The 57671-nt window shown below is 43.9% G+C and carries 49 protein-coding genes, 3 pseudogenes and 1 riboswitch (1 of these 53 running past the window's edge); of the genes and pseudogenes, 40 read left to right on the top strand and 12 right to left on the bottom strand.

Annotated elements, in window-relative coordinates:
- Positions 1-63 precede the first annotated feature (63 nt).
- Positions 64-1032 carry an SDR family NAD(P)-dependent oxidoreductase gene (locus tag QFZ80_RS28355; RefSeq protein ID WP_307562155.1) on the top strand — a complete coding sequence of 323 codons (969 nt, stop codon included), beginning with the start codon at positions 64-66 and terminating at the stop codon, positions 1030-1032.
- Between the two features lie 455 nt (positions 1033-1487).
- Here QFZ80_RS28355 and QFZ80_RS28350 read toward each other — a convergent pair whose 3' ends face one another.
- Positions 1488-1706: a hypothetical protein gene (locus QFZ80_RS28350; protein WP_307562154.1), complete on the bottom strand. Its 219-nt coding sequence runs from the start codon at positions 1704-1706 to the stop codon at positions 1488-1490.
- Between the two features lie 153 nt (positions 1707-1859).
- Between QFZ80_RS28350 and QFZ80_RS28345 the strand changes: the two genes are divergently transcribed.
- The gene (locus QFZ80_RS28345; protein WP_307552528.1) at positions 1860-2585 is read left to right on the top strand and encodes an AAA family ATPase; all 726 of its coding nucleotides are present in this window, start codon (positions 1860-1862) and stop codon (positions 2583-2585) included.
- A gap of 124 nt (positions 2586-2709) precedes the next feature.
- A complete protein-coding gene (locus tag QFZ80_RS28340; protein ID WP_307552530.1) occupies positions 2710-3717 on the top strand; it encodes a DUF3231 family protein in 1008 nt (335 codons plus the stop codon).
- 192 nt (positions 3718-3909) lie between these two features.
- Here QFZ80_RS28340 and QFZ80_RS28335 read toward each other — a convergent pair whose 3' ends face one another.
- Positions 3910-4314: a CBS domain-containing protein gene (locus QFZ80_RS28335; protein ID WP_307552532.1), complete on the bottom strand. Its 405-nt coding sequence runs from the start codon at positions 4312-4314 to the stop codon at positions 3910-3912.
- A gap of 112 nt (positions 4315-4426) precedes the next feature.
- The gene (locus QFZ80_RS28330) at positions 4427-4594 is read right to left on the bottom strand and encodes a hypothetical protein (protein WP_307552534.1); all 168 of its coding nucleotides are present in this window, start codon (positions 4592-4594) and stop codon (positions 4427-4429) included.
- A 235-nt stretch (positions 4595-4829) separates the two neighbouring features.
- A riboswitch (Lysine riboswitch) is annotated at positions 4830-5018 on the top strand.
- Positions 5019-5182: 164 nt separating this feature from the next.
- On the opposite strand from QFZ80_RS28330, the gene QFZ80_RS28325 reads away from it, so the two are divergent.
- From QFZ80_RS28325 to QFZ80_RS28295, 7 genes are all read left to right on the top strand, one after another.
- Positions 5183-6574, top strand: a complete 1392-nt coding sequence (locus QFZ80_RS28325) for an amino acid permease (protein WP_307564259.1) — start codon at positions 5183-5185, stop codon at positions 6572-6574.
- A gap of 219 nt (positions 6575-6793) precedes the next feature.
- Positions 6794-7240: a hypothetical protein gene (locus QFZ80_RS28320; RefSeq protein WP_307562153.1), complete on the top strand. Its 447-nt coding sequence runs from the start codon at positions 6794-6796 to the stop codon at positions 7238-7240.
- Position 7241: 1 nt separating this feature from the next.
- Complete coding sequence (locus QFZ80_RS28315) at positions 7242-7457, top strand: helix-turn-helix transcriptional regulator (protein ID WP_307552539.1); 216 nt, start codon at positions 7242-7244, stop codon at positions 7455-7457.
- Between the two features lie 12 nt (positions 7458-7469).
- Positions 7470-8186: a DUF4386 domain-containing protein gene (locus QFZ80_RS28310; RefSeq protein ID WP_307562152.1), complete on the top strand. Its 717-nt coding sequence runs from the start codon at positions 7470-7472 to the stop codon at positions 8184-8186.
- A gap of 263 nt (positions 8187-8449) precedes the next feature.
- The gene (locus QFZ80_RS28305) at positions 8450-9454 is read left to right on the top strand and encodes an MGH1-like glycoside hydrolase domain-containing protein (RefSeq protein WP_307562150.1); all 1005 of its coding nucleotides are present in this window, start codon (positions 8450-8452) and stop codon (positions 9452-9454) included.
- A 551-nt stretch (positions 9455-10005) separates the two neighbouring features.
- Entirely contained in the window at positions 10006-10719 is a 714-nt protein-coding gene (locus QFZ80_RS28300) for an ABC transporter ATP-binding protein (protein ID WP_307562148.1), read from the top strand.
- Between the two features lie 14 nt (positions 10720-10733).
- Positions 10734-11954 carry an ABC transporter permease gene (locus QFZ80_RS28295; RefSeq protein WP_307562146.1) on the top strand — a complete coding sequence of 407 codons (1221 nt, stop codon included), beginning with the start codon at positions 10734-10736 and terminating at the stop codon, positions 11952-11954.
- A gap of 83 nt (positions 11955-12037) precedes the next feature.
- Here the strand turns inward: QFZ80_RS28295 and QFZ80_RS28290 are convergent, their stop codons facing one another.
- The 3 genes from QFZ80_RS28290 to QFZ80_RS28280 all read right to left on the bottom strand — a co-directional run bounded on the left by QFZ80_RS28290 (position 12038) and on the right by QFZ80_RS28280 (position 16125).
- On the bottom strand, positions 12038-13510 hold the full coding sequence (locus tag QFZ80_RS28290; protein WP_307552549.1) for a S8 family serine peptidase: 1473 nt from the start codon (positions 13508-13510) through the stop codon (positions 12038-12040).
- A 124-nt stretch (positions 13511-13634) separates the two neighbouring features.
- Entirely contained in the window at positions 13635-14783 is a 1149-nt protein-coding gene (locus tag QFZ80_RS28285; protein WP_307562145.1) for a sensor histidine kinase, read from the bottom strand.
- 115 nt (positions 14784-14898) lie between these two features.
- Entirely contained in the window at positions 14899-16125 is a 1227-nt protein-coding gene (locus QFZ80_RS28280; RefSeq protein WP_307562143.1) for an MFS transporter, read from the bottom strand.
- A gap of 132 nt (positions 16126-16257) precedes the next feature.
- Between QFZ80_RS28280 and QFZ80_RS28275 the strand changes: the two genes are divergently transcribed.
- The 7 genes and pseudogenes from QFZ80_RS28275 to QFZ80_RS28245 form a co-directional block, all read left to right on the top strand.
- The gene (locus QFZ80_RS28275) at positions 16258-16851 is read left to right on the top strand and encodes a TetR/AcrR family transcriptional regulator (protein WP_307552555.1); all 594 of its coding nucleotides are present in this window, start codon (positions 16258-16260) and stop codon (positions 16849-16851) included.
- Positions 16852-16896: 45 nt separating this feature from the next.
- A complete protein-coding gene (locus QFZ80_RS28270; RefSeq protein ID WP_307552556.1) occupies positions 16897-17472 on the top strand; it encodes a MepB family protein in 576 nt (191 codons plus the stop codon).
- 375 nt (positions 17473-17847) lie between these two features.
- The gene (locus QFZ80_RS28265) at positions 17848-17988 is read left to right on the top strand and encodes a hypothetical protein (RefSeq protein ID WP_307552558.1); all 141 of its coding nucleotides are present in this window, start codon (positions 17848-17850) and stop codon (positions 17986-17988) included.
- 38 nt (positions 17989-18026) lie between these two features.
- Positions 18027-18242, top strand: coding sequence for a hypothetical protein (locus QFZ80_RS28260; RefSeq protein ID WP_307552559.1), 216 nt, complete (start codon positions 18027-18029; stop codon positions 18240-18242).
- Positions 18227-18786: pseudogene (locus QFZ80_RS28255) on the top strand (adenylosuccinate synthetase). The gene QFZ80_RS28260 and the pseudogene QFZ80_RS28255 overlap by 16 nt, the downstream one beginning before the upstream one ends.
- Positions 18787-18799: 13 nt before the next feature.
- Entirely contained in the window at positions 18800-19756 is a 957-nt protein-coding gene (locus QFZ80_RS28250; protein ID WP_307552561.1) for a spermidine synthase, read from the top strand.
- 87 nt (positions 19757-19843) lie between these two features.
- Positions 19844-20089, top strand: a pseudogene (locus tag QFZ80_RS28245) (homocysteine S-methyltransferase family protein); the annotation flags it as partial.
- Between the two features lie 250 nt (positions 20090-20339).
- Here the strand turns inward: QFZ80_RS28245 and QFZ80_RS28240 are convergent.
- Positions 20340-21203 (bottom strand): helix-turn-helix transcriptional regulator, encoded by an 864-nt coding sequence (locus QFZ80_RS28240; RefSeq protein WP_307552564.1) that lies wholly within the window; start codon positions 21201-21203, stop codon positions 20340-20342.
- 146 nt (positions 21204-21349) lie between these two features.
- On the opposite strand from QFZ80_RS28240, the gene QFZ80_RS28235 reads away from it, so the two are divergent.
- From QFZ80_RS28235 to QFZ80_RS28190, 10 genes are all read left to right on the top strand, one after another.
- Positions 21350-23323, top strand: coding sequence for a glycoside hydrolase family 127 protein (locus QFZ80_RS28235; RefSeq protein ID WP_307562140.1), 1974 nt, complete (start codon positions 21350-21352; stop codon positions 23321-23323).
- Positions 23324-23677: 354 nt separating this feature from the next.
- Complete coding sequence (locus QFZ80_RS28230; protein ID WP_307552568.1) at positions 23678-25468, top strand: sensor histidine kinase; 1791 nt, start codon at positions 23678-23680, stop codon at positions 25466-25468.
- A complete protein-coding gene (locus QFZ80_RS28225) occupies positions 25443-26528 on the top strand; it encodes a response regulator (protein WP_307552570.1) in 1086 nt (361 codons plus the stop codon). Before QFZ80_RS28230 ends, QFZ80_RS28225 begins: the two co-directional genes overlap by 26 nt.
- Positions 26529-26641: 113 nt before the next feature.
- Positions 26642-27955, top strand: coding sequence for an ABC transporter substrate-binding protein (locus tag QFZ80_RS28220; protein WP_307562138.1), 1314 nt, complete (start codon positions 26642-26644; stop codon positions 27953-27955).
- 38 nt (positions 27956-27993) lie between these two features.
- Positions 27994-28875 (top strand): carbohydrate ABC transporter permease, encoded by an 882-nt coding sequence (locus tag QFZ80_RS28215; protein WP_307552574.1) that lies wholly within the window; start codon positions 27994-27996, stop codon positions 28873-28875.
- Positions 28872-29696: a carbohydrate ABC transporter permease gene (locus QFZ80_RS28210; RefSeq protein ID WP_307552576.1), complete on the top strand. Its 825-nt coding sequence runs from the start codon at positions 28872-28874 to the stop codon at positions 29694-29696. The genes QFZ80_RS28215 and QFZ80_RS28210 overlap by 4 nt, the downstream gene beginning before the upstream one ends.
- Positions 29697-29708: 12 nt before the next feature.
- Positions 29709-31313: a cellulase family glycosylhydrolase gene (locus QFZ80_RS28205; RefSeq protein WP_307552578.1), complete on the top strand. Its 1605-nt coding sequence runs from the start codon at positions 29709-29711 to the stop codon at positions 31311-31313.
- A gap of 313 nt (positions 31314-31626) precedes the next feature.
- Positions 31627-33159, top strand: a complete 1533-nt coding sequence (locus QFZ80_RS28200; protein WP_307562136.1) for a spore germination protein — start codon at positions 31627-31629, stop codon at positions 33157-33159.
- A complete protein-coding gene (locus tag QFZ80_RS28195; protein ID WP_307552581.1) occupies positions 33160-34335 on the top strand; it encodes a Ger(x)C family spore germination protein in 1176 nt (391 codons plus the stop codon).
- Complete coding sequence (locus QFZ80_RS28190; protein ID WP_307552583.1) at positions 34332-34565, top strand: hypothetical protein; 234 nt, start codon at positions 34332-34334, stop codon at positions 34563-34565. The genes QFZ80_RS28195 and QFZ80_RS28190 overlap by 4 nt, the downstream gene beginning before the upstream one ends.
- On the opposite strand, the gene QFZ80_RS28185 is transcribed toward QFZ80_RS28190, so the two are convergent.
- Together QFZ80_RS28185 and arfA are read right to left on the bottom strand one after the other, a co-directional pair.
- The gene (locus QFZ80_RS28185) at positions 34554-35654 is read right to left on the bottom strand and encodes a GerAB/ArcD/ProY family transporter (protein ID WP_307552585.1); all 1101 of its coding nucleotides are present in this window, start codon (positions 35652-35654) and stop codon (positions 34554-34556) included. The genes QFZ80_RS28190 and QFZ80_RS28185 overlap by 12 nt on opposite strands.
- A 388-nt stretch (positions 35655-36042) precedes the next feature.
- Complete coding sequence (arfA, locus tag QFZ80_RS28180) at positions 36043-37554, bottom strand: arabinosylfuranosidase ArfA (protein ID WP_307552587.1); 1512 nt, start codon at positions 37552-37554, stop codon at positions 36043-36045.
- 157 nt (positions 37555-37711) lie between these two features.
- Between arfA and QFZ80_RS28175 the strand changes: the two genes are divergently transcribed.
- The 8 genes and pseudogenes from QFZ80_RS28175 (at position 37712) to QFZ80_RS28140 (ending at position 49152) form a co-directional block, all read left to right on the top strand.
- The gene (locus tag QFZ80_RS28175) at positions 37712-38614 is read left to right on the top strand and encodes an ArsR/SmtB family transcription factor (RefSeq protein ID WP_307552589.1); all 903 of its coding nucleotides are present in this window, start codon (positions 37712-37714) and stop codon (positions 38612-38614) included.
- A gap of 42 nt (positions 38615-38656) precedes the next feature.
- The gene (locus QFZ80_RS28170; protein ID WP_307562134.1) at positions 38657-40234 is read left to right on the top strand and encodes a response regulator transcription factor; all 1578 of its coding nucleotides are present in this window, start codon (positions 38657-38659) and stop codon (positions 40232-40234) included.
- A gap of 3 nt (positions 40235-40237) precedes the next feature.
- Positions 40238-42013 (top strand): cache domain-containing sensor histidine kinase, encoded by a 1776-nt coding sequence (locus tag QFZ80_RS28165; RefSeq protein WP_307562132.1) that lies wholly within the window; start codon positions 40238-40240, stop codon positions 42011-42013.
- A gap of 188 nt (positions 42014-42201) precedes the next feature.
- The gene (locus QFZ80_RS28160) at positions 42202-43515 is read left to right on the top strand and encodes an ABC transporter substrate-binding protein (protein WP_307552593.1); all 1314 of its coding nucleotides are present in this window, start codon (positions 42202-42204) and stop codon (positions 43513-43515) included.
- 185 nt (positions 43516-43700) lie between these two features.
- The gene (locus QFZ80_RS28155; RefSeq protein ID WP_307555940.1) at positions 43701-44540 is read left to right on the top strand and encodes a carbohydrate ABC transporter permease; all 840 of its coding nucleotides are present in this window, start codon (positions 43701-43703) and stop codon (positions 44538-44540) included.
- Positions 44533-45357, top strand: a complete 825-nt coding sequence (locus QFZ80_RS28150) for a carbohydrate ABC transporter permease (RefSeq protein WP_307552594.1) — start codon at positions 44533-44535, stop codon at positions 45355-45357. Before QFZ80_RS28155 ends, QFZ80_RS28150 begins: the two co-directional genes overlap by 8 nt.
- Before the next feature lie 75 nt (positions 45358-45432).
- Positions 45433-48465: a beta-galactosidase, LacZ type gene (gene lacZ / locus QFZ80_RS28145; protein ID WP_307562130.1), complete on the top strand. Its 3033-nt coding sequence runs from the start codon at positions 45433-45435 to the stop codon at positions 48463-48465.
- Between the two features lie 115 nt (positions 48466-48580).
- A pseudogene (locus QFZ80_RS28140) lies at positions 48581-49152 on the top strand (pentapeptide repeat-containing protein).
- 81 nt (positions 49153-49233) lie between these two features.
- On the opposite strand, the gene QFZ80_RS28135 reads toward QFZ80_RS28140, so the two are convergent.
- The 3 genes from QFZ80_RS28135 to QFZ80_RS28125 are packed head-to-tail and all read right to left on the bottom strand — an operon-like array spanning position 49234 to position 52580.
- A complete protein-coding gene (locus QFZ80_RS28135; RefSeq protein WP_307562128.1) occupies positions 49234-50754 on the bottom strand; it encodes a response regulator in 1521 nt (506 codons plus the stop codon).
- Between the two features lie 21 nt (positions 50755-50775).
- Positions 50776-52389: a sensor histidine kinase gene (locus QFZ80_RS28130; RefSeq protein ID WP_307562126.1), complete on the bottom strand. Its 1614-nt coding sequence runs from the start codon at positions 52387-52389 to the stop codon at positions 50776-50778.
- Entirely contained in the window at positions 52386-52580 is a 195-nt protein-coding gene (locus QFZ80_RS28125; protein ID WP_307562124.1) for a hypothetical protein, read from the bottom strand. The genes QFZ80_RS28130 and QFZ80_RS28125 overlap by 4 nt, the downstream gene beginning before the upstream one ends.
- A 220-nt stretch (positions 52581-52800) precedes the next feature.
- On the opposite strand from QFZ80_RS28125, the gene QFZ80_RS28120 reads away from it, so the two are divergent.
- The 5 genes from QFZ80_RS28120 to QFZ80_RS28100 all read left to right on the top strand — a co-directional run.
- Positions 52801-54090 carry an ABC transporter substrate-binding protein gene (locus tag QFZ80_RS28120; RefSeq protein ID WP_373460439.1) on the top strand — a complete coding sequence of 430 codons (1290 nt, stop codon included), beginning with the start codon at positions 52801-52803 and terminating at the stop codon, positions 54088-54090.
- 75 nt (positions 54091-54165) lie between these two features.
- Positions 54166-55038 carry a carbohydrate ABC transporter permease gene (locus QFZ80_RS28115; protein ID WP_307562122.1) on the top strand — a complete coding sequence of 291 codons (873 nt, stop codon included), beginning with the start codon at positions 54166-54168 and terminating at the stop codon, positions 55036-55038.
- Positions 55038-55868 (top strand): carbohydrate ABC transporter permease, encoded by an 831-nt coding sequence (locus QFZ80_RS28110; RefSeq protein WP_307552604.1) that lies wholly within the window; start codon positions 55038-55040, stop codon positions 55866-55868. The genes QFZ80_RS28115 and QFZ80_RS28110 overlap by 1 nt, the downstream gene beginning before the upstream one ends.
- Positions 55869-55904: 36 nt before the next feature.
- Positions 55905-57035 carry an SGNH/GDSL hydrolase family protein gene (locus QFZ80_RS28105; RefSeq protein WP_307562119.1) on the top strand — a complete coding sequence of 377 codons (1131 nt, stop codon included), beginning with the start codon at positions 55905-55907 and terminating at the stop codon, positions 57033-57035.
- 17 nt (positions 57036-57052) lie between these two features.
- Positions 57053-57671: the 5' portion of an SGNH/GDSL hydrolase family protein gene (locus QFZ80_RS28100; protein WP_307552608.1), read on the top strand. The gene runs 71 nt beyond the window's last position; 619 of the gene's 690 nt are visible here — the first part of the coding sequence; the start codon lies at positions 57053-57055; its stop codon lies beyond the right edge, outside the window.

The following is a 57671-nucleotide window of genomic DNA, read 5'->3' as shown; positions in this document are numbered from 1 at the left end:
ATGATATGATGATTTCAAGTTAGTGATTGATCAATAACAAATAACGAAATGAGGCCGATGAAAATGGAAAAAGCAATTGTAATTGGAGCAACGGGCGGGACGGGAGCAGCCATCACGGAAGAACTGGTCAAACGGGGGATACGTACTATTGCATTTGGGCGTTCGCGTCAGAAATTGGATCAGTTTGCTGGAAAGCTTGGAAATCCCGCGCACTTGACACTGGCCGTTGGAGACGCAATGCGCCCTGATGATATTGTAGCTCAAGCAGGCGGTGCTGACGTTTTGTTCCATTGCGCGAACGTACCCTATCACGAGATGGAGAAGAAGCTGATACCTCTAGGCCAATCGGTCATGGAGGCGGCAGAACGGCTAGCGATTAGAGTTGTAGCGATTGACGGGATCTATCCTTATGGGAGAAGACAAACAGCTCTTGTGACAGAAGAGCATCCCAAACAGCCTCATACGAAAAAAGGAAAAGTCCGCCTGGACTATGAGCGGATGTTGTTTAGCAAGCGGTGGAGCAAGGCCAAAGTCATGATTGTACGCTTGCCCGACTATTATGGACCAACGGCTAATGAAGCCTCGTATTTAGGTTCAACCTTAGAAGCGATCGCTGCTGGGAAAATGGCTTTTTTCGTTGGCAACATGCATGTTCCTCGCGAATTCGTTTACTTGCCGGATGCGGCTGCCATGATTACCGAGCTGGCAAGCAAAGACTTCAGTTACGGACAGAACTGGCATATACCCGGGGTTGGGCTCATATCAGGACGAGAGATCGTACAGATTGCACAAGCGGCAAGTGGCCATGTTAAACCGGTCATTCCAATGAAAAAATTAGGTTTATCAATACTAGGTATGTTCGTGCCTGTCATGAAAGAAGTCATCGAGATGCTTTACTTAACCGAAGAGCCTTTGACACTAAGCGGTGACAAATACAATCGGTTAATCGGACCAATCGCCGCGACGCCGTTCCAGGAGGGTATTACCGCAACTATTATGGCATTGCAGCAGGGGAGATCAACTATTGCGTGATAGTTATTGAATGATTAATTACAATGAAATCTCTGTCTACCAATAGAATGTGACTATAGTTCGACAAAATAAGTGCTGAACTTATCTATAATGTGACAAACATTTATCCAATGTAAACTTATAATGTATATATCACAGAATCAGAAGTCCTGCTTCTCATTTACAGATACTTGGGAGGGATGGTCAACATGGACATGCAGTTCATAAAAAGGTTACACACGCTCAATCGTCGCGACGAATTGAGATCAAGACTACTTATTGAAGGCGTTAAACTCACTCTCAAACGAAAAAAGAAATTGAGTTTATTCGGCAGGTTTTTTAATAACAGAAAGAAACCGGTTATCGCTAAAGGATGGAACTGAAATTTTTTTGTAATCATCACGGATAGTTGTATCACTATATTGGTGGCACCAAATAACTATGGCGGGAGCTGGTTTATCCGGATCTCGTCTTTTTTACGTTTCAGCACGAAAAATGGTCCCATCATCACGGAAGTAATATGCGATTTCATCCGTTCTCGTGCTCAGTCTTACGGATTTATTAGTAAATTTTTCGATGATTCCGCGATCTACTTCGCAGTACACACCGTCAGCGTCCGTCTGCCACACGGAAACCGAAGTTTGTGATAATGCTGCAGCAAATAGATCCGTATCAGATTCCAGCATCTTAGGCATTAGCGTCGACCTCACCTTCGGATAGGTCAATTGCGACCAGCTTATACAAAATATTACTTGAGTATATGTAATAGCTTATCATGTAATAACGTAGTTATGTTAAAATAACAACATGCACTAGGTTCATGAAAGTTTTGTTTGGAGTTGAAATTAATGTACTTGCGAAGTCTTGAGATTCTGAGGAATGATCGTACGGATCCGAAAACCTATCCTTTTTCCATACCTGCTGTGAAGTCTTTAAATTCACTTTCATTTCGAACGAATGTCACCTTTCTTGTTGGGGAGAATGGTTCGGGTAAATCAACGCTCCTTGAAGCAATTGCTTATCAAAGTGGGTTTAATACGGCTGGCGGAGGGAAGAACAACTATTATGATGTGGATGCTTCGCATTCCATTCTTGGGGATCATATTCGTCTTTCATGGATGCCTAAAATCACGAATGGCTTTTTCCTAAGAGCAGAGACTTTTTATCACTTTGCATCCCATTTGGATACTTTGCCCGAAAGTCTGCAATATTACGGTGGTCGTTCTTTACATGAGCAATCGCATGGGGAAGCGTTTCTTTCTCTTTTTAAACATCGTTTTGGGAAAAAGGCGATTTACCTTCTTGACGAACCTGAGGCGGCTCTATCCCCTGCAAGGCAATTGGCATTAATGCGGGTTATCAAGGATTTAGAGAAAGAAGCTCAGTTTATCATTGCAACGCATTCTCCGATACTTCTCGGATTTCCAGATGCACAGATTATTAACTTTGATGTTCATCCCGTAGAGGAAATTAGATATGAGGACACGCTCCATTACATCATCACAAGACGGTTTCTTGAAAACAGAAAGACGGTCCTGCAGGAGCTATTTTCCGATTCCGATGATGAAAATTAGCGAAAAACTTTAGTTTAACAGGAGCTGCTATGAAGCGGCTTCTTTTTTTTATTTCATTAGGGAATTTAAATGGAGTTAATGGATAAAAATAATCATTAATCATTAAAACAAGGGAGTATAACCAATGAATTCAAACCATGTACCATTGACGTCATCAGAAATAGGAAACTTGTGGATGACTTATCAAGAAAAAACAATGTTATTGCAGTTTTTAGAGTATTTCCTTGAGCATGTAGAAAATGATGACATTCAACAAATCTTAAAGTCGACTTACGATTCATCGGAACAAATTGTAGAATCCATTAAACATATTTTCCAACAAGAAGGAGCAGTTATTCCACTTGGCTTTACGGCAAACGACGTTAATAAAGGAGTTCCTAAGTTATTTGATTTTCTGTATGAGCCCATGTTTTTACATATGATAAGCAAGATTGAGGCTAGTCTTTTTGCATTGTACTCAACGATGTCCTATCGTAAAGATATAAGACAACTATTTAAGCAATTAACAGCAAACGCACAAGAGATGTTTGACCAATGTACACAGTTTCTTTTAGATAAAGGGGTTCTTGTCCGCCCTCCTTTTATGACAATGCCCAAAGAAATTGCCTTTATTAAGGATGAAAATTATTTATCAGGATTTAATTTGCTAAGGGAAACAAGATCATTAAATGCCATTGAAATTTCCCTTTTACATCATGCCATTGAGACTAACCTTACCGGCATGCAACTAATGATTGGGTTCGCCCAAGTAGCTAATGATAAGAAAGTTAAAGAATATTTTGTTGAAGGAATGAAATTGTCCAAAGAAGTTGAAACAACACTAGGTGAATATTTACGTCAAGATTACATAGAGCCGCCTGCCACTCATGCAGGGAAAGCGACGAATTCTACGGTTGCTCCTTTTTCGGATAAGTTAATGATGTATATCACTAACTTATTAGGATCATTTGGTATTGGTAGCAATGCACTGGGTGGAGCTTTTAGTTTGCGAAGTGATTTGCTGGTGACGATGGCTCGACTTACTCAGAAAATTATACCCTTTGTCAAAGACGGTGGAGAATTAATGATCAAAAACGGCTGGATGGAGGAACCACCACAAGTTGAAGATAGAAAACAACTAACGAAAACATGATGTTAACGAACACATGTAAGCTGCCGCAATTTAATTGGGCAGCTTGTTTATGTTAACGGACAAATTAAGCACAATAAACATTTATTTGGGATTATTGTTAATTCGAGAATTAAAGGAGGCAGAGTGTCTTGAATTTTGTCGATGTAGTAGAAAAAGGGGAAAGATATTGCCAAAGCATTGGCATTAGGTTCATCAATCGGTTATGTTTCTCATATAATATTCAATTATATCTTTCCGGCGAATAATTCCTATGAAAATATTTTCGTCATCTACAACCGGAACAAAATTTTGATCAGCTGCTAGCGCCAGCATATCTTCCATGTAGGCATTAATTGAAACGGACTCATTATGAATATGCTTCTCAATTTCGCTCACGGGCACTTGATCCAAATTATCAAAATGAAGCCCAGGTGTATTCTTTAAGGTCCATAACAGGTCACCTTCCGACAGTGTACCTACATATTTCCCGTCACTAGCAACAATGGGAAGTGCTGTGTAATAATGATTTTCTAATTGTTCTAGCGCTTCCCGCATGGAAGCCGACGATGTAATAAAGGCAACCTTGTCTTTGGGTAATAGAAAAGAGGCTATTGTCATAGTGATTAACTCCTTTTCTCAGAAATTTCAATCAATTATATGTTCATTAAAACATAAATGTCTTACAAAGGCATTGGAAAATGTTTCCATTTAAGCGAGTGACACCAGTATCTTAATAAATGATTTCATCCAAAACTTGCGTTAGCCTAACCAGATCCTCCCTAATATCCCGGCAAGACCTACTGATCATACTCAACTCTCTCCAGCCTTCCTCTATTTCAGCAATCATCAGGTCAATATCTCCATTAGTGATCTTTCTTTCCTCCATATTGGTCAGCATTCGAAGCTCCTTTAATCATGTTAATTGTTTCATTAGTATAAGTTTCGTTATGTTGTTCACGAATGAGGGTGTAGAGGACAGTCGAATTATGAATGACAGCTGTTTTGTGGTTCACATATTAAGCAAGAAAGCAGATAAAACCATACAAATTTGGAATAAATATCTATTGATTAATAACCTGAAGCTAATTAAAATAGTAAAGTTATTAAAACTAAATATGAACCCTCATCAACCTAGATGAGGTAGAGGTCGCGATGTTGAAGAGTACATCGGAGGAAGTCCAGTAAAGACTGTTGATTCCGATGAAAAGGCAACATTGCCGAAGCCGCACGGTATACTGACCGCGCTCGGCTGGGGCCGTTTCCGAAAGGAACGGAACTGTCATACTGTTGAATCCAAAACAGTGTGTTGTGCTATCTTGAAACAGGATAAATGAGGGAGTAGAAGCTGCCTAACTTATTTAAGAAGAGAGGCGGCTTTTTTGCGTTTGTAGCCTTCTATTTAAAGAAAGTTAACGGAAAACAAGATAAAGGGAGCGTATAGAAATTGAAAGAGAACAAGTTACGTAGAGGCTTGAAGTCGCGCCACATGACGATGATTTCACTCGGCGGATCGATTGGAACAGGGTTGTTCCTAGCTAGCGGCGGGGCGATTCATACGGCTGGACCAGGCGGCGCGCTGTTAGCATACTTCATCATTGGAATTATGGTTTACTTTTTGGTAACAAGCTTAGGAGAAATGGCGACATTTATGCCGGTATCTGGAACATTCAGTACCTATGCAACGAAATTCGTAGATCCATCCTTTGGCTTCGCACTAGGGTGGAATTATTGGTATAATTGGGCAATTACAATCGCGGCAGAGTTGTCCGCGGCGACGTTAATTATTAAGTTCTGGCTGCCTGACAGCCCCTCGTTCCTATGGAGTGCATTATTTCTTGCATTGATGGTTGGTCTTAATTTATTGTCTGTTAAAAGCTTTGGTGAGTCGGAATATTGGTTCGCTATGATAAAGATTGTAACAATTGTTGTGTTTATCGGTATCGGATTGCTAATGATCGTCGGCATCTGGGGCGGAGAAGCGATTGGATTCAGTAATTTTACAGCAGGTGACGCGCCGATTTCGGGCGGTTTGCTTGCAGTTCTTGGTGTTTGTATGGCTGCTGGTTTCTCCTTCCAAGGAACAGAACTCGTCGGTATTGCAGCAGGGGAGTCTGAGAATCCTCGGAAGAGCGTTCCTCGCGCGATCCGCAGCGTGTTCTGGAGAATTCTATTGTTTTATATCTTAGCTATTTTCGTTGTTGGCATGCTGATTCCGTATTCCACAGATACATTGGCTAGCGACAGCGTAGCGGCGAGTCCGTTTACGATTATTTTCGAAAAAGCAGGCTTAAGCATAGCAGCTTCTGTAATGAATGCCGTAATCCTTAGCTCGGTTTTATCCGCAGGGAACTCAGGGATGTACGCTTCTACACGCATGCTGTGGGTATTGGCGAAAGAAGGTAAAGCACCTAAATTATTCACTAAATTAAATAAAAGCGGGATTCCAGTTTACGCCCTGCTCGCGACAGCTGCAATCGGAATGCTTGCTTTCCTTGCCTCCTTCTTTGGTGATGGTCAAGTGTACATTTGGCTATTGAACGCATCAGGTATGTCTGGATTCATTGCATGGCTTGGTATTGCAATTAGCCATTACCGTTTCCGTAAAGCTTACGTTGCACAAGGGCACAAAGTAGCTGATCTTCCATACCGCTCCATGTGGTTCCCGTTTGGGCCGATCTTGGCAGGGGTAATGTGTATGATTGTCATCATTGGCCAAAGCATTAGCGCATTTTCGGAAGGTCAGGTGGACTGGAAATTCGTATTCGCTTCCTATGTTGGAATTCCATTTTTCTTGGTGTTGTGGCTGGGCTACAAGTGGAAATACAAAACAAAAGTGTTAAAACTGGAAGAATGCAATTTGGATTCAACAGAAGATTAATTGAACAAAAGAGCAAAGGCGTAAGCGCCTTTGCTCTTTTTGCATAGGGACTGTCCCAAATTGTCGCACAGTATATCTCTCGGACATCTTCGACTACTTTTTGGACAGCCTCTATCCCATAAATGTAAAGAATACTTGACATAATGTATAATGGATAATATACTGTGTATATAATACTTTACTTTTTCTATAAATATTAACAGAAAAGGAGTGGTGAATATGTCCTTTCAAGAAAAGAGAAACGTCGTATCTTTAATTTCTACCTTACTAATTTTTTCTATCTATAGTATGTATGTGTTTCAAAAGTACCAAGAAGGGAGCTTTCATACATCAAATGCATTCAGCTTCTGGGGAGCCTTCATCTTAATTCTAATCCCAGTGTCGATTTTAGCAAAAATCATCATTCATATCGTATTCAGTATTGTCAATACCATAGCAACGAATGAGAAAGAACCTCGAATTACGGATGAGCTGGACCAATTAATTGAATTGAAATCCACAAGAAATTCTCATTATGTCTTTATCATTGGTTTTCTTCTAGCGATGATACCGTCGGTCATGGATCAACCACCCTATGTTATGTTCATCATACTTATTAGTTCAGGGTTATTATCAGAGGTGATTGGAGTCATCACACAGCTGTATCTTTATCGGAGAGGAGTCTAAGATGGGCAAAGGTCATATTAGCAACAATATTCGGATCTTACGCTTTAACCATGATGAAATGACCCAACAACAGTTAGCAGATAAAGCGGGGGTGACACGACAGACCATCGTTGCCATCGAGAAAGGAAATTACTCCCCTTCTCTGGAATTGGCTTTTCGTATTGCTCGCGTGTTCGGCTTAACGTTGGAAGAAGTGTTCTCTTTTGTGGAAAATTAGGAGGGGTTAGCAATGATAAACCGTAATACAGAAGCTTCACCGCTTTATTATGCTAGAGTCGCAGGGTTAGGGCTTCTACTTATGGCCGTACTTGCTATGTTTTCTAATTTTTCTGTTCTTGAGGGTCTTATTGTACCGGGTGATGCAGCAGCAACCGCTAGTAACATCATAGCCAATGAAATGTTATTTCGGAGTGGATTTATCAGCTTTGTCATCGTGCTTATACTTGATGTGCTGGTTGCTTGGGCACTGTATGTTCTCCTCAAACCCGTTAATAAGAATCTTGCCATGCTCGCGGCGTGTTTTAGATTGGTATACACCGCTATTTTTGGAATCGCCTTGTCTAATTTTTTGAATGTTCTACCACTTCTAAATGGTGCTGAATACTTAACGGTATTCACAAAAGAACAGTTACACGCTCAGGTGTTGTTACTGATTGATGCCTTTAACAATGGATGGCTTATTGGATTGGTATTTTTCGGATTTCATTTGTTGGTGGTTGGTTATTTAATAGTCAAATCAGGAGGCTACCTACCAAGAATAATTGGGATCTTCTTGATCATTGCATCTGTTGGATATGTAATAGATAGTACTGCACATTTTCTTCTACCTAACTACACCGACTACAAAACAATATTCGTACTCATTGTAGCCGTGCCTGGTGTGATTGGAGAGTTATCATTAGCTTTCTGGCTTCTGATTAAGGGTATAAAGGTTCAACAGAGGTAATAGTTATCCAAAATAAGAGGGATAACTATTAGATTATGGTCATATTTCTTAAAGCGATACTCACAAAATCAACCTCCCACGATGGGAGGTTTTTTATTTTCGAACAATATGACTATTCACGCCGAACAAAATTCTCCCTTACCCCCTCGCAACCCAAAACACGCAACAAATTACCTACCCATCACAAACAACTGTCGGTTCTTACCCAGATCTCCATTCGGTACAATGAAAGCGCATACTGCTTTCGTAAAGGAGAATGAATCATGAACTTTGACCTAAACGTTGTACCTTTCAGCCGGAGAGAATCCTTCCTAGCGATTTCGATTCTGCCTGAAGCCCAAGATAGACAACAAGGCCTGTATCTGCGCACCGTTCGTGGCGGCGACGATAAATTTGGCGAGGCGTTCCATATGGATATGCTGGATGAAAGCGGTCAATCCGTGTCATTCCAGGCAATAGCTTGTCCGGAGTTGATTAGGCTTGAATCGACAGGAGGCTTAAAGGCTGAGATTTGTATTTCCGATCACCGAACATTTCGGATTCGCACGAAAGGCTGTGGCATTCGCTTAACCTTCCGTACGGCGGCTTACGATTACGCGTATCAAGCAGCCTCCAGCAGCTGGGAAGTGAATAGCTTCACCCATGAATGCAGGTTCATGCTGACAGCGCTAGGTGGCGACTTGAGGATGGAAGTGCCATGGGACAAAATTAAAAGCTCCTACGTAATCGCAGACTTCTTGCCTGACCGCAAATCGGGTATATCCGAGTTTGCTGTAGAGGAATTCCACACCGTGTGGGAGCCGCGCGCTGCTTGGGAATCCTTCGATGACGCTGTGAAGCAAGTGAAGGAAGAGTTTAATCAGTGGCTGAATCGCATGCTGCCTCTGCCAGAACGCTGGCATGAAAGTCGGGAACTTGCGGCTTATATCACATGGTCCTGCCTCGTTCCGGCAGAGGGGTGCCTAACTCGATCGGCGATGTATAAGTCGAAGAACTGGATGACGAATATTTGGAGTTGGGATCACTGTTTCAATGCGATGGCGCTCGTTCGCCACGATCCGAAGCTGGCGTGGGATCAATTCATGATATTCTTTGACCGCCAGGATGAGAGCGGCTTGATTCCGGATTTCATCAATAATAAGTATGAACTCTGGAACTGCAACAAGCCGCCGATACACGGTTGGACACTTTCCTGGATGATGTGCGCTGGAGCATATCTCGAAAGAAGCGTACACACAGCCGGAAATTGTGCGTTCGGCCCCGCATAACAATACCGTTCACCGGAACGATGAATCGTCCCTAGATGATCCGAAACAGTGGTGACTTACTTGGCGGGCATATTTGAAAAGACGCAACCGGTATAAACCGATCTATCCTATTATCTTGCTATCATCTATAACAGAGAGGCTCCGTGAGGGGCCTTTCTTTTTTGTCAGGGATCGGCCTTGGGGTTGTTTGTTTAGTCGCTATTATTACCGGAGGAGTTTTGCTTCATAATGAGCTATTTGAATCTTCACAACTGGGGTTATTGTTAAAGGATTGGAAATTTACTTGGGAATATACACGGTACTTCTTGTTTTGGTACTTACTTTGGTGAATCCTGTTTGGAGGAACCCTCTAATCTTCTTTTTACTGGTTTTTCTCGCAGGAATGTTATGGGGGAGTATGGTCATCAAGTATCGTACATTGCGGGGTTCAATCATTAGCCATTCATTGGCAGATATTGGTCATTCATTTTCCGTAATCCACTTCATGATACGATATTGGAAATGTGCAGATGCGTGATATATGATGTGGGTAGAAGGGATCGTGACCGAGAATGTCAGAAGAACGATTAGCTGTACTAGAAGTACATATCGATCAGGCTGGTTATGATGAGGTTCCAGATATAATAAAACAGATTCATTTTGATGTAGGGCAAGGTGAACTGGTGGGTCTGCTAGGTCCAAATGGAGCTGGCAAGAGCACAACGATTAAGAGTATCCTTGGTTTATTGAAGGATTTCAAGGGTGAAATCTCTTTTAAAGGTGAACGAAAAAGCTACGCTTACATTCCGGAACATCCGATTCTGTATGATGAGTTGACCTTGTGGGAGCATTTGGAATTTGCTGCATCCGTCTACGATCTGGATCGAACGGTTTTCCTAGAGCGTGCTGATGATCTCTTACATCGGTTCCGACTTTTGGATGAAAAGCATCAACTGCCCGGGAAATTTTCCAAAGGGATGCAGCAGAAAATTATGCTAATCCTCGGCTTTTTGAATAAACCAGATGTGTATATTGTAGACGAGCCTTTCATTGGATTGGATCCGAAAGCGATTAAAGATTTCTTAGGGATGTTGGATGAGGAACGCAAGCGCGGTGCAGGCATTCTGATGAGTACCCATGTGTTAGATACAGCAGAACGGATTTGCAGTTCGTTTGTGCTTCTTTCAGGTGGCAGATTGGTAGCAAATGGAACATTGCAGGATATTCAAAAGCAATGCGGCATGCCTGATGCGCCATTGTTCGACTGCTTCCATTCCTTATTATGAAGGGGGCTAATGGGTTGAAGAGCAGCTTTCAGGTTTTCACACGAAGAGTGCTTTCGGATTGGCATTTCCAGTATCGGGCTTTGCGAATGGCTGTGGATTGGATCATTGCGATTTATTTTGTCATTCCGCTGATGATTGTGGCTGGTTACCATTATTACTCATGGTGGGCGACTCAGCCTTCTTGGTTTAGTTGGATATCGATGTCTATAATTGCCACGGCCTTCTATGTATTCTCTTGGCTCGGAACCATTCGATACTTTGTTGAGGAGGGGGACCAGCTTTTCCTCCGACAGAAGCAAAATTGGTTTCGGCATCTCATGTTACTCGGCTATAGATACTCTCTTGTACTGCAGGGAATCACTACGTTAATATTGATGTTCGTATTTCTTCCTCTATTAGTTCAAACGTATTCCTTTAGCATGTTACAAGTTATTTGCTTATGGCTGCTTACCTATTTGCTGAAAATTAACTTAGGCTTGCTTCGCCAATTGCTTACACTTCGTTTAAATGGATTTGTGCTTTGGTTGCTGCGGATTGTGGTTTTTGTAGGTCTATTCTTCTTGTATCAAGTGTTAGTTACGGGAGTCAGTCATAACACTTACTATAGTTGGGCGGCTATTCTTCTTTTACTAGTGCTGGTTGTTTTCTTAAGCAGAATACGGCTGCAAGAAAAAGGGGCCTTCTTCGCTGATATCGCCAGAGAAAGAGATGCACGGATGCGAATTGTCTCTCTGATGTTAATTCGTGTTCTCGAGCGGAAAAGAAAACCGACACGGAAGTACCCCCTTTTATTCGGGAAATCGCAGCGCTTGTTCAAGGGGAAAGGTGCTAACAACGGAATCGCTGATTTATTAACGAAATCCTTTTTTAGAAATGGTACACAGTGGAAGCAAACGATACAGTTCGTCGTTGTGATCAGTGGAGCTATGTTTATTTTGCCGGGAGTCCTTAAAATTACGATCTGGGTCCTTGCTGCATGCCTACTGGTATTTTGGAGAAAATCATTCTGTAAAGATGAATTGAAAGATCCGTTCCTGACTCTTTTTCCTATTCAGGATACAACGAAACATCAAGCTCTCCAATCTGCAATTCCAATTCTTGTACTGCCGGCGCTGATCTTAATCAGCCTATGTATGGGGATCTCTTTCTTCACCTGGTGGGGACCAGTACTGATGATCGGAGCCGCAATTCCGTTAGCTTATGGGACCTCTTCTGTATTTACAAGTTGGTATTGAGTAGGGGAATTACTTTACTTTAAGGTAGGTATGAGATCAAAAAGCCCAGTGCCAAAAACGGCACTGGGCTCTTGATCATGAACTTATCTGACTAGAGCATTGTATACATTCGCTTCACCTGCGCCGTAAAAAGCATCATTGCCGGTTGGGCCGTAATCGTTTGCTGTTTTTTCAATTAATGCTGCTACTTGGGCAGGGTTCAACTCCGGATGAGCCGCTTTAATTACGCCTGCAATACCAGCCACTTTCGGAGCTGCCATGGATGTACCGTGGAGCAGCGCGTAGCTATGGAGGTTAGAAGTGAAGTACGAAGGCAAATAGGTCGGCCATGTGCTTAGTGCGCGATAGTGGAAATCCCGTTGGTTCAAATCCAGAGTTTCAGCATATACGGGCCCATTATCGCCGCCTGGTGCAGCTACATCGATTTGATTTAACCCATAATTAGAATAAAATGCGACATTGTTCGTCGACCACTTGTTCGAGGATGAAACATTGATGACACCATTAATTTGACCAGGTATTTCTGTTGTTTTCCCTTTAAATACAACGTCAGGGGAACCGTAAGTAGCGTTTAGATAGTCGATCATCGCTTTGTTATCGCGTAGGTTAAGACCTTCATTACCAGCTGCCGTTACCACCGTTACGTTATGGTTGACAGCATATTGAATGGCACGTTTCCAAAGCAGGATGTCAGCAACATCCGAATATTTGGTTCCATCTACATAATACTTTTGGGAGTCAAATCCGCCGATCGACATGTTAATGACGTCAACCTTATCGTTAGCCGCTTGAATGATAGCAGCTACAATCCAGGCCGTAGGCGCACCTTGTCCGCCAGGAAATACGCGGTAGGAGCGGATGCCAAGATTCGGGCCGACCCCTTTGACTTTGCCGTTCCCGGCAATTGATCCTGCCACATGCGTTCCATGTCCATCGCGGTCCAGTAGATCGTTAGGATCACCGGTTTCACTGGTATCTGTTCCTGCGGGTACAAAGTTCATGCCACCGAGGAAGTTAGCTTTTAAGTCGGGATGATTAGCATCAATACCGCTGTCAATAACGCCTACAACGGCCTTATGCGTGCCGCCTGTGCCGCCGGTTTCAATCGCAAACGAAGCTCCGTTATTCGTCACTTTCTTAATGTCCCACTGATAATCCCAGTAGCTGCTCGTTTCTTCCGGCTGGGGAATATCTGTCACTGGCTGACCGTCAGCTGCAGAGGGATCTACTGTACCATCGCTTAGCTTATGTACCATCTGAACGTTGGCAGCAGCAATATCCTTGAATGATTGCAGCTTTGTCATAAATTCGGTGCTGGACGAACGCACCTCCAATCCTCCAATCTCAGGAATGGCCCGAACAACTTGCCCGCCTGCCGCTTGAATCATTGCTGCATAACCAGTCGGAAGCTGGTTCGAGAATGCAATTACATATGTTTTGGATGTTGTTCCACCTGTGCTGTTCTTCGATGCTGCCATTGCAGATATGCCGCCACCCATTACTGTAGAGACAGCCAAAATACTAGTTACCACCAGGGTTGTCCACTTACGCTTCATAATTGCCCTCCTTCAATTTAAGAAAAATTGCAGTTCTAATAAATTGTAAGTGACAGAATACATAAATGACATGGGTTGGTCGAACCAATTGTAATGTCGATTCCGTTCTTTTTTTGACGAATGGTCAATTAATGGCATTTTGCAGATGGAGCTTATTCACGCTTTGTTTGAAACTTAATCGAAATGACGTTTCATTCGGACTGGAATCAAACGTGACGTCTCCATTATTTTTGGTCATAATTTGCTTGCATATGGCTAGTCCAAGACCGGTACCCTCTTTTTTGTTGGTCACAAAAGGAATGAATAGTGAGTCTTTTATCTCAGGGGGGATTTCAGGTCCGTTGTTGGAAATGATAATTACAAATTCATCTTCCTCCAGCCTGGATGCGATCATTAAACCTTTCTCGCCTTCCTTTTCTGACAAAGCGTCCAAGCTATTGTTTAGAATATTTGAAAGAACCTGTTGAATGGCTATTTTTTGAACCTTGAGCTTTATGTCTTCTGATTCCTGGAAAATTAATTCAATATTATCGTTCACCAATCTAGGAGAAATCAATGCCAGGACGTTGTCGATGATAGATGTAGAAGATACCTCATCAAAACCTTCCTCGATGGTATCCTTTTTTGAAAAACTGAGGAATCCTGAGATCTGCATTTGAATGCTTAGAAGTTCACTTTCAATCGTATCCAGATAGGAGTTGATTCTTTGGTAATTTTGATTCGATATTTGGTTGCGCAAGATTTTTAAAAAACCAAGTATGGCTGTCAGTGGATTTCTGATTTCATGCGCCATGCTTGCCGCCATCTTTCCGATAATCGTCAGGCGGGCTTCATGCAGCTCGGTGATCGTCTGTGCTTGACCCGACAGTAGCTCTTTCGTAATGGTACTGTATTGATGGAGAAAATGTCTTTCATATAAGCTGACCCGAGCAATGATTTTCCTAGTCAGACTCATGGGAATCGTTATTCCTCTAGGGTTTTCTTGAATAAACCATAAAATAGCGTCAATCCAAATTTGACTGCTATGCACAACATGACTAATAGAAACATTTCTCATCAAAAACACTTTTTGGGACTCAGGGATCGCTTGGAAGAGAGAATGCTCTGCCGCGGGAATATGAAGGTCTGACATGAATTTATAGAAGACATCCGCGTCTTTCTTCAGAACATTTTTGTCATATTCAGGATAAATATGAATGAACTCGCGAATCCACTTTGCAATAATCTGATTTTTGTATTTTTTTAGTATGATCAGGTGCTTCTCATCATTCATCTCATTTGCTCCCTATAGAGGATATTCTCTATTAGGGGTTCGACGAAATTGACAATAGTTCCTGTTCTTTTGTTTTTATTTTAGTATTCAAGGCAAGAGCCTCCGCCGTATTACTTTAGGCAGAGGCTTTCATATTTTGAAGTCGAAAGCTTCGTTTCCGAGTTGTATATAGGAAGAAATAACCGAGTGTCACGAGCATGCAGATGAAGACATCAACACCGATGAGTACCTGATAATTGCTAAAGTAATCGAAAGAAACTCCTCCGATCAATGCACCAAGAATGCCTCCCCCTTGATGAAAAAGAAGTAGGAAGCCAGTTTGTTTGCCTTTTCCATTTGCAAATTCATTGACGATGAGCAATCCCCCAGGAATCGCGCTCAGATATGTAATACCGAAGGCTATGGCAAAAAGGACAGGCGACCATCCCACATGCATAAAGAGGAAAGCAAACCCCATAATGCGTATGCCATACAAGATGGTCATCATAACCAACTTATTGACCCGGTCCAAAAAATAGCCGAACATAAGTGACCCTATAATTTCCAGAATGCCAAGTACACTCATGGATAATGCGATCATGCTCGGCGACACACTAGCCAGCTGATGGATGGCGACCAAATTCATTTCCACAGTCCCCATATTGAAGCCGCAGGTGAACAATGCGCAGGCGACCACAATGAAGATAGGCAGATGTGCGGATATTCCTTTGCTGATAGCTTTCGTACTTTCCTGATCTTCCACTTTCTTTGCTTTGTTACCCTTCGGGCCAGTCCCTTTAATACCAAACCAAATGACTGGCAAAGTCACGATAATACCTAGGACAAATGAGGCTAGGAAGGCGTCCTTCCATGTCAACCAGCTCGATGAAACGAAAATCGGCGTACTAACCGCTAACCCTACAGAGGAAGCACTGGCTAACAGCGCTGTAGCTTTGGCCCGATGATGCTGAAACCATTCAAACACCAACATATAGGTTGTGCTCGTTCCAAGACCGACGAAGCCAGAGATAACCCCGTATCCGATAAAGAAGACGATGGCGTGATGACCTAGTACAACGGTGCCAGTTCCTAAAATACCTATGACTGCGCTGACCAGCATAATCTTCCTCGGGCCATAACGATCCACAAGCCATCCTCCCAGGGGGGCACATAAGGCTGCAATCAATAAGTTCGTAGACCATGCCATAGAAATGAATCCCCGGCTGATCCCTAAATCTTCCGATATTTGAACTTGAAAATAAGCCATGATGAACCGCGTCAATGCGCCAATAAAACCGATTATCCAAAGCGAGCCCAATCCTATCCACGCATACTTGGATTCCTTGAACCATGTCGTACCCACTGAATACTCCTCCCTACACAATGAAGATACCGATCGGTATCTTTATTGTAACATAAGGGCTTTCCTTTTCAATAGATCAATGCCATTTGGTATAATGAAATTATTATTTCACGCGCGTAGGGGGGAATTAACATGAAAAAAGGAGAAAACACCCGTAAGCATATTATCGCTAAGTCCGCTGAGCTTTTTAACCAGAAAGGGTATGCAAGTTCATCCATGTCGGATATTACAGAGCTAACCGGCATTAAGAAAGGCGGCATCTACCGTCATTTTGCCAGTAAGGATGAAATTGCTCTTGAAGCTTATAGCTATGCAGGCAGCGTAGTTGGAGGGAAAATTAAAGATGCCGTCAATCAGCAAGAAACAGCTTTTGGCAAGCTGTTAGCCTATTTACATGTATACGAAAACGTGGTTGAAGCACCGCCTTTTATCGGAGGATGCCCCCTCCTTAACATAGCTACCGAAAGTGACGATGGTCATCCAATCTTACGCCAAAAAGCCCAGCAGGGACTGGAGGGCACGCTGCATAACATGAAAGCGATTATTTCCCAAGGTGTTGAAAGCGGTGAATTCAAAGCTAACCTCGATATCGATGCTTTAGCTACCTTCGCTCTTTCCGTTATGGAAGGCGGAGTTATGATGAGCAAGCTGGAAGGTGACAATCGGCATATTCGGATGAATATCGAGAGCTTCTCTTCTTATTTAAAAGGAGTATGTTTACGCTGAAGGACTTTTATATAAAATAAGGTTGTGCATAGGAGATTAGAATTGATGGATAAGAAAAGCAGCAATTTATCAGAAGCATGCCCTAATGATCAAAACTCCTGGGTTTCCTCAGACATCATTCATAGTGACCTACTTGCCACCAAAAATATCGTCTATAACGTGTGCGGGTTTGATTGCTCTCAACCACTTGTAGAAGCTCAAAATGCTGAATATGGGGCCTATTTATTTCATTTAAATTCTCTCTTCATTAGATTTCGTGTCGCTAAAATCACTCCTACAAAGGTAGGGCAGTTTGTAACTCTATGGCATAGAATTGGGGATGGGTCGATCCAATCTTATGACGTATCAGATCCAGTCGATATTTTCGTAATTAGTACCCACAATGGGAATAACTTTGGCCAATTCGTATTTCCAAAGCATGTTCTATTCAATCAAGATATAGTATCAAATCAAGGTGAAGGCGGTAAACGGGCTATACGAGTTTACCCACCGTGGGACAAGACTACAAGCCGTCAGGCTCAAAAAACTCAGAAATGGCAGTTGGACTATTTCCTAGATATACCTATAAATGAACCAATAGACTGTGACCGTGCTCGAATGCTTTACGGTTTCAAATCATAACGAAGAACAATACTTCAAAAGAATAAATCACGAGGTTGCCGCTGAGATGTTGGCAACCCTATTGCGTTAACGGTAGTCGTTTTTTCTTCCTAATTTCTTACTCCATTCCTGATATCCTCTATCGAGTCATACGGTTTAGGGTTGATCCAGCTTCAACTGGTCTCAAGTCCCCATCCACACCAACCCCATCGCTCGCAGCCACAAATGATCCTCCATCAAATCTGACTCCTGCATATGTATATTCGCAATCTTCTAAATACGTAATGTGCATTCTACCAACATTCTATATATAGACATGATTATAGCTACTCATCCATACCATTTCGTTTCTATCACATAGAATATAGTAATTTTTAATAGAATAGGGGTGAGAGAATGAAGAAAGGTTCAGATCCTCCTAAGCAAAGGACATTACTGGAGATGGTTCAAGAACAAACAGGTCGCGCAAGCTACTCAACAGTTATCTATTCCTATTTTTATTGGGATCATGCCATTAACCAGCTATCGGAATGCTGAATTTCTTCATCATCAAGTCCCGGGCATACGGCTCTCAGATGACGTACTTGCTAAGATGGCTCGCTACCAGGGCGAAGAATGCAAGAAAACAAGGACTGGAAATTGCGATGGAGCTCGTGGATACCGTTCACCAATATTTTAAAGGCATTTATTTAATTACTCCGTTTATGCGGTATGAAATGACGGCGGAATTGACGAGGTATGTGAAGAGTAAGGACCAAGAAGGAGGGATTGCTGGATGTCAACCGTCGTAGTTGTAGGTACGCAGTGGGGGGATGAAGGTAAAGGGAAGATTACCGATTATTTAGCGGAAAAAGCGGACGTTGTAGCCCGCTATCAAGGCGGCAATAATGCGGGTCATACCATCGTGTTTGCCGGAAACAAATATAAACTGCATTTGATTCCTTCCGGAATTTTTTATAAGGATAAAATTTGCGTAATTGGAAATGGAACCATGCTCGCCGAGTGAGTGGAGTAACAGGACTTTCTCTTCATTCGATCGATGTTTTGAGCGGAATTAATAGCTTAAAGATTTGTACGGCCTATAAATATAATGACGAAGTCATGGAATCTTTCCCAGCTAGTCTTAACATCTTAGCAAAGTGTGAGCCAATCTATGAGGAACTCCCTGGCTGGTCGGAGGACATTACTAAAGTCAAGTCATTGGAGGAACTGCCTGAAAATGCGCGTCAAATCATTGAAAGAATCATTTTATTAACAGGTATTCCAGTTTCTATTTTTTCTGTTGGACCAGAGCGTGATCAAACGATTGTAGTGAATAAAGTATTTCAACCATAAGGGGAGGATATTCGTGATTTATAAAAAAGCGCAGATAAGATCGAATAGTAAAATCAATATGTCACTTATCAAAGCAAGAGTTGCGTCTCTTCGGGATTATGTATCAGAGGATGATGAGCCAGATGGGAAGTATCGTATTTTGCGCCGAATTAAGACGCGCTATCAGCGAATCGCGGTGGTCAAGCTAGCCAATGGCAAAGTGCTGATCTATGGAGACGGCTATGTGATGTTCGGCACCACTGAGGATGACAACATGTGGGCCGAATCATTGGTCCATATACCCATGGCCGTTGCCAAGCAAAAGCAGAACATCCTGATGGTCGGCGGCGGCGGCGGAATTACAACGCGAGAAGTACTCCGATATCGAGATGTAAAGGCGATCACCGTTGTTGACATCGACTCCGTCATGATGAAATTAGGCAGGAATTTGAAGCCGTTGGTGAAGTTCAATAAAGGGTCTTTGAGAAATCCTAAGGTGCGAACAGTCATTCAGGACGGCAGGTCGTTCGTGGAGAAGAACCAGAGGAAGTGGGATGTCATCATCATCGACCTCCCAGAACCAAGCTATACGGCACCCGCACTTGGCCGTCTCTTCAGCCGAGAGTTTTTTAGTCTCTTGAAAAAGCGGTTGGCACCAGGAGGAGTCATTTCCATAGCATGCTCCGTACTTTCAGACATGCCAGAATACGGCTTCAGTGTAATGGCAACGCTTAAGGCATCCGGTTTTTATGTAGTGCCCTATCATTTTGATGTCATGAAGAGATATGGGGAGGATTGGTGTTTCTGTTTAGCGGCAACTAGACCTATATCGCCTTCAAACGTAAAGATTTTGCTCCCAACCAGCTATCTAACCTCAGCAAGACTGAAGGATATGCTCCATATCCCTCGCAAGTATTTGCGAAAATGGCGGCTGAGAAAGATCCAGACAGATAGTAACAGAGCTTTAGCTGACATCCATGAACGACACTGATAGCTATTCCATCGCTGGAAAATCGAGTCCCCGTTGTAATTTGCTAATCTTTTTGCAAATTAAAGCGGGGATGTGCTTTACATATCCTCGAGAGAAATGAATGTCGCTGCTGCGAAACTGGCCATTCAAGCGGCAGAGAAATATTCGACACCGGAATGGCCGCGTTACGTGGCAGGGGCTCTGGGGCCTACGACCAAAACGCTCTCTGTCACAGGAGGCGTGACCTTCGAACAGTTGGAAGAAAGCTATTATGATCAGACGGCAGCCTTGATCGAGTGCGGCGTTGATGCGCTTTTAATCGAGACTTCACAGGATACGCTCAATGTTAAAGCCTTGCAAGGATGCTAAACGCAAAGGAAACTATTCGAACGTCTCTTTTGAATATTTAGGTGTCACTTTTAAAACCCGTAGAATGAAATCCCCAACTGGAAAATATATCGTTCGTTTTATTCCTAAGTTATGAAATGAGACTCTGAATGTTCCGAGTACACGGAAGTGAGCTATTCGGCTGCTGACGGTAAGCTTAGTAGGTCATCGATTGAAAGATTAGCGCGTTGTAAGTCCTACGTCATTAGCAGAACGACTAATGTGAATACTGCTTGCGAAAACGCAGAGGTGAGATGCCGGCATACTGTTTGAAGCAGTTAGAGAAGTATGGAGCGTATTGAAAACCGACACGTTCAGCGATTTGCCCGACCGGCCAATCTGTTTTGATCAGCAGCAGCTTTGCTTGTTCCAATCGATACTCGTGCAGATATTCCATCGGAGTACAGTGGTAGATCTCTTTCATGCACCTAACAACATAGTTCGGGTGATAATGAAGAGCCTCCGCAAGTGATTCATTCGTCACGTCAGCCTGATAGTGCTGCCGAAGGTAAGCTTCTGCTTTCTCCGCGAGCTTTAAGGCAGGGGAAGAGTCGCTTCCATTGTACCCTTCCTCTAATAAACGAAGCAGCTCCATGAACAGCTGCTGCTCGTTCCAAAAGGTCGCCGAGCGATGTTGGTCTGACGATGCGAGCATTTTGCGAAGGTGGCACTCGGCAAGGGTAAACTCCGGCGGTGAGGCGTATTGCCGAATCCGAATGGTATAGGGGTTTGCCCATATATGCTGGACCGGGTAGGCTGGGTTTGCGGCATTGTCCGCCGCCTGGAGCCAATTCCCTTTAAAATCGAAGTGATTCCAATAGAAAACAGTCTCCGTCTCGCAGGGCTTCACCGCATAGTGATAACGGTCGGGCAATAGCAGTAGTGTCTGTCCTTCCGTTACCTCCCACTGCCTATCCTCTTCTCCGATGTATAACGTCCCTTTGACAACCCAAAGCAGATCGAAGATGCCGATATTCCGCCGGCTCGGATGTTGCTCTCCTGGACTCAAGGTCGATAACCCGGTCGTAATGTAATAGGGTACCGGCGGCAGCTCCATCCAAATGATTCCCGATTCGTTCATTCCCGATCCCCTCCGAGTGTAGTGTGAAATTTTATAAAAAATAGGTTTGTTTTATTCGTAGTTCATCTATAAATTCAAGGATAAACTGGATGAGAGCAATAATCAAATGTCATATAAATCATGTACAGTTCTAGGAGGATATGCATATGGGGATATCAATGAGCGAGCGGCAGAGTAGTAGGCGTGTAAGCATACAGGACGGATTTTGGAATCAGTTTACAGAGCTGGTGCGGGGGACGGTCATTCCCTATCAATGGGAGGCACTTAACGACCGGATTCCAGATGCTGAGCCTAGCTATGCGATTCGTAATTTCCGGATTGCAGCCGGGATCGAAGAAGGCGAATTCGGAGGGATGGTTTTTCAGGACAGCGATGTGGCGAAGTGGATTGAAGCGGTCGGATACTCGCTTGCAAGCCAACCGGACCCCGAGCTGGAGCAAACTGTGGACGAGTTGATCGAGCTAATTGCCAAGGCCCAACACAGCAATGGTTATCTGAACACGTATTACTCGATCAAAGAACCGGGCAATGAGTGGACGAATCTTCATGAAGCACACGAGCTCTACTGCGCAGGCCATATGATGGAGGCTGCGGTTGCGTATTACGATGCCACGGGAAAACGGAGACTGCTTGATGTCGTGTGCAAATTTGCCGACTATATCGACACCGTATTTGGTCGCGATCCAGGCAAATTGAGAGGCTATGACGGCCACCAGGAGATAGAGCTGGCGCTAGTGAAGCTGTATCAAGCGACGGATGAGGAGCGTTATTTGAAGTTGGCGCAATTTTTCATCGATGAGCGCGGGCAGTCGCCGAACTTTCTGATTGAGGAATGCAAGCAAAGAGATGGGTACAGTCATTGGATGAAGAAGGAGATGCCGATTCCGACCAGCGGGCAGATTGCTTATAATCAGGCGCATTTGCCAGTTCGTGAACAGGACGTTGCTGTAGGCCATTCCGTACGGGCGGTCTATATGTATACGGCGATGGCCGACCTTGCAAGCCTGACAAATGACCGGGAGCTGATCGAAGCATGCCGCCGATTGTGGGATAACACGACGAAGCGGCAGATGTACATTACAGGCGGCATAGGCTCGACGCATCACGGTGAGGCGTTTACCTTCGACCACGACTTGCCGAACGATACCGTATATGCTGAGACGTGCGCTTCGATCGGTCTAATCTTCTTCGCCCGCCGCATGATGCTTCTGGAGGCGAAGAGCGAGTACGCTGACGTCCTAGAGCGGGCGCTGTACAACAATGTTTTAGGCAGTATGTCGCAGGATGGTAAGCATTATTTTTACGTCAATCCACTGGAAGTATGGCCGAAGGCTTCCTTAAATAACCCGGACCGCAAGCACGTGAAGTCGGTACGGCAGAAGTGGTTCGGCTGCTCCTGCTGCCCACCTAACGTGGCGCGGCTTCTCACTTCCTTGAACGATTATATTTATACAACTTCCGCAGAGGAAAACAAAATTTATACGCATCTGTTCATCGGCAGCGAAGCACGATTCGAGCTAGCTGTCGGTCAAGTGGCGCTGAAGCAGCAATCGCGTCTTCCTTGGGAAGGTTATGTACGATTTGAATTAACTGCTGTTCCGGATGCAGGATTCACGCTTGCACTGCGCATTCCGTCTTGGTGCTATGGGCAAGCTGTGATGAAAATTAACGGCATGATTTCGGAATACGATGTTGAGAATGGATATGCGACCGTAAATAGGCAATGGGCTCAGGGAGACATCGTGGAGTGGGAGCCAGTGCTTGAGGCGCAGTTGATTACCTCGCATCCGGAGATCAGGGCCAATGCGGGCAAAGCTGCTTTTGAACGCGGTCCGCTAGTTTATTGTCTGGAGGAAACGGACAACGGCAGCTTGCTTTCGAATTTGTCTATCGATCGTGAAGCGGAGCTGCAATCGTATTACGACGCCGAGCTGCTCGGTGGAGCGGTCGTCATTGAAGCGAAAGGTCGCGTCGATGAACGAGCTTCCTGGCAAGAGAATACGGCGTACCGTCCGCTTGCGCAGCAGCAAGTGTCTGAGCCGGTAAAGCTTAAAGCTGTACCGTATTACTTGTGGGGCAACAGACAGCCGGGCGAAATGTCGGTGTGGATTCGTGTTTGAACTTTTTTATCGGCGATCACTCTTTAGAGTGGTCGCCTATTATTTTTACGAAATCAATATTTTCTAATCGTGTAATCAATAAATTAGAATGACATCTGCATTCAGCAGCTCTAAAATTAATTGTTGAAAGCGCTTTAAATATGGACTTTCGATCCGTATTCAAAACGAGCTGAAATTCACTCTTCCATTGGATTTTTCCAATGGAATCTGCTCTCAGGCTTCGAAGTTCGTGCTTCTATTGGAATAATCCAATGGAATTGACTTTTAAGCCGCCAAAAATAGGAATGCTATTCCTTAAAAGATAAAGTAACATGAAGATAGCGCTATCTTCGTTCAGAAAGGAATTCTACTACGATGCGAACAAGCCTACGTCTTCGATTGATGGTACTAATGATTTGCTTAACCACGCTGCCGGTTGTAACCGTCACATGGATTGCCACGAATAATACACGGAGTTCCGTAGAGAAGGAAATCATTAATGCGAACAATTCGAGGATGTTATGGGCCGATCAATATTTGGAGGAGCTCCATCAGCAAATCGATATTTTGTTTTATTCCTTACAAATTAACCAAACGCTTATGGCTGGTCTTAATGATATGAACAACCCTGATATCGGGGTACAATTTAACACACAAAATTATATCAAAAACACACTAACGTCTGCCTTCTATGCAAATTCCAGAAAGGTAGACGAGTTGAATTTATATATTCATCCAATCCAAAAGGCATTTTCAGTCAGTTATGCAAACAGCGGAACCATTTATTCCTTAAACATTCGGGAAGGCAACTGGGGACGTATGCTTCAAACACCAATCAATATGTATTTTAAACAATCCGGCAGTGCCATCTATGCTTATCACAGTATGAACCGATTTGAGGATCGTATGCTGTTAGGCGGTATTTCCGTCCGTATAAACAAGCAAGTGTGGAGGGAAGTCAGTGATATTTTAAAATCAGAATCAGAAAGCTCGGTTTACTTGATTAACGATCAAGGGGAGCTTTTGTCGGGTTCAACGGAGACAATGGATGCCGCAGAGCTTCAGTCCCAACTTCAAAGCCTCAACCAGAATGATTTTGAATTGGCATTTCGTAGAACCAAGACGGATTTCTATTTCTTAAAACGAGTCGGAGACGGTCAACTGACGGTGGTGAAAGTCATTCCACTTCGTACAGTCAACCAAAGCGCACAACCGACGATCCAAGCAGGGATTTTAACAGGAACCCTATTTGCTATAGCCTCTATTTTGCTTTCCATTTTCGTATCGCTTCGAATTAGCAGGCCGATTGTCAAGCTTGCCAAAACAATGAAGATGACACATATTCATAATTTTAAAATGTCTCCGGTCCAAAGCAGGGACGAAATCGGATTGCTGGAAAACGGCTATAATTCCATGATGAAGCGTATTAAGGAATTGATCGAGGTTGAATATCAACAGGAAATCGATTTGAAGAATGCGCAATTAATGGCTCTGCAGGCGCAAATCAACCCGCATTTTCTCAATAATACCCTGAATTTGATGGGGGGAATGGCATTGGTGAAGGGTGCGCCTGAAATTTATGAAATTACCCGGGTAATGGGGGAGCTATTACGTTATTCCATTAGCGCAGATGGTGATTTGGTACCTCTCGAAGACGAAATCAAGCATATGCGGAATTACCTCTATATTCAGGAACAACGCTTCGCAGATCGTTGCTGTATGCATGTATCTACAGATGAGAGGGCACTTACCGCAAGGCTTCCTAAATTCACACTCCAACCGATTCTCGAGAATGCGTTTGAACACGGACTGCAGCGTAAGGAAGGCAAGTGGAATATCGAGATTCGGATAAGGCTGATAGATAAACGAGTCTTTATCTTCATTAAGGATGACGGGGTAGGCGTTGACGAGCAGCGTCTAAGCGATTTGCGATCGGATTTGAGAGATGGACGACTGGCGCCTCGAGCAAGGAACAACGATGTAAGAAAGAAAAGGGGAATCGGAATAAGGAATGTGCATGCACGACTCAAGCTGCAATTCGGCAAGGGCTGCGGTGTTCGAATATTTAGCAAGACAGGGGTAGGGACCTTGGTTGTATTAGTAATGGCTGCTGTGACGCAGGAGGAAGGGGGAGAAACGGATGCTGAACGTATTGATCATCGATGACGAGCTTTGGGCCAGACAAGTCGTTAGATCATTGGGAGCTTGGAACAAACTTGGACTGAATATCATTGGGGAAGCAGATGGTGGGCGGGAAGGAATCGTTCTGATTGAGACGCTGCATCCGAGCATCGTGATCACCGATATGCGAATGCCGGGACTGGACGGTGTGGAGCTCCTGAAGGTATTAAACGAGCGATACCCCGAAGTTAAAATAATCGTGATGAGTGGCTTTGACGATTTCGTTTATTTGAAGCAGGCGATACGTTCCCGTGCCATCGAATACCTTTTGAAGCCGATTAATCCAGTCGAATTGAACGATGCCCTTTCTCGGTGCGTGGAAGAGCTGCAGGCTTCACTACAAATACCAACTTCATGGGATACGCACGTCTTTACGGATAAAAAGATGCTGGACACCTATTTGAATTACCGGCAGCAGGTTTATGAGTATCTCTTGGAACTTAATCGCCCCGCTGTGCTCCATACAATGGAAAAGATAGAGGACCTCTTATCCGAAGGTTATACAGTGACGCAAGATGGGAGATTACCGGCTAGAATTGCGCATGATTTTCTGCACTTGCTGGAAGAGTTTACAGCTGGTACGGATTATGGTTTGGATGCAGCTTGGATCGAAGAGCGACGTAAACGTGCTGCGTTGTTAAGTGGGTACTCTTTAGGAGAGATTCATACCATCCTGCGTGATTGGTTAATTGATGCAATAGATGCCATAGAGGCGTACCGCAAAAATAAAAATCGATTAGCCCCCGAGGACGTACAGGCTTACATTGACCGCCACTACCAAGAAACTATTTCTCTTGAGACGGTCGCTCATCATTTTTTTGTGAGCAAGGAGCATCTAAGTCGAACATTTAAGGCTTCCATCGGGGAAAATTTATCCGATTATATCGTTCGTAAGAGGATGGAGAAAGCTAAGGAATTAATCATGGATCAACGACTTGCCATCAAACGAGTAGCAGAGCTAACTGGCTATATGGATATTGCTTACTTTTATCGCGTGTTTAAGAAACATTTCGGACTCACACCAGGGGAAATGCGTAAGGAGTAGCTCGGAATCAATAAAGTGCAATAACGAATGCTAATAACATCAAATGATTCATAAAACCCTTCTCCTCTATACTGAAATTGTAGTTACTAATCTTCTTTAGGGGGAAATGAAGAATGAAGAAAGCGCTTCACTTAATGCTAAGTGTTACCTTATTGGGAGCGATGGTCGGTTGCGGCACAAATTCCAACTCAAGTAACGGTGCGGTAGAGGCTACGCCGGCTCCGGCAGACTCGAAACCGGCAGCATCTACACCAGCGAAGAAAGTTGAATTGAAAGTATTTATGGGCTTTCCACGGTTTAAGGATCAATTTAACAAGTATTTTGAACAATTTAAGGCAAAGGAAAAAGCTGAAAAAAATATTGATGTCACCATCAATCTTGAAATGCCGAATCCTGACCAAGCCAAGCAAATCTTGCAGACTCGCCTTTCTTCCAATGATGCGCCGGATTTGTTCACCCTACACGCTGTAGCAGACGTACCTAGTTATTACAAAGCCGGTTACTTGAGTGATTTATCCAATCAGCCGTTTGCGGCAGGCCTGTTCGATAACGTTAAAAAGACGGTAACCTTTGACGGAAAAATAGTAGCATTACCGCTTGAAAGCTTGGAATGGGGATACTTGTACAACAAAAAAGTGTTCAATGATTTAAGCTTGAAAGCTCCTCAAACATTAGATGAAATGAAAGCGGTTATTGAGAAGCTGAAGGCGAATAAAGTGACACCATTCGAGTTGTCTTTTCAAGAGGCATGGATTCCGCAGCTGATCATGGCGCTGTCGCTCGGTGGGATTGTGAATTCGGAGCATCCGGATTGGATTCAAAAGATGAATAAGGGTGAAGCCTCCTACAAAGACGTCCAGGACGTATTCAATATTATTGATATTGTTATGCAAAATGGGACAGATAAGCCATTTGAAGTAGGCAGCGCCCAGGGCTCAACCGATTTCGCTAACGGAAAAGCGGCAATGTGGGTTCAAGGTCCGTGGCAAGCAGAAGCGATTCAGAAGGTTAACCCGAAAATCGAATTCGGTGTAGCACCGCTTCCAGTGAGCAATAACCCGAAAGGTACGATGATTAACCTATCAACGTCCACGTCTCTAGCGGTATCTCCAACAAGCAAGAATAAAGAGGTTGCCATGGATCTTCTAAATTACATCCTTGATGCGAAGGATTCGTCAGCCTTGTTCCAAGAATTGAAGTTCAATCCCGTATCTAAGGTTCACACGTATAAATCATTCCCTTGGATCGATGAAGCGATGACCTACGTTTCTCAAGGGAAGGCTTATCAGGACTTGTCTCTCCCTAATGGCATCACGGATGAACAAGCGAAGCTGCTGCAAAGCTACTACGCGAAGCAAGTAACGAAAGACGAGATTATCAAAGCGCTGGATAAAAAATGGGCAGACGCGATTAAGGGTCAGCAATAGCATGGCTATATATGGTGACCGGGAGTGAGAATAGGCTAATGACAACGAAACGAAAAAAGACGGTCATCCTATTAGCCTTCGTGTTTCCCGCTCTATTATTCTACGCTGTATTCGTACTCGCCCCCGCATTCGGGGGCGCATGGTACAGCCTTACGAATTGGAACGGACTGAATCGCACGTATCGGATGGTGGGATTGGCTAATTACATCGAGGCATTGACTGCGGACCCGTTCTTCCTAAAGTCGGTAGGCTTCACCCTTAAATATGTCGTGTTCATGGTTGTGCTTCAGAATGCGATCGCTCTGCTTCTGGCGGTTCTCGTGGAATCCAGACGCCGCAGCAAGGTATGGTTCCGTACGATTTTTTTCATGCCCAATATGATCAGCTTGATCATAGGCGGCTTTATGTGGTTATTTATTTTCACTAAAGTACTTCCGTATATAGCCGAACATACGGTATTCTCCTTTTTGGATAAATCCTGGATCGGTGATCCGGCTTATTCGTTCTTCGCCATCGTCATCGTGTCCCTGTGGGGAGGTGTCGGTTACCTGATGGTGATCTATATCGCCTCCTTGCAGGGTGTGCCCCAGCATCTGAAAGAAGCGGCTGCGATGGATGGAGCGAATGCTTTTAAAACGTTTCGTTATGTGACGCTTCCGATGATTTATCCGGCCCTGACGATCGGTATCTTTCTTACTCTTAACGGCTCGTTTAAAGCATTCGATGCTGTCTACTCGTTAACCGGCGGTGGTCCAGGCAGATCGACGCAGGTCATCGCACTGAACATTTTCGAAGAAGCATTTAAATCAAGTAATCGATATGGGTACGCAAATGCTAAGGCGATGATATTATTTCTAGTCGTGTTCTTGATCACCTTGATTCAGCTGTGGCTGATGAAGAGAAGAGAGGTGGAATCATGAAGCGAATCGGTTCCTTTATGATTCTGATGATCCTTATTGCGGCTGCCATATTTACGTTGTTTCCGATCTACATGGGACTGCTGAACTCTTTTAAGACGGAAGGCGCCATGATGAATAATATTTTGTCGCTGCCTACCCATTTGGAAGTAGGAAATTATATTGGCGCATTCCATAAGACTAATTTTGTTAGAAGCTTAGGAAATACGGTATATATCGCATCGGTTGGCTTGTTAGGCATTATTATATGCGCGTCGATGGCTGGCTATAAACTATCTAGGACACCTGGGAAGTTAAGTGCATTTATATTTCTGCTGTTTGTCATGTCCACGTTGATACCATTTCATTCTATTATGATAACGCTGACTAAAATTTCCAAAGCGCTATCCGTGCAAGGCTCAACGACAGGTCTAGGATTGATATATATAGGCACGGGTGTCGCCTTTGCGATCTTTTTGTACCATGGTTTTGTGAAGTCTATCCCCCGCGATCTGGATGAAGCAGCTGTCATTGATGGCTGCGGTGAGTTCCGATTATATGTTGTCATCATATTTCCGTTATTACTGCCTATTACGGCTACGATAGCGATTTTAAACCTGTTATGGATATGGAACGACTTTCTTCTGCCGTTACTAATGTTGACAAACTATAAGACGTATACCTTGCTATTATCCACCAACATGCTGTTCGGTCAATACGGGAATAATGACTGGTCTGCCATTTTGTCTGCATTGATTCTGGCCATGCTGCCGGTCGTTCTCTTCTATTTATTACTGCAAAAATACATTATGAAGGGTATTGCAGACGGTGCAATAAAGGGATAGGAGTGAAAACTAATGAGCTCAATTCGTGAGAACGAAGTTGTTGGCTTTCTTAGAGCTGACGGGAAGAGACTAGTCAACGGAGAAGGTCGCGAGGTGCTGCTAAGAGGCGTCGGCTTCGGGAGTTGGCTGCTCCCTGAGGGCTATATGTGGATGTTTCCGGAGAAAGGAGATCGTCCGCGGCGTATTGAAAAGATGATTCATGAGCTGATCGGGGAACGGGAGGCCGAAAGATTTTGGGACATTTACTATGATGTTCACACATCGGAAGCAGATATTCAACAGATTGCCGCTGAAGGATTCAATTCGGTTAGGGTGCCAATAAACGCAAGATTTTTAATTGAAGACGGTGAGCCTCTTCGGGTGAAAGAGCATCGAATGAAACTCATTGATCGTCTTATCGGATGGTGTCGTAAGCACAGCCTTTATGTGATTTTAGATCTACACGGGGCACCTGGGGGCCAGACGGGTACGAATATAGACGACTCTGAACGGGACTTGCCGGAGCTATTTACAGAAGAACAGAATAGGCGTCTTACTGTTCAGCTATGGCGTTTTCTCGCAGAGCACTACAAGAATGAGTGGATTGTTGCGGGCTATGATCTGCTCAATGAGCCGCTGCCCAACTGGTTCTCTACGTATAACGGTGAGGTCATGCCTCTTTACCGGGATATCGTCAAGGCAATCAGAGAAGTAGACGATCGCCACCTGATTATTCTAGAAGGTGCCCATTGGGCAACGGATTGGTCGATTTTTACGGAGAAAATCGATCATAATCTGATGCTGCAGTTCCATAAATATTGGAATAATCCAGATACGGAGAGCATTAGAGTCTACTTAGATAAGCGTGAAGAGTGGAACGTGCCCATTTATATGGGTGAAGGTGGCGAGAATAACAAAGCATGGTACGCGGGTGCTTTCCGCCTTTTTGAAGATAACAATATCTCTTGGAATTTCTGGACTTGGAAGAAGATGGGCAAAGATAATTCACCTTGCAGCGTTAAGGTTCCCCGTGATTGGCAGATGCTGGTTGATTACTTAGAGGGTGGTTCGAAGCCGGATGAGATAACAGCACAACAAATCTTATGGGAATATCTAACTAATTTAGCTTTCGACCAATGTGTGTATTACCGCGATGTTGTTGACGCCTTGTTAAGCAGACCTCCCGTTCGTATACCTGCTATTTTCTACGGGTATCGGGGAGAAGGTGTCAGTTATGGCATCCAGCAGCCATCGAATCAGAATGTTGGCTTTCGCATCCATGACTGCACGGACATTCGGTTTGTCGCAAGTGCAAGGGAGACAGCAAACTTCGAGCATGGTAAAGGAGAGGCATGGCAGGAGGATGAGCGCCTAGAAGTACACTTAGCTGAAGGCGATTGGCTGGCCTACGAAATTTATGTTCCTAAGTTTACGGATTTCACGGTTTATGAGATCAACATTCACCTTAATGAGCTTGATGAAAACGGAAGTCTGGCAATCTCGGTAGATGGCGAGAACACAAATATCAGAGAACCGTTCACGCTTGAACCAGGGGCACATCGTATTGTAGTTCAAGCTAAAGGTGCTCTCGTTCGGCTTGAATGGTTAGAAATCATTCCGACTAGCATAGAGGCTTAGTTCAGGCAAAGTATGAACTAGAGAGTGTGGGTTTGGGTTTTATAAGTAGGCGTTCACTCTATTGGGTGAATGCTTATTTTATTTGTGAGTGTTTAAGTAGAAAACTGGAGCACTTTATTCCATTCCTGTTGTTTCTTATGGCTTTTTGGGATTTAGGTCTTGATAACAACTGCAGCTCTTTTTTAACAGTATTTATATGTTTTTTTTGGGGGGTAACCTAAAGGTTACCCTTTATTTATGATTAAATACGGATAATTTCTGTTTTCCAAGACATTCTATAAATAGCATAAATGTCAATGGAAGGATTTTTACAGTGACGATATGGTTACGAAAATGGTTAGTCGGCAGTCCACCCATTATAGATGAAAGAGATGATACTATTCTGGATAAGGAAGATGTAACGTCTATTATCGAACAAAACGAAGCCTTTGTGAAACAAATGTTTCAAAAATGCTCGGATTTGGTTTGCCACAAAATTCATGCGGTTGACGGGAAAGCCAAGCGATTAATTGTCTATCTTGAAACTATAACTGACGAAAAAAAAGTGAGCGATCTAGTCTTAAAACCATATGAACGGATTGCTGAAGAAACGGAAACATTGGATAGCGAATCAATACCGGTCGGCAAATCGGTAACATCGTCGAATTGGGCGGAAATCGTCAAACTTTTGCTGCGTGGGTATGCCATCGTTTTTACTGCCGGTGAAACGAGTGCCGTTTGTCTTACAGTAAATAGCTTGGTTCATCGGAGCATCGAAGAGCCTTCTTCGGAACCGGTTATCCGGGGGCCAAAAGAGGGATTCATCGAAAGGCAGTCAGTGAATGTAGGGCTGTTGCGCAACTATATTCGTACCCCTCGTCTAAAAATGGAGGCCTTTACCTTAGGCGAGATTACGGAAACGAATGTATTAGTGACTTATATCGAAGGACTTGCCGATGAATCGGTCGTTGACCAGGTACGAGATAAAATCGCTTCTATCCGGGTTGACGGTGTATTGGAGAGTGGTTACATCGAGGAACTGATTCAGGACAATCCAATTCCCCTTTTTCCAACCGTTCAAGTCACGGAACGGCCCGATGTCGTAGCAGGGGGACTATTGGAAGGAAGGGTTGCCATTCTGGTCGATAATACCCCTTTCGTTCTCGTTGTTCCAGTTACTTTTTGGAACGGTATGCAGGCAAGCGAAGATTACTATCTAAGTTACCCTGTAGCTACTTTCGTACGGTGGATCCGATTTATTTTTTTATTTATCGCTATTTTTGCCCCTTCTTTATTTGTAGCGGTGACCACATGCCATCAGGAAATGATACCTACCAGTTTATTGCTGAGCATCGCCTCCGCTCGGGAGCTGGTGCCATTGCCGGTCATGATAGAAACCTTGCTGATGGAAATCATGTTTGAAGCTTTACGCGAAGCTGGGCTTCGCTTACCAAGAACGATAGGACAGACGGTAAGCATCGTCGGCGCGCTTGTCATCGGGCAGGCGGCCGTACAGGCGGGCATTATTTCGGCTCCCACAGTTATCGTCGTATCTATGACAGGTATAGCCGCCTTTGTCATACCGCGATTTAATTTTGCCAATGGGATCCGTTTGCTTCGGTTTCCGATCATCTTCTTGGCGGGATCTCTGGGATTATACGGTATAGCGCTCAGTTTTTTGGGAATTTTGCTCCACGTCGTGCATTTGAAATCTTTCGGCGTTCCCTATTTTACACCTGTGGCTCCCTTTTCTCTAAGGGCAATTAAAGATGTGTGGTTCCGGGTTCCCCGGAAAAATGGCGTCGGCATATCCATTCCCTCTTACGATAGGGCTACTAAAGCGCCGCAGCGGGAAGGAAGAGAATAGTTGAAACGATGGTTACGAATCGGGATTTTGTTGATTCCACTGGTCATTACGGGCTGTTGGGATCGCATGGAAATCAATGATATCGGTTTGGTTATGGGAACAGGACTGGACTTGATGGAAGACGGAAACATACGGGCGACACTTCAGATTTCCGTGCCTTCCCCATCCTCACAAACTACGGGGGTTAAAGAAGGGGACAGGTTCTTTCTGATTTCGGAGGTTGGAAAAAATGCGTTTGATCTTGACCAAAAGCTTCAGCAAAAAATGTCCAGAACGCTTTTTTTTTCGCATCGCAGCGTTATACTAATCGGGGAATCTTTGGCCAGGCATGGAATTAACGATATTCTGGACTCTTTCAGCCGCCATCCGCGGAACCGGTTAAAAACGTATGTATTTGTCGTCAAAGGAATGAAAGCTGGGGATCTGCTGCAAGTTCATTACCCCTATGAACTGGTTCCCGCCGAAGCCTTGAAAGAAATGCAAATCATGCGGGGAGAAGGAATATCCACCACGTTGCGGGATTTTTTGATAGCATCGGCGAGCGAGGGAATAAATCCGGCGGTCGGGGTTTTGGAGCCGACTCATTTTTTTAGTTCGTCGCAAAAAGTCAAGGACGAACTATTTCGTATGAAAGGTACGGCAATTTTCAAATCGTCTGCATTGGTCGGCTTTTTGGATAATGCGGAAACCCACGCTTTTCTCTGGTTCAAGAAAAACAAGAAGACGGATAAAATCGTTGCCGATCTGCCTGAAGGAAATGGAAATGTGGGTTATTTTTTAACGAGCAGCGAAGTCATAATCGAACCGGATATGTTAGGAAATCATCTTAAATTTCATGTCGATATAAAAGGAAAGGGAAATCTGTTTGAAAACAATTCTCGGCTCGACGTAGGCCAACCGAACAATCAAAAGCTTATCAAAAAGGCGTTGGAAAATCGGGTTGAACATGATATGAAGGTGTTCTTGCGTAAAATACAAACCCAATACAAAACGGATATCGTAGGCTTCGGCCAGCAATTTCAAAGAAAAGATCCCCAAAAGTGGCGTATCGTAGAGGAACAATGGGATCGGCATTTTGCAGCGGCTGAAATTTCCGTATCCGTGAACCTCACCATCAACAATACGGGAGCTATCGGCCCTTCATTGCATTTGAAAGAAAAGGAGATTATGAAGTGAAACTTGTCATGTCTGCAGGATATGTATTGTGTCTTTGCATGTACACCTTATTACAAATTCGTCGTTTATGGGGGAGTAATGAGAAGCGGGAGGCTTGGATTTATGCACTATTTATGACCGTAACCGCTGTCATTGGCGCTCTTCTGATAGCGGGAGTGGAAGTACCTAGCCTTGTCGTTCCTTACAAATTCCTATTCGAACCCCTCGGAAAAATGATTTTATCCCCATAACTTTGCGGTTTTTATTTTGAGAGTATCAATGGTAAGCAGTATCAATGGGAGCAGGCTTTGCGTAAAGAGTGCCAATATCGGATAGGTGAAAGTAATCCAGGCTTGAAATTCAGCGTCATTTTTGAAAATCCAGACGGAGCCGACAGCGGATAACAGAGTTACCGGAACAACGGATTTTCGATAATTTGACGTTCCGAACAACTGGCTTGCACTTAAAGAAAACATATAGAGCAGCATCGAAATCTTGGTGAAAATCCCAAAAATCCATATGGCAACAGCAATGGCCTCCAGCCTTTCCAAGGGTCCGAGGATACCGATATATTGGATGACTTTCAAAAAAGCGAACTTCAAACGGGGCGTTATCGGACCGAACATCATAATGGTAACTAAGTCGATTGCCATGATCAACAGAACAACTCCTCCCATTGCCGATAACAAATTCATTCGGACATTTTGCGGCTTTTCGTTTAAGTACGGGAGGAACCATCCCAGAAAAAAGAACTGGCTCATCCAGGCGGACGGAACCACTGCACCCTTAAGTACCGGAAATAGTCCCTCCGCTAAAAACGGGGTCAAGCGAGTCAGTTCAATATCCCGGATAGAAAAAATGAAGATAGTGATCAGCAGGACGATGATAATGAGAACAATCACTTCATTGCACCTGGCGATAGCTTCGACTCCTGCCAGTACGGCCAGGCAGCACAAAAACAACATGGAGACCATCAGGGCCAGAGAGGGAGTATTCATCAGGAGGTTGGTGTTAATAAACCCGACATGTTCGTTTACAGTGCTGGAAATAAAGAAAAACAAATAATAAGTCAAATAAAATCCTACAATTTTGCCCGCCCAGTTCCCACAAATCTTGACAGTGTACTGCATGATCGATTGACCGGGATAACGTTTGGACAGAGCGGTCAGTACCCAGATGTTCACGACTCCCGTAAGCGAAGCTGGAAAAACAGACAACCAGGCATTCTGCTTGGCGAAAGATACCATAATTCCGGGTACGGATAAAATGAGCGTAGAAACAATAAAGGTGAAAAAAAGTAAGCTTAACTGATTTCCGGATATTTTTCCGCTGGATTGCACTCTTTTTTCACAACCTTTATGCGTAGTTGATATTTTCCTATTTTATCCTTAGTTAAATTGTTTAAAACATTTATATACATTGATGGAGTAGTCGAGGCAGGTGTGGCCATCGGTGTTGGTTACGAAGAATAATAGTTCAATGACCATGCATTGCAAGGGAGCCGAATACCTTAATGACCAATGTTCAGCCTTTAATTACATAGACAGCATGACGATAATGTTGGTTAAAATTATTAAACCCGCCCTAACCAAGGACGGGTTTCTCTGCTTTTGTGACTGTATTATTAAACGACTTTATTATCAAGTAACATCCATTAGCTGGTTTCTTTTTATCCTTCGGTTTTTAGGTTTAAAATAAGAAATAGTGGCGAATACATTATAAATCTAGCTAGGTGTTTTTTATTTGCAGTCGAAGAACGTTCCATGAAGCTTTGCTGAGATCAGCCTTAACATATCCGTCGTCAGTTTTGGCGTTACCGCCTTTGTGAGGGACGACATGGTCGGGCTTCGTTTTTGTATTGGTGGCTTTTAAATCTTCATTCTCCAACACTAAGTGCTCGAGAATGCTAACTTCACCGAAGCTGCGGACGTCAACGTTAAGCTCAAGTCTCTCTGATAAATGACGATTTACAGCGAAGATCGTAACTTCACCTTGCTCTTCATTGAAAACACTGATGGCCTCTAGATACGGAACATCGGTGAAATCCTTTGAATCATATTTAGGTGAAGAAATAATGGGGTGAAGCACCGTTCCTCTACCGTACAAAGAAGCATGAAGGTACGGATAATAAGTGGTTTGCAGCCAAAGAGGGCCTCCATTTTCAGTCATAATCGGTGCAATCACATTAATCAATTGGGCTATGCACGCCATTTTAACACGATCCGCATGTTTAAGCAGTGTAATCAGGAAGCAGCCTACTGCAAGAGCGTCTTCCATCGTATAAACATCTTCGAATTCCGGCGGTGCCACCTGCCAGCGTTCAGCAGCACGGCTTGATCCGATGGTATTCCAAACGTTCCATTCATCCATTGAAAGCATGAGTTTTTTCTTGCTCCGTTTCTTCGCTTTCATGTAATCGCAAATCGCTGTTACACTGTAAATGAATTGATCCATATCCAGCGATTTCGCCAAGAAATTTGAGGAATCGTTCGCATTATTATTGTAATAGGAGTGCAAGGATAAATAATCCACTTGATCGTAGGTAAGATCGAGCACGGTAGCCTCCCAATCAGCGAACGTACTCATTCCACTTGTTGAGCTGCCGCACGCCACAAGCTCTATGGATGGGTCAACCCAGCGCATAACTTTGGCCGTTTCATTCGCTAATCTGCCATATTCGACTGCCGTTTTTGCTCCGATTTGCCAAGGGCCATCCATTTCATTCCCAAGGCACCACGTTTTGAAATTATGCGGATCTTTATAACCATGTGATATTCGCAGATCGCTCCAGTAAGAACCAGAAGGATGGTTACAATATTCGACGAGATTTCTAGCCGCGTCAACGCCGCGGGTACCCAGATTAACGGCCATCATGACTTCTGAACCGACTAATTTCGCCCAATCCGCGAATTCATTTGTTCCCATCTCATTTGTTTCTGTTGTCCACCACGCTAGATCCAATAGACGCTTCCGCTCGGCCTTTGGACCAACACCGTCCTCCCAGTTATAGCCGGATACAAAATTTCCCCCAGGATAGCGAATGATAGGAACATTTAGTGAACGAATAGCATCCAGAGCATCGCGTCGGAAGCCGTTCTCATCTGCGGTTGGATGGTTTGGCTCATAAATTCCGCCATATACGGCACGTCCTAGGTGTTCGATAAATGACCCATAGAGCCTTGGATCTACTTCTGAAATGGTGAAATTCTTATCAATAAGCATAGTTGATTTCATGGACATAATAGATATTCCTCCTAGTTGAATTAATGAAAAGGTTAAATCATAATTGTTGATATTCTATATAATATTTATCATAATAGATAAATACTTTCAATACGTTGGATGTGAAAATGTGTAGGATTAACTAAATTACTATTTCAAGAATGGATGTGTAGTCATGTATTTATCGACGGATTCTGAATCACTTCGGGTCTACGAAGCATTGGCGAGCGAGGTGCGGCTGCAGATTATTGATTTATTATATACAAAAGAGATGCATATTAAAGAATTGGCTTCTGTGCTTTACCTAAGCAGTGCAATTGTCAGTACGCACGTTACCAAACTGCAGAGAGCAGGGCTTGTAAGCTATAAAATGAAAAGGGTTAATGGCGGGACCTATAAGTATTGCTCGTTGTCAACGGAGTACCTGCAAATAAAATTATCCCGTTCTTCTATGTTGAAAAGAAAATTCGTTGAGGTTGCTATGCCTGTCGGCCAATATACGGATTTCGCGGCTTCCCCTACGTGTGGAATTGCAACAACAGAAAAGATGATCGGTTATTACGATAATCCGACCTATTTTTTGGATCCTGAACGCGTTCATGCAGGCATTTTGTGGTTTGCTAGAGGGTTTGTTGAATATAAATTACCCAACTATCTCTTCAAAGATCAAATTGTACAAGAAATTGAAATCTCAATGGAAATCGGTTCGGAAGCTCCCAACATTAATGAAAACTGGCCTTCTGACATCCGATTTACAATCAATGATAAATTACTGGGTATGTGGACGAGTCCCGGAGATTTCGGTCGAATGAGAGGTAGATTCTCACCAGATTGGTGGCATTCTGACGTCAATCAATACGGATTAATGAAAGTACTTCGAATAAATGCAAACGGTACATTCATAGATGGTCAGCAAATTTCTGATGTCACGATCAAGGATGTACAATGGGATAGCACGCAATGGACATTGCGAATAAGTGCTGAAGATAGCGCTCGAGGTCGAGGTGGCTTAACCTTATTCGGCAGGGGATTCGGCAACTACGATCAAGACATCGTGATACGAAGTTATTACGAATGATTTTGTTGAAGGTAAATAGAAATTCATTGCGGAGGTAAAGGGATGGCTCGTTCTTGTCGTGTACTTATTGTAGATGATGAAATTTTAGTCAGACAGGGTATCAAGCACTTGTTGCACTGGGAACAAGAGGGGTTTCAGATCGTAGGAGAGGCTTCCAACGGAAAAGATGCTCTTGAACAAATAGAGCGTTTGCAGCCGCATATCGTTATTACAGATATCGTGATGCCTGTTATGGGAGGAGCGGAGCTTACTCGTGTGATAAAGTCGAAATTCCCGGAAATTGAAGTGATCATTTTAAGCAGTTTTGGTGAGTTTGAATATGTGAGGTCCACCTTTCAAAGCGGGGTTGCTGATTATATATTAAAGCCAAAGCTAGAAGCTGAGCAGCTGCTCGACATATTGAAGCGCACCGCGCGTAAGATTCCCTCTTTAAAGCTGGAAGAGTCAAATGACGATGGCAGCTTGTCCATTAAGCTTGTCATCGATAAGCTTATTTCCGGTTATGAGGTCGATGACGATTTTAAAGATATCACCACTGCTTTTCCATATCCTAGTTACATCCTGCTGGGGGCTGATCTCAAGCAATTGCCGAGCAAGAGCAAGAATCAACATACCGCTTCACAATGGATGGCGAAAATTGCTGCTGAGTTTGATAGTGGCTTCGATCATGCGGTTTATTATCCCGTTCCCACTGATCCTAACATGGTTGTTGTGCTGGTAAACATGGACAAGAGCGAGTGGGATCGTTTCACATTTATCGTTCGGAAGCTTGCCGCTTGGACAAGGAATCAGCAGCCGGAGATTGGCTGGACGGTCGGTGACGCATTTAGCGATTGGAGACAGCTCGGCATGAACTTTAGGGATGGGTTCCTGAAAATAAATGCTTATCGCTTTTTTTTACCTACCTCCAACAATTTAATTGTATATGGGGAACTGCCGAAACATTCGGAAGAGGTTGCGAAATTTAATATGACTCGCTTTACCGAACAAATGAATCGACAACAGTTCGAAGAGGCCTTCCAAGAGTTGCTCAGGTACGTGCAGGCCGCGTCAAACCATTATCAAACGGATGTGTTTGAGTTCAAGTCCTTTTTGGGAAACATCATTTTTAATATAACAATTATGCTTGGCCGTTTGGAATTGGATATGAAGAATTTGGAAGAAGCGAAATATGCTTATTTCAAATCGATAGGCGAAGCGTCGCATGTCAGCGAAGCGATCAAGCTTCTTGAGACATTTATACAGGAAACAAATGATGTTATAAAAACGAAGCGGTCTACGGGCGGAAATCCAAATATGACAATGCTTCTTGATTATATCCACCAGCATTACGCTGAGCCACTAAGCCTAACAGAAATAGCTAAGCATTTTCATTTTAATCCTTCTTATTTGTCGAGTTATTTCACATCGCATAATAAAGAAGGCTTCAGCGAATATTTGAACAAGATCAGAGTCGAGAAAGCAGCGGATCTTCTGAAGCAGGATTTCGCATCCATATCCGAAATTAGCGGAAAAGTAGGTTATTCGGACCATAGTTATTTTACAAAAGTATTCAAGAAATTAACGGGCATATCACCGAGCCAATACAAAAAAATTCATCTCAACAAGAAAAGGAACTAGGTTATGAGGAGACTCCTGGACAAATTTAAATATCACGGTCTTTTTATTAAAATGTTTATCGTCACGGTGGTTAGTATTATTTCCGTGTCGCTCTTCACTTCGCTTGTCACGATTCAAATGTCGGAGCGACTCTTCATGAATACGTTCAGTATTACGAATTCAAAAATCATTAGCCAGATTCAAGCGAATTTCGAATCGTTCAATTATTCTATCGTTACGGCATCGAATAATGTGCTGCAGAACGGCACGATTAAAGAGTTTCTGACGAATGCTGATATGGACACACTTTCAACGGTGCGAAGTCATTATGAGGCTAGCCAACAGATGAAACGGATTCAGTCTAATGTAGCAGCTTACCCAGTTACAATTACGATCAGTGGAATGAATAGGAAAAGCCACTCGACGGATAGCTATTATTGGCCGAGCTCATTGGAAAAGCTGAGAAACAGCAGGTTAACCGCCAATACCCTTGTCGCGCCAAAACGGCTTATCTATCAATTGGATAAAGAAAGCATGACCAATTTGTCTGAAGCTGACCCGGTGATTGTCGCTTCTAGGGCACTTATGGAGAGAACGAGCGGCAATCCATATGGTGTTCTTTATTTTGCCATACGAGAAAGTGACTTTAAGCGATTCTTCACGAACTTCACAAGCGATGGCAACGACGTTATCATATTGGATCGTTCGGGCAGCGTCGTATCAAGTAACCGCCATGAGTTAATTGGCGAAGTGGCGCATGATTTACTTGGCTATGCAAAAGAAATTGAACAAAAAAAAATAAATGTCAAAGATATAAGTGTAATGGGGAAAAACAGTCTAGTGCTTTCGGAGTACCTTCCTACGTACGATTTTTATCTAGTCAATCTCATTGATAAACAAATGGTGCTTAGTCAGATGGTCGATGTCAAAAGGGTTGCGCTTATCTGTATGGCTATCGTGTTCGCAGCTTTGCTTATTGTATTTCTTATTTCAAGAAATTTGACAAAGTCATTGACCCTGCTAGCCAGACAAATGTCGGGCATTACGGCAAATAATTTCGATAATTATATAACGGTTACTGGCAGCTACGAAATCAAGGAGCTCGGACATGCCTACAATTACATGCTGGATGAGCTTAACGATTATATTAAGAAGCTAATTCAGACACAGAAGGACCAGCGCAACGCAGAGCTATACGCTCTGCAAATGCAGATTAACCCGCATTTTCTATATAATACGCTGGCATCCGTGAAAATTTTGGTACAGCAGGGGAATAAGGAGAAAGCCGCCGCTACCATCAACTCCCTTATTTCCCTTCTCCAGAATACCGTCAGCAACATTAGTGAAACGATATCCGTGGAGCAAGAACTAGTTAATTTGAAAAATTATGTATTTATTAATCACGTGCGGTACGGTGAGCAGATCAAAGTCGATTATTTTGCAGCCGAAGATTGCTTGTCCTATCATGTTCCCAAGCTCATCATCCAGCCTTTTATCGAAAATGCATTTTTTCATGCCTTTCATGAAAGGAACGAAGGGTACATTTATGTACTGGTGTCGCGCGAGGCAAATGCGCTGGTCTGCGAGGTCATCGACAACGGTATTGGAATGAAAGGCTTTGATAATGGGAATAATTCGCAGAGCTCCGTTAGCAGCAGTCGCTTTTTCTCCGGTATTGGAATTCGAAATGTACATGACCGTGTAGCACTGCTTTACGGAGAGGACTACGGCGTTACCATTGTGAGTAACATCGATGAGGGAACGAGAGTGAAAATAAAGCTTCCACTCCTTCATACCTAAAAAAAATACCAATAAACAAATTAATTACTATTTACATAAAAATCCAATAGAAAGCTAACAATAGAATGACAAATCCACACAAATATATTACTAACGGGTCATTTTAACGAATTGTTATAATGACTATTGTTAGCGGGGCAAACGCTTTCAAAACTAATTTACAGTAATTTAAAAGGGGCTGAATTTTTGTGAAAAAGGTACTCGCCATCCTATTGGCCAGCTTAGTACTATTGACGGCATGCGCGAGCAAAGGGAATAACGTGCCGAATACGGGAGGAAACACCGCTGAAGCTACGCCTGCGGCTGCGAAGGAAATTACAGTATGGGCGTGGGATAAAGTATTTAATATTGGTGCTATGGAACGTGCAAAAGCAGCTTACGCGGCGAAAAATCCCGATTCCGGTTTGAAGATCAACATTGTGGAAAACGCGCAAGCCGATATCATTCAGAAATTGAACGCAGGATTGAATGCAGGCACGACAAAAAGCTTGCCGACAATCGTATTGATCGAAGATTATCGGGCACAAAGCTTCCTGCAAGCTTATCCTGATTCGTTCTTTGAATTAACAAATGTGATTAAACCGACTGATTTCGCCGATTACAAAATCGGACCTACAAGTGTAAATGGCAAACAATATGGGGTTCCATTCGATTCCGGCGTTGCTGGATTGTATGTAAGAAAAGATTACTTAGAGCAAGCGGGTTACAAGGTTGAGGATCTGCAGGATATCGACTGGAAGAAGCTGATTGAGATCGGTAAAGCAGTGAAAGCCAAAACAGGCAAGCAACTGCTGACGCAAGATCCGAACGATCTTGGGCTTATTCGCATGATGATTCAGTCCGCGGGCTCGTGGTATTTAAAAGAAGATGGAACGACGCCTAACTTGGCAGGCAACGCGACCTTGAAGGAAGCGGCTGAAACCTATAAAGAAATAATGAAAGCGGACATTGTGAAGGCCACATCGGATTGGAGCCAATTCGTTGGCGCATTCAACAGTGGCGAAGTGGCTACTATTCCAACCGGTAACTGGATTACGGCTTCGGTTAAAAAAGAAGCATCGCAGTCCGGCAAATGGGCTGTCGTACCGTTTCCTAAACTCACAAACGACCCAAAATCTGTTCATGCATCGAACCTTGGCGGCAGCTCGTGGTACGTCATGAACGTCGATGGAAAAGAAGCTGCGGCTGAATTCCTGAAACAGACATTTGGATCTGACGTTGAATTGTATCAAAAGCTTGTTACGGAGATTGGTGCAATCGGTACGTTAAAAGCCGCGGCATCCGGACCGGCGTACACGCAAGCTGACGAATTCTTCGGTGGTCAAAAAGTAATTGCCGATTTCGCCAAATGGACAGAGCAAATTCCAAAGGTGAACTATGGTATGCATACGTATGCGATTGAAGATATCCTTGTCGTCCAAATGCAAAATTATTTAAAGGGTACGGATATCGACAAAGTATTAAGCGACGCTCAAGCTCAAGCAGAAACACAAGTTAAATAATTAGATCATACGGCAATTAATAAAACCTGGGGCTTCGCCTTCTCCTGATTCCTAAGTTAACGTTTCGGCTGCAGGAGTTGGAGGAAGTTCCAAGGTTTTATTTCCGTAAAGAAAGGGGTTAGGCTAACGTGAAAGCAGCGAGGCCTGGCGTAAATATTCGCACAAGAGCTAACTTGACTGGTTGGATGTTTATTATCCTGGCGGTAATCATGATTGCAGTGTTCTATTTCTATCCCATGATTCAAGCGCTTATTTTATCATTTAAATCGGGTAAGGGAATGAATTTATCCTTCGTCGGCTTCGATAACTACGCTCGTCTGTTTAGCGATAAAACGTTTATAACCGCGGTTAAGAACACGTTTATTTATTTGATTATCCAAGTTCCAGTGATGATTGTTCTAGCTATGTTTATCTCTGTGTTACTGAACGATAGTAAGTTAAAATTTAAAGGCTTTTTCCGTACGGCGATTTTCTTGCCGGCTGTTACCTCACTTGTAGCGTATTCCGTTATTTTTAAATATTTGTTTGCTACGGATGGCTTGGTTAATCAACTTCTGATCAAGATTCATCTTATTGCAGGTCCGATTCAATGGATCACGGATCCGTTCTGGGCGAAAGTGACGGTTATTCTTGCAATCACATGGCGGTGGACAGGCTATAATATGATCTTCTACTTGTCCGCGCTTCAAAATATCGATCAATCGATTTACGAGGCTGCAAAAATTGATGGAGCTTCATCAACGAGACAGTTTTTCGGAATAACGATGCCACTGCTCAAGCCCATTATTTTATTTACTTCCATTACATCGACAATTGGTACGCTGCAGTTGTTTGATGAAGTTGTTAACATTACGAAGGGCGGACCAGGGAACGCGTCGATGTCCATTTCCCAGTATATTTACAATTTATCTTTTAAATATTCAGCGGATTTCGGATATGCGGCAACGGTATCGTATTCCATCGTGATTATGATCATTATATTGGCGTTTGTTCAGTTTAAAGCAGCAGGTGATAAAAATGGATAAATGGAAACGTATCTTTATTTATATATTTCTGAGTGTCGCTGCGTTTATTTCCATATTTCCGTTTCTATGGATGATTATCAGTGCCACGAATAAGTCGGCCGATGTGACCAAAGGAAGATTGCTGCCGGGAAGCTACCTTGTGGAAAATATAACAAACTTGTTTAGTTCCGTAGATTTTGTACCAGCCTTGCTGAGCTCCGCAAAAATTTCGATTACAACGACCGTATTAGCCATGTTAATCGGCTCCTTAGCCGGGTACGGCTTTGAAATTTATAGAAGTAAGGCGAAGGACGTCGTATTTAACATTCTATTACTGTCGATGATGATTCCGTTCGCGGCTATCATGGTACCGTTGTTTCAAATGTTCGGCGGTATCTCACGCGTTATTCCATTTATCGGGCTGGATACGGTGTCCGGCGTTGTGCTGCCGACATTCACTACGGCATTCCTGATTTTCTTCTTCCGTCAAAATACGAAGATGTTTCCGAGGGAACTCTTGGAGGCTGGTCGAATTGACGGGCTGAACGAATTAAATCTATTCTTCCGTGTTTTCATGCCAACGATGAAGACGACATACGCCGCAGCGGGCATCATTACGTTCATGTCAAGCTGGAACAGCTATTTATGGCCGCTCATCGTTCTGCAATCACCGGAGAAAAAAACAATACCCATGCTGATATCGAATTTGGGATCAAGCTATTCACCTGATTATGGTATTATTATGATGGCTATCGTGATTTCGACGATTCCGACTGCGCTCGTCTTCTTCCTCATGCAGAAGCATTTTGTCGCAGGTATGACAGGCTCAGTGAAATAGAAAAAAGAAAGTCAGGTGATTACGCACACAGCGCACATCACCTGGCTTTTAAATAACTTTACGGGGGAAAATGTTATGAAATTGACGAATCCAAACCTAAGCTGGCTCACCGATGTAAGCGTATTTGCTGTGAACCGGTTGCCGGCGCACTCAGATCACCGTTATTACGAAACATTTGAAGAAGCAGAAGCGACAGCGCCAATGGAGCTGCGGCACGACCTGAACGGTAGTTGGAAATTCAACTATTCCGTGAAGCCTGCTGACCGTCCCGAGTTGTTCCACCAGCTCGATTATGAGTGCGACAGTTGGAGTCAAATTCAAGTGCCTGGACACATTCAATTGCAGGGTTACGGAAAGCCGCAGTATGTAAATACGATGTATCCATGGGATGGACATCACGATATTCGTCCGCCAGCTATTCCGGAAAATGATAATCCGGTCGGTAGTTATGTGAAGTACTTCACACTGCCTGATCATATGAAGGGCAGGCCCGTCTACATATCGTTTCAAGGTGTGGAGTCGGCCTTTTACTTGTGGTTAAACGGTGAATTTGTCGGCTATAGCGAAGACAGCTTCACTCCGGCGGAATTCGACCTGACGCCGTTCCTGCATGAAGGTGAGAATAAGCTTGCTGTAGAGGTGTATCAAAGAAGCACAGGCAGCTGGCTGGAAGATCAAGATTTCTGGCGTTTCTCAGGCATTTTCCGCGATGTTTATTTATATACCATACCAAGCATTCACGTTCGCGATCTTTTTGTCCATACCGATCTTGATGCCGCTTATGCGAATGGCAGCCTACGTGCGGATTTGAAGCTGACAAGCGTGCAGTCAGCAAGCTTCTTGCTCGAATTGAAGGATGCAGCGGGGCATATAGTGGCGACAGCTCGCTCAGAAGTGTCAACCATCGATACTATATCGTTGTCTATTGATGCGGGACAAGTTACTACTTGGAGTGCAGAGAAGCCGTATTTGTACGTTCTGTACGTCAGCATATATGATCAAGAAGGCAAGCTCGTTGAAGTTATTCCGCAGAGGATCGGCTTCCGTAAGTTTGAAATGATAAATAAAATTATGCACCTTAACGGCAAACGAATCGTCTTCAAGGGTGTCAACCGTCATGAATTCAACAGTCGTAGGGGACGAGCCATTACGAAGGAAGATATGCTGTGGGATATCGCTACGCTAAAACGCAACAACTTAAATGCCGTCCGGACCTCACATTATCCGAATCAGTCGCTATGGTACGAATTGTGTGACATTTACGGAGTCTACGTCATTGATGAGATGAATTTAGAAACACATGGTTCATGGCAGAAGATGGGCGCAGTTGAACCGTCTTGGAACATTCCGGCGAATAAGCCGGAATGGCAGGATATCGTGATGGACCGCGCAATTTCGATGGTCGAGCGCGACAAGAACCATCCTTCAATTCTTATCTGGTCAGTTGGTAATGAAGCTTATGCGGGCGAAGTCCTGCTAAACGTGTCGAACTATTTCCGGGAGAAGGATCCTAGTCGACTTGTTCACTATGAAGGGGTTTTTCATAACCGCAAGTATAACGATACGAGCGATATGGAGAGCCGCATGTATGCGAAGCCGGCAGACATTGAGGCCTATTTAAACGATAACCCGCAGAAGCCTTATATAAGCTGCGAGTATATGCACGCGATGGGCAATTCGGTAGGCGGCATGCATAAATATACAGCGCTTGAACAGAAATATGCCATGTATCAAGGTGGCTTTATCTGGGATTATATCGATCAAGTGATCGTCAAGAAAGATCGTTACGGCAAAGAGTTTCTCGCATTCGGCGGCGATTTTGGCGACCGCGCCACTGACTATAATTTCTGTACGAACGGTATCGTTTACGCGGACCGCAAGGTGTCGCCAAAGATGCAGGAAGTGAAATTCCTCTACCAAAACATCAAACTCGTACCGGATCGTAAAGGTGTAAAGGTGACGAACGAAAACCTGTTCGAAGGTACGGATGCCTATGATCTAGTCGTTGTCCTTCATCTTGAAGGCAAGGAGATATTCCGAGGCAGGAGGGATATCGACGTTCCTGCGCAAAGTGAAGCTTATGTGCCGTTTGAACTGCCAAATGTTGATAAACCGGGCGAGTACGTGGTACATGCTTCCCTTTATTTGAAGGAAAGCACACTGTGGGCAGAAGCCGGTTATGAGGTTTCGTTCGGACAGTACGTATTTCTGGTTGATGATCTGGCTTCGTCTGCACAACCTGAAGGATCATTCAGAGTCGTGGATGGTGATGTAAACATAGGGGTTCATGGACGAGATTTTAGTATCATGTTCTCGAAGCAGGCAGGAAGCCTGATTTCACTGAACTATGCCGGCCGAGAGATGATTGCCATTCCGCCTGCACCGTTATTCTGGCGTGCGACTACGGATAACGATAAAGGATTTTCGCTTGGCTTTGACTCAGGTGCTTGGTACGCGGCCAGCTTAACGCGCAAATGTATCGGTGTCAATCTGACACAGCAAGCGGGAAGCGTAACAGTAACTTTTCAATACAAGCTTAATATCAGCGAGGATGTTCGGGTAACTGTTGTATATACCGTTTATGTTGACGGTAGCGTGAATGTCAAGTCAAGCTATGAGGGGACAACAGGCCTTCCGAAACTGCCGATCTTTGCGTTGTCGTTCAAGGTTCCAGCTGATTATTTCCATTTGGATTGGTACGCGATGGGACCTGAGGAGAACTATATCGATCGTGCCTTCGGAGCTAGGCTCGGGGTGTTCAAGAATGACACTGCTGATAATGTGTCTGGATATGTCGTGCCGCAAGAGTCGGGGAACCGCACAGGCGTCCGCCGTGTGAACATTACGAACGACGATGGCCACGGTATTCGGATAACCGCACCAGCTGCTCAGCCGGTGGAATGTAACATTTCACCGTTTACGGCATTCGAGTTGGAAAATGCCTACCATCATTACGAACTGCCGAACGTTCATTACACGGTCGTCACGGTAGCGGGCAGACAGATGGGCGTTGGTGGTGACGATAGCTGGGGTGCGCCAGTACATGATGAGTATCTGATCAAAGCCGATCAAGACCTAGCGTTTGAATTCAATATTCACCGGCTATGATGGCTCCATACGACGTACTTTGATCGGTGCAAACAAAGAAAATGGGTTGAGTGGGGACTAATATCCCTCTCAACCCATTTTTCATTCCTATCTAATTATAGAATAGCCAAAAGGTATAAATTTTAGCGGGCGGGATTTAAGATACGGCGAACTCATTCGCTGCACCTTTAAACGTTGTACATTTACTAGCAGCTCAATGGAGGAAATCACGATAAACCAATGCCGATTCATAGAATGCAATTTTCGGGGAGCTTTGTTGAATGGTTCGATTCACACAGAATCAGCTTTTGAAAACTGCAATTTTACTGTAGCTAATCTCTTCGTTTCAGAATTTAACTATTGCAAAATGACAGGCTCAGACTTTGCAGGCGTACAAATGGATGGTGTTACATTGGTTCAAGGGGATTGGTCCTATACAAATTTGAGACAAGCCAGATTAGCAAAACAGGTTATGCGAGGAGTTCGTTTTTTTGGAGCAGATCTTTCTAATGCTAATCTGGAGAAGGCTGATCTAAGAGATTGCGACCTGACAAGTGCGATTTTTGGAAAAGCAAATTTGCAGGGTGCGGACTTGCGTGGCGCCAATATGGATGGAATCGATTTTAAAACGCTTGTTGTCAAAGGCGCGCGGATGGACAGAGAGCAAGCTGTTATTTTTTGCGTTCATACGGTGCAAAGATAGATTGAGACTGAGAAATCCGACTTTTCCTTTCAAAAGGCAAGTCGGATTTTTTTCGTGTCAATTGTCCAATTCTTGCCCCAGCTTCTTTATACATCTTGAGGCTTGAAGGGAATCGCTGCTTTGTATTCTGATGGACTGCATCCGACATATTCCTTGAATACTTTCGAAAAGTAATGCTGGTCGTGAAAGCAGAGCGCATCCGATAATTCTTTGATTTTTATTTCGGGATTTGTTTCCATAAGTCTTCTTGCTTCACGAATTTTCAAATCCAGATAGTGATGTACGAACGTGTTTTGAGAATATTTTTTTACAATCCGGCTTATATAGGAAGAACTTACATGGAATTTCGTAGAAAGATCGCTCATGGACACCTGTGCATACAGGTTCGTTCTGAGATGCTCATCGATTTTCATAAACAACTCATTGCCGCTTTTTTTGTTATAGGTCAGCAAAAAATCGAAGCATTCGCCCGAAAATGTAAGAAGTTCAGAGCAAAAATCGGCATAGCTTGATTGTTCAAATAGTTTCCTGGCTTGTTCATGCACCACCCAGTTTTTCCATTCGGTATGCTGGTTTGCGGAGGATTCGAATGCTCCTACAAGCCTGGATACAAAGCGTTCCAACTGGGCGACGGGGAGGTCAGCCTGCTGCCATTTACTCAACTGCTCGGAGAGCTGCAGGAGAAAGCGGTCCTTCTGAAGTCTCTGTATCATGCCTGTATAGTTGTCGCCTAATCGGTTTATTTCCTCTTGGGAAGCTTGCTGTATGTGCAGAGGAAGGCTGACATCCAGCAGGACCGGCTTGGACACGTTTAATTGCTCCTTGAGTGTCTGTGAAATTTCCCTGTAAGACTCGGGGATTTTCTGGGGCACTACCGATCTGGAACTGCAAGCTATAGAGACATCGAGGCCCAGTGTAACAAAGAAATTGTGTGTTTTTTCCATTATATTCAAATTGTAATTGTGGCCCTCAATGAAAGAAGCATTCGTCAGAATAAGAAGCTGCAGGGGATCTTGGGTTGGAAAAAGCCAGAAGGGATGCCCCTCAAAAGCCTCCGTCAGTCTCATCTTAATAATCTCCGAATTCCAGTGATCCGAAAGGGGCGTAAAGATGTGCTTGCGAACCACCCATAACAGCTTGGATTGCTCAAAGAAAACCGGTTCCAGTTTCATAAGACGGCTGGAAGACGGATCCAGGATTCCATCGAATACTGAGCTTTCTGTATGGTGTTCCTCTTTGAGTTGGGCGACGACCCGTTCCATAACCTCCATCATCTGATTGCGTTCTACAGGCTTTAACAAGTAGTCGCATACCTGCAAATTAATGGCTTTTCGCGTGTATTCGAAATCGTTATAACCGCTGATGAGAACGACCTTCAGTTTGGCGTTTATTCTTTTGGCTTGATCAATCAGCGTAAGACCGTCCATCTTGGGCATTCTGATATCCGTAATGAGAATGTCGATTGTGTTATGCTGACAAATCTCCAGCGCTTCCTCGCCGTTCGTTGCGACGGCTGCGACTTGAATAGGAAGACCGGAAGTGTGAATGAGCGCTTTAAGGTTCCGCAGAATCGGTTTGCTGTCCTCTGCAATGAGAGCTTGAAACATCGTTGTCCCTCCTACATGAATCTAGTAAAAGTCTCTGGTTAACGAAGCAATAATTTGGATGGTAGCGCCCTGGCTGCCGGAATTGTTGTACAAATTAAAAAATAACCGGTTCCTGTACATAAGCTTGAGGCGGTTTACGGTGTTCACAATCCCCATATTGCCAATTCCCGCTGCAAGACTCTCCTGCTCCTGGGAGTCGGGGTTCATGTCGTCGATATGGCTTAGAATTTCTTTGATCTTGGATTCCTCAAACCCCCCGCCGTTATCCGTGATTTCAATAGCCCACAGCCCGTTGTACAGCTTGGCTTTAATCTGGATTTTCCAAGGAGGATCGGATCGATCGAAGGCGTGTTCAATGCAGTTCTCCACAAATGGTTGAATGACTAGGCGTGGCAGCAGTATAGATTCAGATGAATGATCGATGTCTATTTCCCACATGAGATCATCCTCATATTGCTGCCCAATCAACGATAAGTAATGCTTGGTATGCTCAATTTCATCCAATAAAGTGACATGCTCATACGGCGAAGAAACGACATATCTCAGATTTTCGGATAAATGCTTGCACATTTCACTAACGACTTGTTTCTTGTTCTCTTGAGCAGCAATGCTGATCAAATAAAGCACATTGTGAATAAAATGCGGAGCGATCTGCGCTTGCAGCGCCGAATTCCGAGCCATTGCCTCTTTGTGCACCGCCATCTTCTCTCTTTCGATCGATTCTTGCAGCCGGTCAAAAAGCTCGCGAAACGCTTCGTTCAGCAGCAGCAGTTCATTGTTGTACAGTCGGCTGTCCATGTTCAGGCTCAAGTTGCTATAGTTGATGCGAAGAATTTGACTGCGAAGCTTCCTGATCGGCAGCACTAGACTTTTGGACGTGAAATAGATGTACAAAAACGAGAATAACGTTAGTGAGACAATGATGATTATCGCAATATTTTTAACAGAATTGACAGAACCAAGAACGGATTTGCTCGGTGTGATCACATATACCGTCCATCCTGTAAACGAAGATTTCTGGAAGGCGACATAATTCTCAGACGTATCTTTATAAATGCCTTTCGTGTTTGAAAGGTTGTCATTGCTCCCGTCAGGTGTCTTGTATTCCGTATCTGAGGACTTAATAACCGCTTCACCGTTGCCGTCTGTTACAAATACGTTTCCGATGTTGCCGGCGTCAGCCAAGGATTGTAAATCACGATTATCCATCTGAATGGACAGATAACCGAAGACGGTGCCGTTCACATCCACGATGGATCGAATAAAAGCGATAGGCTGATCTTTGGGCGCGTAGAGAATGTAGCTGCTGCTTTCCAATTTCCTTCTTACCGTCTCGTCGCTTAATACGGGCTCAAGCGAAGGCAGGTCCGTATATCCGATATAGGAAGCCAACTCATCGCCTTGAAGACTGTAAATGATCATATCATGGATATTTAGGCTTGGACCGACAGCCCGAAACATAATATCGCTTAGCACACGTTTTTGATTCAAATCATCAATCGTGTAAGTTGACTTTTTGCTCAAGGACTCATATAAAAAAGAGAAAATATCTCGATTAGATAATACGCGCTGCGAAAGCTGGTTTTGCATAGCAATGTAGCTGTCCAGTTGACTCGCAACTTTGGTGGCCGTCAAGAGGGTGCCTGGATGGTCCTTTCTTTGAGCGGCTTGACGACCAGCACATTCACATAAATCAGAAAGCAGCCGAGAATGAAGATAAGCAGAATGAAAAAAGTTGCAAACAGCTTGGTCTGGAGGTTGATCTGCAGCGGCTTTTTGCCGGTCAAGTTATTCACCTCTGCGCACCTTCCTTCCTGTAGTGTCATGAATATCCCTACTATAACACCGGAATGAAATCGTTAATACCCCCCAAATTGGTTCATAATATTACACAGGAAGAGTCAACCACGAACATGTACTTTGCAGGATTAGCGACCTATAATCGTATTTGTAACCAGTTGCAACGGGTTTCATCAAACAAACATGATGGAGGGGTTCAGTTTGAAACAAATAAATAAAAGAATATTATTTAGTTCTCTTGCGCTTATGATAGCGCTCTCCCTGACAGGCTGTGGATCCAAAAGCAATCCAGATTCGGGCGGAAGCAGCACGCCAAGCAGCACGGATAAAGCGGCTCCCTCGCAGTCGGCAAAAGTAACGATTGAATTTGCATTGGGGAAAAGCTCTGAGAACGCAGCTTATGCGAATAAAGAAATGCTGGCGGAGTTTGAAAAGCAGACGAATATTCACGTCAACATCCAGATGCTTCCTTCCGAGCAAATCTCCACGATTATGCAGACGAAGCTGGCTGTGGGAGAAGTGCCTGACCTGATTCTATATAACCTCGTCAGTGCGGAAAGAGAACTAAATTTGGATAAAAATTTTGAACAGCTAGATAATGAGCCGTGGGCTTCCAGATTGCTTAACAAGGATGTACTTTCTTCTAACGGGCATATTTACGCGTTTCACCTGAATCAGGACGCAGGCCAGCAGGGAATGGTTTACAACCAGGATATATTCAAGGAACTGGGACTGTCTGTTCCAAAAAATTATACTGAACTGCTGGCGGTTAGTGAAAAAATTAAAGCAAGCGGTATCACTCCGATCTTCATGCCTTTTAAAGATTCCTGGGCTACTAATATTTGGACCGCAGCCGCATTGGCCGATTATGCGAAGAAAAACGATCCTAAATTGTGGGAAGATTTGAACGCGAATAAGCGTAAGTGGACCGAAGTTCCCGCTTTTGAAACCGTTACGCAGCAGCAGCTGGACTTGTTTAAGAAAGGATATACGAACAAGGACGTATTAAGCGATAGCTATGACATGGCGGTCAATAAATTCCTGAAGAAGGAAGTCGCTATGATGGCTATGGGGGATTGGCTCATTAATGACGCCTATCAAAAAGATCCAAACATTCATCTTGGACTCTTTGCTATCCCGTATGCAGACGGAGCGGATTTGGGAATAAGCCCGCTAGGCGGCCAATTGTTCGTACCTAAAAAAGCCAAGCATCTGGCGGAAACCAAAAAATTCCTTGATTACCTTGCCTCCCAAAGCGTAGGGCAAAAAATTGTAACAGCGAACAAATATATTTCCAATTTCAAAGATATCCAAACGCCGGAACTGCCTCCATATAAGCAGGCGATCGTCGATACCTATATGAAAACGAATAAAACGACAATGACGATGGACGCGTACCTATCTGTCGACATCTCAGAGCTATGGAAAGGCTACCAAGACATGTATGCGGGTGGTAAGACTCCGAAAGACGTTTATGTTTCCTGGGATAAAAAATTCGCTCAGCTAATGAAAGACAAGAAAATGCCGGGCTTCTAAGTATAAGGTTTCGCCAAAGGCAGAATGAAGCTTAAAGGCTTTATTCTGCCAAAGTTTTTTATGGAGCGTGATAACATGGGAATTACCAAACGTCTGTATTCTTATTATTTAATTTTGCCGGCTCTTCTTCTCTATTTGGTTTTTTATGTGCTGCCAACGGTTATAGGTTTGTTTTATTCCTTTACGGATTGGCGGTTGGACACGGAAGAGATCCATTTCAACGGGCTGTATAACTATGAACGTATTTTCACGGACGAGACGCTGCTTCTGGCCATCAAGAATACGATTATTTTCGCTATTGTAACCGTCATTGGCAAAAATGTGCTGGCAATCCTTCTTGCAGTTGCGCTGAATATGAATTTGAAAACGAAGAATTGGCTAAGAGCTATATTTTACACACCTTCCATTATAAGCGTATTGGTCATTAGTCTCTTGTTCATCCCCATGCTTCGTTCGGAAGGCTTAATTAATCAAATTCTTGATGACGTAGGCTTGGGTGTTCTGAAGCAAGCTTGGCTGACGGATCCCTCCGTTATTATGCTGACGATTAGCGGACTTGCGATCTGGCAATTTACGGGATTTCAAATGGCTATTTATTTGGCAGGGCTGCAATCCATCTCGAAAGATTATTACGAAGCGGCCAGAATTGATGGAGCAGGAGACTGGAAGAGCTTCCTTCATATTACGCTTCCGTTGCTATGGCCTGCTATTAATATCAATGTCATGCTGACCTTGATCGGTGGCTTGAAGGTGTTCTCAGAGGTGTTCGTTCTTACAGGCGGAGGTCCCGGGAATTCTTCTCAGGTCATTGGGACCATGATTTTAAAAGCATTCGGCGAAGGGAACTGGGGGCTTGGAACGGCCGTGAATACCGTACTGTTTATAGCCGTAACGCTCATTTCCATTCCGCTGCTCATGTATATGCGCCGCAAGGAGGTACAGGAATAATGATTTCATTGCGTAAAACCGACTGGAAGGCGCTCGTTGTAGAAGTCCTCATGCTGATACTTGCGCTCGCCATTATAGCTCCATTGCTCATTATGCTGTTAGGTTCCTTTAAAACAAGCTCAGAGGTTCTAGATTTCTCGTTAAAACTTCCCCGCAAATGGATGTTTTCCAATTACAAGGAAGTGATTGAACAGGGAGGGCTGCTTCGTGCTTTCTGGAACGGAATTCTCATTGCCGGAGTTTCGTCGCTGCTGAACATTATTACAACTTCTGCGGCTGCGTTCATTATTGTGCGCCGGGATACGCGACTTTCTAATTTAATCTACCTGTTTTTCTTTATGGGGTTGATAGCTCCTGTTTCAATTATTACGACGATCCGTGTTGTCCAATGGTTGGGCCTTTACGGTACGATCACGAGCGCTATTTTTATCTATGCGGCCATGAACAGTGCGTTTAGCGTATTTCTGTACGTAGGTTTCATGAAGTCGATACCGAGAGCGCTGGATGAAGTAGCTTTTCTGGAAGGCGCCAATATGTTCGACGTATTTTTAAAAGTTATTTTCCCGTTAATTATTCCGGTAAATGCAACCGTGGCGATTATGGTGTTTATGTCCGTCTGGAACGACATTACGATTCCGATTTATTTCTTGACGGATAGCTCCAATTGGACGATGCCTTTATCTGTATATAACTTTTACGGTAAATTCAGCAGGGATTGGAATCTCGTATTCGCCGACCTGACTTTGACCTCATTGCCAGTACTTATCTTGTATCTGATGGCTCAGAAATATATCGTCAGCGGCTTAACAGCCGGAGCCGTCAAAGGTTAAGGAAAGGATGTCATTTCAGAGATGAGGGCTTCCTATATGTCAGCCACCGTTCTTTCAACGGCTAAAAATTTTATTATGACAAGCGATTCAACCTTTACGCATTCTTACAGAACTTACATCAAGCCGAGGGAATACGGGAAGCTGAAGATGAAATTCTGGTGCAGCAATAACGTAGACTCCACATGGGCGGACGGGTCAGTTTCCAGAGCAAATCTGCAAGGGGGTTCATGGAAAATTGAGGCGGCTTACATTGCTGACGGCGGAAAGCATCCTGACGGAAGTGTCGTTTGGGGCACTCAAGTTCCGTTAACTTACGATTCCTCGTTCTCCAAACTTGTCATACCAGGCGAAATGTTCTGGAGTGATGCCTTAACTTTTACAGTCCCGGAAGGAAATTATTTGGCGTTTACATGGACGATTACGTCTATGGCTGCGGGCCACAGTTTTCCCTTCAATACGGAAGGCTTGCTGGTATCTGCCTATGATGCGCCGGGACATGCTGCTGTTCAAGCGTCATCCGATTTATACCACAAATCTGTCAACTGCTTGGTGCTGCCGGATTTCATAGGCTACGAGCGTGCATGTGCGAAACGCATTGCTTTTCTGGGGGATTCAATTACCCAAGGCGTGCGGACCCGTTTAGATGCTTATGAATACTGGGCTGCACGCATTGCGGAGGGACTCGCGCATTCGTGCAGTGTCTGGAATATCGGTTCAGGATGGGCGAGAGCCTATGATGCAGCAAGCGATGGAGCCTGGCTGTACAAGGCCAAGCAAAGCGATGAAGTCGTCATTGCATTGGGGGTTAACGATATCGGTACTGCGGGCCGAAGTGCGGTTCAAGTGCTGGATGACCTGCAGACCATCGTCGCCAAACTTAAACAGGATAATGCTGCAATGACGATTATCCTGTGTACAGTTCCTACATTTAATTTCACGGATTCACAGGAATTGGCCTGGAGACAGGTCAATGATTCAATACGTCAACATGCCATCCTTGGCATCGATCGCGTGTTTGATATGGCAGAGGTGCTTTCTCAATCAGTATCAAACGACAATCTACTTAAGCCTGCCTACATGGCCTCAGGTTCGGACCCGCATCCTAATGGGGAGGCGGGCTTAGCTATAGCGGATGCATTCCTGTCATGGTATGGGAACAATTGCTGATCTAAAGGAGTATTGAAATGAATAAATTTGGGGTTTCATCCATATTGTTTCAAGGTGACTCGATTACCGACGGAAATCGCGGAAGAAACGATGACTTGAATCATATCTTGGGTCACGGGTATGTGTTTCTGCTTGCCGCGGAGCTAGGCTTGCAGGCAGCCGGACAAGCGCCGCATATTGTTAATCGCGGCTGCAGCGGGAACCGCGTCGCCGATTTGTATGGACGCTGGGAGGAGGATGCGCTTTCGCTGCATCCTGATCTCATCAGTCTTTTAATCGGGGTCAACGATGTTTACGCATGCGTGAACGGGAAGCAGGATTTGGTTCAGGACAGGTTTGTGCGAACATATCGTAGATTGATTGAGGATACGCAGGAACTTCTGCCCTCAACAGCGATTGTGATCTGCGAGCCGTTTCTGCTTCCAGCAGGTCATGTGGGGCAAGATTGGCAAGCATGGCATTCCGAAATGAGCCGGAAACAGGAACAGATTCGTAAAATTACGGATGAATACGGCCTAGACTATATCGATTTGCAGCAAAACTTTACTGATGCCTGCGAGCTGGCGCCCGCGGCTTATTGGCTTTGGGACGGGATTCACCCGACACCGGCTGGCCATGCCTTATTAAAAAATCGTT

It is taken from the genome of Paenibacillus sp. V4I7, assembly GCF_030817275.1.
Lineage (GTDB): Bacteria > Bacillota > Bacilli > Paenibacillales > NBRC-103111 > Paenibacillus_E.
Note: the sequence above shows the minus strand (reverse complement) of the source record. Positions and strands in the feature narration are given on the sequence as shown.

Bases quoted from the DNA above. Each gene is read 5' to 3' on its own strand.
- QFZ80_RS28210 (WP_307552576.1), top strand. From the start codon at position 28,872: ATGAAGCGAATCGGTTCCTTTATGATTCTGATGATCCTTATTGCGGCT.
- QFZ80_RS28170 (WP_307562134.1), top strand. From the start codon at position 38,657: ATGGCTCGTTCTTGTCGTGTACTTATTGTAGATGATGAAATTTTAGTC.
- QFZ80_RS28135 (WP_307562128.1), bottom strand. From the start codon at position 50,754: ATGTTTCAAGCTCTCATTGCAGAGGACAGCAAACCGATTCTGCGGAAC.
- QFZ80_RS28225 (WP_307552570.1), top strand. From the start codon at position 25,443: ATGCTGAACGTATTGATCATCGATGACGAGCTTTGGGCCAGACAAGTC.
- QFZ80_RS28270 (WP_307552556.1), top strand. From the start codon at position 16,897: ATGGATAAGAAAAGCAGCAATTTATCAGAAGCATGCCCTAATGATCAA.
- QFZ80_RS28285 (WP_307562145.1), bottom strand. From the start codon at position 14,783: ATGAATGATGAGAAGCACCTGATCATACTAAAAAAATACAAAAATCAG.
- QFZ80_RS28320 (WP_307562153.1), top strand. From the start codon at position 6,794: ATGTCCTTTCAAGAAAAGAGAAACGTCGTATCTTTAATTTCTACCTTA.
- QFZ80_RS28150 (WP_307552594.1), top strand. From the start codon at position 44,533: ATGGATAAATGGAAACGTATCTTTATTTATATATTTCTGAGTGTCGCT.
- QFZ80_RS28305 (WP_307562150.1), top strand. From the start codon at position 8,450: ATGAACTTTGACCTAAACGTTGTACCTTTCAGCCGGAGAGAATCCTTC.
- QFZ80_RS28310 (WP_307562152.1), top strand. From the start codon at position 7,470: ATGATAAACCGTAATACAGAAGCTTCACCGCTTTATTATGCTAGAGTC.
- QFZ80_RS28165 (WP_307562132.1), top strand. From the start codon at position 40,238: ATGAGGAGACTCCTGGACAAATTTAAATATCACGGTCTTTTTATTAAA.
- QFZ80_RS28230 (WP_307552568.1), top strand. From the start codon at position 23,678: ATGCGAACAAGCCTACGTCTTCGATTGATGGTACTAATGATTTGCTTA.
- QFZ80_RS28125 (WP_307562124.1), bottom strand. From the start codon at position 52,580: ATGACACTACAGGAAGGAAGGTGCGCAGAGGTGAATAACTTGACCGGC.
- QFZ80_RS28155 (WP_307555940.1), top strand. From the start codon at position 43,701: ATGTTTATTATCCTGGCGGTAATCATGATTGCAGTGTTCTATTTCTAT.
- QFZ80_RS28220 (WP_307562138.1), top strand. From the start codon at position 26,642: ATGAAGAAAGCGCTTCACTTAATGCTAAGTGTTACCTTATTGGGAGCG.
- QFZ80_RS28350 (WP_307562154.1), bottom strand. From the start codon at position 1,706: ATGCCTAAGATGCTGGAATCTGATACGGATCTATTTGCTGCAGCATTA.
- QFZ80_RS28335 (WP_307552532.1), bottom strand. From the start codon at position 4,314: ATGACAATAGCCTCTTTTCTATTACCCAAAGACAAGGTTGCCTTTATT.
- QFZ80_RS28275 (WP_307552555.1), top strand. From the start codon at position 16,258: ATGAAAAAAGGAGAAAACACCCGTAAGCATATTATCGCTAAGTCCGCT.
- lacZ (WP_307562130.1), top strand. From the start codon at position 45,433: ATGAAATTGACGAATCCAAACCTAAGCTGGCTCACCGATGTAAGCGTA.
- QFZ80_RS28115 (WP_307562122.1), top strand. From the start codon at position 54,166: ATGGGAATTACCAAACGTCTGTATTCTTATTATTTAATTTTGCCGGCT.
- QFZ80_RS28235 (WP_307562140.1), top strand. From the start codon at position 21,350: ATGGGGATATCAATGAGCGAGCGGCAGAGTAGTAGGCGTGTAAGCATA.
- QFZ80_RS28330 (WP_307552534.1), bottom strand. From the start codon at position 4,594: ATGCTGACCAATATGGAGGAAAGAAAGATCACTAATGGAGATATTGAC.
- QFZ80_RS28260 (WP_307552559.1), top strand. From the start codon at position 18,027: ATGACGTACTTGCTAAGATGGCTCGCTACCAGGGCGAAGAATGCAAGA.
- QFZ80_RS28290 (WP_307552549.1), bottom strand. From the start codon at position 13,510: ATGAAGCGTAAGTGGACAACCCTGGTGGTAACTAGTATTTTGGCTGTC.
- QFZ80_RS28265 (WP_307552558.1), top strand. From the start codon at position 17,848: ATGAAGAAAGGTTCAGATCCTCCTAAGCAAAGGACATTACTGGAGATG.
- QFZ80_RS28345 (WP_307552528.1), top strand. From the start codon at position 1,860: ATGTACTTGCGAAGTCTTGAGATTCTGAGGAATGATCGTACGGATCCG.
- QFZ80_RS28325 (WP_307564259.1), top strand. From the start codon at position 5,183: ATGACGATGATTTCACTCGGCGGATCGATTGGAACAGGGTTGTTCCTA.
- QFZ80_RS28300 (WP_307562148.1), top strand. From the start codon at position 10,006: ATGTCAGAAGAACGATTAGCTGTACTAGAAGTACATATCGATCAGGCT.
- arfA (WP_307552587.1), bottom strand. From the start codon at position 37,554: ATGTCCATGAAATCAACTATGCTTATTGATAAGAATTTCACCATTTCA.
- QFZ80_RS28120 (WP_373460439.1), top strand. From the start codon at position 52,801: ATGATAGCGCTCTCCCTGACAGGCTGTGGATCCAAAAGCAATCCAGAT.
- QFZ80_RS28175 (WP_307552589.1), top strand. From the start codon at position 37,712: ATGTATTTATCGACGGATTCTGAATCACTTCGGGTCTACGAAGCATTG.
- QFZ80_RS28340 (WP_307552530.1), top strand. From the start codon at position 2,710: ATGAATTCAAACCATGTACCATTGACGTCATCAGAAATAGGAAACTTG.
- QFZ80_RS28215 (WP_307552574.1), top strand. From the start codon at position 27,994: ATGACAACGAAACGAAAAAAGACGGTCATCCTATTAGCCTTCGTGTTT.
- QFZ80_RS28240 (WP_307552564.1), bottom strand. From the start codon at position 21,203: ATGAACGAATCGGGAATCATTTGGATGGAGCTGCCGCCGGTACCCTAT.
- QFZ80_RS28315 (WP_307552539.1), top strand. From the start codon at position 7,242: ATGGGCAAAGGTCATATTAGCAACAATATTCGGATCTTACGCTTTAAC.
- QFZ80_RS28355 (WP_307562155.1), top strand. From the start codon at position 64: ATGGAAAAAGCAATTGTAATTGGAGCAACGGGCGGGACGGGAGCAGCC.
- QFZ80_RS28105 (WP_307562119.1), top strand. From the start codon at position 55,905: ATGTCAGCCACCGTTCTTTCAACGGCTAAAAATTTTATTATGACAAGC.
- QFZ80_RS28205 (WP_307552578.1), top strand. From the start codon at position 29,709: ATGAGCTCAATTCGTGAGAACGAAGTTGTTGGCTTTCTTAGAGCTGAC.
- QFZ80_RS28110 (WP_307552604.1), top strand. From the start codon at position 55,038: ATGATTTCATTGCGTAAAACCGACTGGAAGGCGCTCGTTGTAGAAGTC.